The 56857-nt window shown below is 44.9% G+C and carries 59 protein-coding genes (1 of these 59 running past the window's edge); 2 read left to right on the top strand and 57 right to left on the bottom strand.

Features of this window, described 5'->3' with window-relative positions; translation table 11 throughout:
* The 19 genes from O3627_RS01990 to miaA all read right to left on the bottom strand — a co-directional run.
* Positions 1 to 982, bottom strand: the 5' portion of a protein-coding gene (locus tag O3627_RS01990) for an FAD-binding oxidoreductase (protein ID WP_125382416.1). It extends 113 nt beyond the left edge of the window; only the first 982 of its 1095 coding nucleotides appear in the window; it begins with the start codon at positions 980 to 982; its stop codon lies off the left edge, out of view.
* 11 nt (positions 983 to 993) lie between these two features.
* Positions 994 to 1791 carry a Nif3-like dinuclear metal center hexameric protein gene (locus O3627_RS01985; protein ID WP_125382417.1) on the bottom strand — a complete coding sequence of 266 codons (798 nt, stop codon included), beginning with the start codon at positions 1789 to 1791 and terminating at the stop codon, positions 994 to 996.
* The gene (locus tag O3627_RS01980; protein ID WP_343091799.1) at positions 1778 to 2467 is read right to left on the bottom strand and encodes a tRNA (adenine(22)-N(1))-methyltransferase TrmK; all 690 of its coding nucleotides are present in this window, start codon (positions 2465 to 2467) and stop codon (positions 1778 to 1780) included. The genes O3627_RS01985 and O3627_RS01980 overlap by 14 nt, the downstream gene beginning before the upstream one ends.
* A gap of 120 nt (positions 2468 to 2587) precedes the next feature.
* On the bottom strand, positions 2588 to 3376 hold the full coding sequence (gene yghU, locus O3627_RS01975) for a glutathione-dependent disulfide-bond oxidoreductase (protein ID WP_343091800.1): 789 nt from the start codon (positions 3374 to 3376) through the stop codon (positions 2588 to 2590).
* Positions 3377 to 3443: 67 nt separating this feature from the next.
* The gene (locus O3627_RS01970; RefSeq protein WP_343091801.1) at positions 3444 to 4124 is read right to left on the bottom strand and encodes a DnaD domain-containing protein; all 681 of its coding nucleotides are present in this window, start codon (positions 4122 to 4124) and stop codon (positions 3444 to 3446) included.
* 8 nt (positions 4125 to 4132) lie between these two features.
* The gene (metA, locus tag O3627_RS01965; RefSeq protein WP_343091802.1) at positions 4133 to 5074 is read right to left on the bottom strand and encodes a homoserine O-succinyltransferase; all 942 of its coding nucleotides are present in this window, start codon (positions 5072 to 5074) and stop codon (positions 4133 to 4135) included.
* A 147-nt stretch (positions 5075 to 5221) separates the two neighbouring features.
* Positions 5222 to 5734, bottom strand: coding sequence for an adenine phosphoribosyltransferase (locus tag O3627_RS01960; protein ID WP_002906315.1), 513 nt, complete (start codon positions 5732 to 5734; stop codon positions 5222 to 5224).
* A gap of 197 nt (positions 5735 to 5931) precedes the next feature.
* The gene (locus O3627_RS01955) at positions 5932 to 6459 is read right to left on the bottom strand and encodes a hypothetical protein (protein ID WP_343091803.1); all 528 of its coding nucleotides are present in this window, start codon (positions 6457 to 6459) and stop codon (positions 5932 to 5934) included.
* A gap of 46 nt (positions 6460 to 6505) precedes the next feature.
* Complete coding sequence (recJ, locus tag O3627_RS01950; protein WP_371621253.1) at positions 6506 to 8725, bottom strand: single-stranded-DNA-specific exonuclease RecJ; 2220 nt, start codon at positions 8723 to 8725, stop codon at positions 6506 to 6508.
* A 105-nt stretch (positions 8726 to 8830) separates the two neighbouring features.
* Positions 8831 to 9421, bottom strand: a complete 591-nt coding sequence (locus tag O3627_RS01945) for an HD domain-containing protein (RefSeq protein WP_343091805.1) — start codon at positions 9419 to 9421, stop codon at positions 8831 to 8833.
* A gap of 476 nt (positions 9422 to 9897) precedes the next feature.
* Positions 9898 to 10098, bottom strand: a complete 201-nt coding sequence (locus tag O3627_RS01940) for a hypothetical protein (protein ID WP_343091806.1) — start codon at positions 10096 to 10098, stop codon at positions 9898 to 9900.
* Between the two features lie 4 nt (positions 10099 to 10102).
* Positions 10103 to 10558, bottom strand: a complete 456-nt coding sequence (locus O3627_RS01935) for a hypothetical protein (RefSeq protein WP_343091807.1) — start codon at positions 10556 to 10558, stop codon at positions 10103 to 10105.
* A gap of 75 nt (positions 10559 to 10633) precedes the next feature.
* Positions 10634 to 11344: a methyltransferase domain-containing protein gene (locus O3627_RS01930; protein ID WP_343091808.1), complete on the bottom strand. Its 711-nt coding sequence runs from the start codon at positions 11342 to 11344 to the stop codon at positions 10634 to 10636.
* A gap of 6 nt (positions 11345 to 11350) precedes the next feature.
* Complete coding sequence (locus tag O3627_RS01925; protein ID WP_125382422.1) at positions 11351 to 12106, bottom strand: SDR family oxidoreductase; 756 nt, start codon at positions 12104 to 12106, stop codon at positions 11351 to 11353.
* Between the two features lie 28 nt (positions 12107 to 12134).
* Positions 12135 to 12626 carry a hypothetical protein gene (locus tag O3627_RS01920; protein WP_125382423.1) on the bottom strand — a complete coding sequence of 164 codons (492 nt, stop codon included), beginning with the start codon at positions 12624 to 12626 and terminating at the stop codon, positions 12135 to 12137.
* A 39-nt stretch (positions 12627 to 12665) separates the two neighbouring features.
* Positions 12666 to 13595, bottom strand: a complete 930-nt coding sequence (gene rnz, locus O3627_RS01915) for a ribonuclease Z (protein ID WP_125382424.1) — start codon at positions 13593 to 13595, stop codon at positions 12666 to 12668.
* 10 nt (positions 13596 to 13605) lie between these two features.
* Entirely contained in the window at positions 13606 to 14229 is a 624-nt protein-coding gene (locus tag O3627_RS01910) for a cystathionine beta-lyase (RefSeq protein WP_185756115.1), read from the bottom strand.
* The gene (hflX, locus tag O3627_RS01905) at positions 14222 to 15460 is read right to left on the bottom strand and encodes a GTPase HflX (RefSeq protein WP_125382427.1); all 1239 of its coding nucleotides are present in this window, start codon (positions 15458 to 15460) and stop codon (positions 14222 to 14224) included. The genes O3627_RS01910 and hflX overlap by 8 nt, the downstream gene beginning before the upstream one ends.
* Positions 15461 to 15491: 31 nt before the next feature.
* Positions 15492 to 16376 carry a tRNA (adenosine(37)-N6)-dimethylallyltransferase MiaA gene (gene miaA / locus O3627_RS01900; protein ID WP_125382428.1) on the bottom strand — a complete coding sequence of 295 codons (885 nt, stop codon included), beginning with the start codon at positions 16374 to 16376 and terminating at the stop codon, positions 15492 to 15494.
* A gap of 82 nt (positions 16377 to 16458) precedes the next feature.
* On the opposite strand from miaA, the gene O3627_RS01895 reads away from it, so the two are divergent.
* Positions 16459 to 16629 carry a DUF3042 family protein gene (locus O3627_RS01895; protein ID WP_002895160.1) on the top strand — a complete coding sequence of 57 codons (171 nt, stop codon included), beginning with the start codon at positions 16459 to 16461 and terminating at the stop codon, positions 16627 to 16629.
* Between the two features lie 92 nt (positions 16630 to 16721).
* Here O3627_RS01895 and O3627_RS01890 read toward each other — a convergent pair whose 3' ends face one another.
* The gene (locus O3627_RS01890; protein ID WP_125382429.1) at positions 16722 to 17120 is read right to left on the bottom strand and encodes a hypothetical protein; all 399 of its coding nucleotides are present in this window, start codon (positions 17118 to 17120) and stop codon (positions 16722 to 16724) included.
* A gap of 227 nt (positions 17121 to 17347) precedes the next feature.
* Here O3627_RS01890 and O3627_RS01885 point away from each other — a divergent pair, with 227 nt between their 5' ends.
* Complete coding sequence (locus O3627_RS01885; protein ID WP_125382431.1) at positions 17348 to 19231, top strand: DUF2207 domain-containing protein; 1884 nt, start codon at positions 17348 to 17350, stop codon at positions 19229 to 19231.
* A gap of 49 nt (positions 19232 to 19280) precedes the next feature.
* Here the strand turns inward: O3627_RS01885 and O3627_RS01880 are convergent, their stop codons facing one another.
* From O3627_RS01880 to O3627_RS01700, 37 genes are all read right to left on the bottom strand, one after another.
* A complete protein-coding gene (locus O3627_RS01880; RefSeq protein WP_125382433.1) occupies positions 19281 to 19646 on the bottom strand; it encodes a hypothetical protein in 366 nt (121 codons plus the stop codon).
* A gap of 83 nt (positions 19647 to 19729) precedes the next feature.
* On the bottom strand, positions 19730 to 20656 hold the full coding sequence (locus tag O3627_RS01875; RefSeq protein WP_125382435.1) for a YafY family protein: 927 nt from the start codon (positions 20654 to 20656) through the stop codon (positions 19730 to 19732).
* 16 nt (positions 20657 to 20672) lie between these two features.
* On the bottom strand, positions 20673 to 21143 hold the full coding sequence (locus O3627_RS01870) for a GNAT family N-acetyltransferase (protein ID WP_002909427.1): 471 nt from the start codon (positions 21141 to 21143) through the stop codon (positions 20673 to 20675).
* 11 nt (positions 21144 to 21154) lie between these two features.
* Positions 21155 to 21904, bottom strand: a complete 750-nt coding sequence (locus O3627_RS01865; RefSeq protein ID WP_371621252.1) for a PHP domain-containing protein — start codon at positions 21902 to 21904, stop codon at positions 21155 to 21157.
* Between the two features lie 33 nt (positions 21905 to 21937).
* A complete protein-coding gene (gene hisE, locus O3627_RS01860) occupies positions 21938 to 22252 on the bottom strand; it encodes a phosphoribosyl-ATP diphosphatase (protein WP_002924252.1) in 315 nt (104 codons plus the stop codon).
* Between the two features lie 126 nt (positions 22253 to 22378).
* Positions 22379 to 22723: a phosphoribosyl-AMP cyclohydrolase gene (gene hisI, locus O3627_RS01855; protein WP_002909424.1), complete on the bottom strand. Its 345-nt coding sequence runs from the start codon at positions 22721 to 22723 to the stop codon at positions 22379 to 22381.
* Positions 22723 to 23481, bottom strand: a complete 759-nt coding sequence (hisF, locus tag O3627_RS01850; protein ID WP_125382436.1) for an imidazole glycerol phosphate synthase subunit HisF — start codon at positions 23479 to 23481, stop codon at positions 22723 to 22725. Before hisF ends, hisI begins: the two co-directional genes overlap by 1 nt.
* A 2-nt stretch (positions 23482 to 23483) precedes the next feature.
* Positions 23484 to 24206: a 1-(5-phosphoribosyl)-5-[(5-phosphoribosylamino)methylideneamino]imidazole-4-carboxamide isomerase gene (gene hisA / locus O3627_RS01845; protein ID WP_185756116.1), complete on the bottom strand. Its 723-nt coding sequence runs from the start codon at positions 24204 to 24206 to the stop codon at positions 23484 to 23486.
* Positions 24184 to 24807: an imidazole glycerol phosphate synthase subunit HisH gene (hisH, locus tag O3627_RS01840; protein ID WP_032912429.1), complete on the bottom strand. Its 624-nt coding sequence runs from the start codon at positions 24805 to 24807 to the stop codon at positions 24184 to 24186. The genes hisA and hisH overlap by 23 nt, the downstream gene beginning before the upstream one ends.
* 34 nt (positions 24808 to 24841) lie before the next feature.
* Entirely contained in the window at positions 24842 to 25426 is a 585-nt protein-coding gene (hisB, locus tag O3627_RS01835; RefSeq protein WP_125382440.1) for an imidazoleglycerol-phosphate dehydratase HisB, read from the bottom strand.
* An 11-nt stretch (positions 25427 to 25437) separates the two neighbouring features.
* Positions 25438 to 26730: a histidinol dehydrogenase gene (hisD, locus tag O3627_RS01830; RefSeq protein WP_125382441.1), complete on the bottom strand. Its 1293-nt coding sequence runs from the start codon at positions 26728 to 26730 to the stop codon at positions 25438 to 25440.
* Positions 26727 to 27371 (bottom strand): ATP phosphoribosyltransferase, encoded by a 645-nt coding sequence (gene hisG / locus O3627_RS01825; protein WP_125382443.1) that lies wholly within the window; start codon positions 27369 to 27371, stop codon positions 26727 to 26729. The genes hisD and hisG overlap by 4 nt, the downstream gene beginning before the upstream one ends.
* A complete protein-coding gene (locus O3627_RS01820) occupies positions 27368 to 28357 on the bottom strand; it encodes an ATP phosphoribosyltransferase regulatory subunit (protein WP_125382445.1) in 990 nt (329 codons plus the stop codon). The genes hisG and O3627_RS01820 overlap by 4 nt, the downstream gene beginning before the upstream one ends.
* Positions 28358 to 28412: 55 nt before the next feature.
* Positions 28413 to 29471 carry a histidinol-phosphate transaminase gene (gene hisC, locus O3627_RS01815; RefSeq protein WP_125382446.1) on the bottom strand — a complete coding sequence of 353 codons (1059 nt, stop codon included), beginning with the start codon at positions 29469 to 29471 and terminating at the stop codon, positions 28413 to 28415.
* A 440-nt stretch (positions 29472 to 29911) separates the two neighbouring features.
* Positions 29912 to 30217, bottom strand: a complete 306-nt coding sequence (locus O3627_RS01810; protein ID WP_125382448.1) for a DUF4298 domain-containing protein — start codon at positions 30215 to 30217, stop codon at positions 29912 to 29914.
* Positions 30218 to 30250: 33 nt separating this feature from the next.
* Positions 30251 to 33925 (bottom strand): helicase-exonuclease AddAB subunit AddA, encoded by a 3675-nt coding sequence (gene addA / locus O3627_RS01805; RefSeq protein ID WP_343091811.1) that lies wholly within the window; start codon positions 33923 to 33925, stop codon positions 30251 to 30253.
* Positions 33922 to 37203, bottom strand: coding sequence for an ATP-dependent nuclease subunit B (rexB, locus tag O3627_RS01800; protein WP_343091812.1), 3282 nt, complete (start codon positions 37201 to 37203; stop codon positions 33922 to 33924). The genes addA and rexB overlap by 4 nt, the downstream gene beginning before the upstream one ends.
* Before the next feature lie 201 nt (positions 37204 to 37404).
* On the bottom strand, positions 37405 to 37716 hold the full coding sequence (locus O3627_RS01795) for a hypothetical protein (protein WP_125382451.1): 312 nt from the start codon (positions 37714 to 37716) through the stop codon (positions 37405 to 37407).
* Positions 37717 to 37762: 46 nt separating this feature from the next.
* Positions 37763 to 38608, bottom strand: coding sequence for a DUF4300 family protein (locus O3627_RS01790; RefSeq protein ID WP_125382452.1), 846 nt, complete (start codon positions 38606 to 38608; stop codon positions 37763 to 37765).
* Between the two features lie 33 nt (positions 38609 to 38641).
* Positions 38642 to 39184: a ClbS/DfsB family four-helix bundle protein gene (locus O3627_RS01785; RefSeq protein WP_125382454.1), complete on the bottom strand. Its 543-nt coding sequence runs from the start codon at positions 39182 to 39184 to the stop codon at positions 38642 to 38644.
* A gap of 29 nt (positions 39185 to 39213) precedes the next feature.
* Positions 39214 to 39624 carry a type II toxin-antitoxin system death-on-curing family toxin gene (locus O3627_RS01780; RefSeq protein WP_125382456.1) on the bottom strand — a complete coding sequence of 137 codons (411 nt, stop codon included), beginning with the start codon at positions 39622 to 39624 and terminating at the stop codon, positions 39214 to 39216.
* Positions 39621 to 39857 (bottom strand): AbrB family transcriptional regulator, encoded by a 237-nt coding sequence (locus O3627_RS01775; protein ID WP_002897305.1) that lies wholly within the window; start codon positions 39855 to 39857, stop codon positions 39621 to 39623. The genes O3627_RS01780 and O3627_RS01775 overlap by 4 nt, the downstream gene beginning before the upstream one ends.
* A 123-nt stretch (positions 39858 to 39980) precedes the next feature.
* A complete protein-coding gene (locus O3627_RS01770) occupies positions 39981 to 41738 on the bottom strand; it encodes a glycoside hydrolase family 13 protein (RefSeq protein WP_185756117.1) in 1758 nt (585 codons plus the stop codon).
* Positions 41739 to 41976: 238 nt separating this feature from the next.
* A complete protein-coding gene (locus O3627_RS01765) occupies positions 41977 to 42858 on the bottom strand; it encodes an aminoglycoside phosphotransferase family protein (RefSeq protein WP_002904760.1) in 882 nt (293 codons plus the stop codon).
* A 150-nt stretch (positions 42859 to 43008) separates the two neighbouring features.
* On the bottom strand, positions 43009 to 44553 hold the full coding sequence (locus O3627_RS01760) for an ABC transporter ATP-binding protein (protein ID WP_343091813.1): 1545 nt from the start codon (positions 44551 to 44553) through the stop codon (positions 43009 to 43011).
* Positions 44554 to 44730: 177 nt separating this feature from the next.
* Positions 44731 to 46089, bottom strand: coding sequence for a 23S rRNA (uracil(1939)-C(5))-methyltransferase RlmD (rlmD, locus tag O3627_RS01755; protein ID WP_125382460.1), 1359 nt, complete (start codon positions 46087 to 46089; stop codon positions 44731 to 44733).
* Between the two features lie 83 nt (positions 46090 to 46172).
* Positions 46173 to 47522, bottom strand: a complete 1350-nt coding sequence (locus O3627_RS01750) for an LCP family protein (RefSeq protein ID WP_343091899.1) — start codon at positions 47520 to 47522, stop codon at positions 46173 to 46175.
* Between the two features lie 18 nt (positions 47523 to 47540).
* Entirely contained in the window at positions 47541 to 48374 is an 834-nt protein-coding gene (gene pheA / locus O3627_RS01745) for a prephenate dehydratase (RefSeq protein ID WP_060975893.1), read from the bottom strand.
* Positions 48371 to 48847 carry a shikimate kinase gene (locus O3627_RS01740; RefSeq protein WP_125382462.1) on the bottom strand — a complete coding sequence of 159 codons (477 nt, stop codon included), beginning with the start codon at positions 48845 to 48847 and terminating at the stop codon, positions 48371 to 48373. Before O3627_RS01740 ends, pheA begins: the two co-directional genes overlap by 4 nt.
* Positions 48840 to 50123, bottom strand: a complete 1284-nt coding sequence (gene aroA / locus O3627_RS01735) for a 3-phosphoshikimate 1-carboxyvinyltransferase (protein ID WP_125382463.1) — start codon at positions 50121 to 50123, stop codon at positions 48840 to 48842. The genes O3627_RS01740 and aroA overlap by 8 nt, the downstream gene beginning before the upstream one ends.
* Positions 50124 to 50255: 132 nt before the next feature.
* The gene (locus O3627_RS01730) at positions 50256 to 50594 is read right to left on the bottom strand and encodes a YlbF/YmcA family competence regulator (protein ID WP_002895097.1); all 339 of its coding nucleotides are present in this window, start codon (positions 50592 to 50594) and stop codon (positions 50256 to 50258) included.
* Between the two features lie 18 nt (positions 50595 to 50612).
* A complete protein-coding gene (locus O3627_RS01725) occupies positions 50613 to 51719 on the bottom strand; it encodes a prephenate dehydrogenase (RefSeq protein WP_125382465.1) in 1107 nt (368 codons plus the stop codon).
* Positions 51720 to 51735: 16 nt separating this feature from the next.
* Positions 51736 to 52902 (bottom strand): chorismate synthase, encoded by a 1167-nt coding sequence (gene aroC / locus O3627_RS01720; protein ID WP_111675613.1) that lies wholly within the window; start codon positions 52900 to 52902, stop codon positions 51736 to 51738.
* Positions 52903 to 52993: 91 nt separating this feature from the next.
* Positions 52994 to 54061 (bottom strand): 3-dehydroquinate synthase, encoded by a 1068-nt coding sequence (aroB, locus tag O3627_RS01715; protein WP_125382466.1) that lies wholly within the window; start codon positions 54059 to 54061, stop codon positions 52994 to 52996.
* 10 nt (positions 54062 to 54071) lie between these two features.
* Entirely contained in the window at positions 54072 to 54926 is an 855-nt protein-coding gene (locus O3627_RS01710) for a shikimate dehydrogenase (RefSeq protein ID WP_343091900.1), read from the bottom strand.
* Positions 54916 to 55593: a type I 3-dehydroquinate dehydratase gene (aroD, locus tag O3627_RS01705; RefSeq protein ID WP_125382469.1), complete on the bottom strand. Its 678-nt coding sequence runs from the start codon at positions 55591 to 55593 to the stop codon at positions 54916 to 54918. The genes O3627_RS01710 and aroD overlap by 11 nt, the downstream gene beginning before the upstream one ends.
* Positions 55590 to 56753: a class I SAM-dependent rRNA methyltransferase gene (locus O3627_RS01700; protein ID WP_125382471.1), complete on the bottom strand. Its 1164-nt coding sequence runs from the start codon at positions 56751 to 56753 to the stop codon at positions 55590 to 55592. Before O3627_RS01700 ends, aroD begins: the two co-directional genes overlap by 4 nt.
* Positions 56754 to 56857: the final 104 nt, after the last annotated feature.

The following is a 56857-nucleotide window of genomic DNA, read 5'->3' as shown; positions in this document are numbered from 1 at the left end:
CAGAAGAGCCTAATCCGCTGGCAGCGTAGACATGCGGTAAGTCTGGAACAGCTCCAAAGAAAGGTGCAAAGTCGCTGGTATAAGCCCGTGTTCCCACGCGCTCACCTAGAATCTCTGCATTAGACAACCTTGGCAAGTAAGTTTCCGCTTCTCGCTGCAACTGATCCAGCACTTTCTTATCTACCTTCAAATCAAAACCCTGATCATTTTCATGACTGGCACCGACACTGACCTTACCTGCTAGAAAAGGAATGATATCCAACTCGCCCTCAGGCATCACAACAGGGTAGTCATCTGTCTTTTCAGCCAGCTTAAAATCACGTAGCTGTCCTTTTTGCGGGCGAACATCTGTCTTATAGTCCAGTGGCTGCAAGATTTCTCCCAGCCATGCCCCCACAGCTAAGATAACACAGTCAAAGTCGTGTCCGTCCACCAGAAGTTGCTCTCCTTCTACTGTCAAGCTTACCTTTTTTTCAACTAGCTCTGCTTTGCTGGCTTTCAGAAGTGTCTCCGTCAAGAGTGCCCCCTCCACACGGGCACCGCCGGAAGCATAGAGAAGCCGCTCAAAACCTTGCAAGTCTGGAAATTTTTCCTGGGCTTCCTGACGGCTGAGAAGACTCAAGTCCCCTATTAAGGGCGACTCTTCTCGATGATTAGCAGCCAAATCATAAAGCTCCTGCAGCTTGCTCTCATCCTTTTTCAGCAGATAAACACCTGTCTGTTGGTAAAAGTCTGTCTGAATACCAGCCGCTTTCAGATCCGCAATCAAGTTCTGATAAAAATCAGCGCCCAAACGCGCCATCCTGTACCAAGCCTTATTGCGACGTTTGGAAAACCAAGGACTTATAATGCCAGCGGCTGCCTTGGTCGCCTGCCCCTTGCCGTCATCAAAGACAGTCACTTCCACATCTGGGGATTTGGACAGATAATAAGCCGCTGTTGAGCCGACAATCCCAGCTCCAATCACTGCTACTTTTTTCATGTCGCTCCCTCTCAAATATGTCGGAAAGGATTGGTCCAAGCCTGACTAGCCAGAATCTCAATCTCCCATCCCTCTTCTGCCTTCCAAAGATCAAATTTTTCTTTCAATTTTTCCGTAAAAAGAACCTCAATATGGTGTCCAGGATCCATCGCTAAAAGTCCTTCTGTCAGCATTTCCTGAGCTGTGTGATAGTAAATATCACCTGTAATGTAGACCTGCGCTCCCTTGGCAATGGCCTCTTGATAAAAGGACTGACCGCTGCCACCGCAGATAGCTACACGCTCAATCACGCGTTCGAGATCCTCTTCTTCATAAGCGACCATACGCAAGCTATCTAGTCCAAAAGTTGCCTTGACCTTAGCCGCAAAGTCCCCAAAGGTCTGAGGAGCAATCTTTCCCACACGACCAATACCGTGTTCTGGCCCCGTCCGACTAAGATAACTTGTCTCCTCAATCTCAAGAAGCTGGCAGAACCAGTCATTAAGACCATCCTCCACAACATCGATATTGGTATGACTGACATAAACAGCAATATCATGCTTGATGAGGTCTAAAATCATTTGATTTTGTGCCTTATCCGCTACTAGGTCCTTTAGTGGGCGAAAAATAGGAGCATGCTTAACGATAATCAGTCCAGCATTTGCCTCAATAGCCTCCGCCACCGTCTGCTCACGAATATCCAGCGCCACTAGAACCTTGTCCACTTCCTTATCCAAAGTCCCGATTTGCAGACCTGAAATGTCGCCCTCCATGGACAGTTCTTGCGGGCAATAGGCTTCATATCGGGTGATGATTTCACTTGCTAACATGGAGCACCTCCTTGATACTTTCGATTTTTTGGGACATAGCAGAGCGTTCCAGCTCATTCTTTTCTGGGATATGAGCCAGTGCTTCTTCGAGTTTTTTCAGTTCTTTCTGCCATCTTAACTGAAAAGCAGGTAATTGTTGCTTCATCAGAAAAGGTCCGAAACGCTTTTCTTGCTCTGTCAAAGTTTGCTGGCCTGCTTCTGCCACTAGGATTTCATAAAACTTCCCAGCCTCTTCTAAGATATCCTCAGCCAGCAAGCGAAAGCCGTTAGATACCAGCCAGCTGCGAAGCTCATCCTCTCGGTTATTAGGCTGCAAAATCAAGCGGGAAATAGACCCAAGCTTAGCTCTGCCATTTTCCAAAATCTCTGAAATCAAGCGACCACCCATGCCAGCGATAACGATGGTGTCAATCTGATCCTCTGCTTCCAAAGCCGCCAGACCATTGGCCAAACGAACCTCAATCTGCTCCGTCAGCCCATGCTCTGCCACATTTTTCTGGGCAGACTGAAAAGGGCCTTCTACCACTTCACCGGCCAGAGCCTTCTCAATCCGTCCTTGCTGAATCAGGTAAATAGGCAGATAGGCATGATCACTCCCAACATCCAGCAACTTTGCCCCATCCGGCACAAAAGCAGCTACTCGCTCCAAGCGTTGGGAAATAGTCTTTTTTTGCATTGTTTACTCTTTTCTAAACATTCTTCTATTCAGTATATCATTTTTAAGGGTATAAAAAAAGCAGCGCAGGAAAAATCAGCCTGTTGATAAATTGATTTTGTCTCGCCACTTGTCACTTTTTTATTTGATTTCTTGATACTCGGCAGCTAAACCGCGCTGGACTGCCGGACGAGCTGCAATCTTCTCCGCCCAAGCAGATAGATGTTTGTAGGATGCAGCATCCAAGAACTCAGCTGCGCCTGGATAGAGCTTATCCTGCACTAACTGACCATACCAAGACCAGATAGCAATATCAGCAATACTGTAGTCATCTCCAGCGATATAAGCTTTCTTGGCCAATTCTTTGTCCAATAAATCCAGCTGTCGCTTGGCTTCCATCGTAAAGCGGTTGATGGGATATTCTAGCTTTTCTGGAGCATAGTTAAAGAAATGACCGAATCCGCCACCCAAGAAGGGCGCCGCGCCTGTCTGCCAGAAGAGCCAGTTGAGCACCTCAGTCCGACCAGCCAAATCTGACGGAATCAGCTTCCCAAACTTCTCTGCCAGATAGAGCAGAATATTGGCTGACTCGAAGACAGGAATCGGCTTATGACCTGACTGATCCAACAAGGCCGGAATCTTAGAGTTGGGATTGATTTTCACAAAATCTGAGCCAAACTGGTTGCCGTCCATAATGCTAATCTTATAAAGGTCATAGGTTGCCTCTGTCACACCCGCTGCCAGTAGTTCCTCCAGCATAATCGTCACCTTGACCCCATTAGGAGTCCCAAGTGAATATAGCTGAAAAGGCTCTTTACCGACAGGAAGCTTCTGCTCAAAGCGCGCGCCAGCAGTAGGCTGATTGATACCTGAAAATTTTCCTTGGTCGCTGTCCGCAGCAGACCAGACTTTCGGCAATTGATAGGTCATACTTTTCTCCTTTTTTATAAAACCAAGGGCCTGTCGTATCTAACAGGCCACCATAAATCTAATAAAATCAGTCCTTCCACAAATTCATGGCATTGAGGAAATCATCTGAAACTGTCACATTTTGAGGATTAGCTGCTTCACGTTCTTCCCGTTTGGCTTCTACCTGAGCAAGTGTAGTGATACCTTCCTTGCGCCAATTGCGCAAGATAGCCTGAATATACTTCCAGTTGGCTTTGCCATTAAACACAGCCTCACGAAGGGCAGCCTTGATCAAGTCAGGATTCGTTTTGTCGTCTTGAACAGTCTTGGTCAAGTCCTCAATTTCAAAGGGTGTCAGGAGACGGCCCAACTCCTGCTGAAAGGTCTCCACCAAGTCTTTCAAGACATTCTGAGGCGCCTTTGCTACAGTCTGATGACCGCTTTTTGCTGCCAGCAGTTCATCCAGCTTTTCCAAAGCCGGTGAAGCATCAAAGATAACCTCTGTCTCTCCATTCAGCTCAATAGTCTTATACTGTAAGAGACCTTTCTCCGTCAAATGGGACATAGAGCGATTGACTTCCGACAGGGTCTTGCCAATATGCTCCGCAATCTGACTAGGCGCCAGCTCTTCCAGAGAAGTAGTATTTTGCAGATAGAAAAACTGCCAGACCAAAAAATCATCGCTGGAATCAAAGATGTCCTTAAAATGTAAAAGAAAGGCACTCGGGATTACAAGATTGCCCGATTTAAAAGCTGATAAATAAGTCATGTCACCTCTTATAGATAAGCAAAAAACGATACATCATTTTCAGGGCTCTCCCAGTCGAAAGGTGTCTCCTGATAGACAGCATAATTAACCCAATTGCTGAAAAAGAGTGCAGCGGCCGAACTCCAGCACAAGGTCGGTGTCGTATGGACATCATCGTTTTTGAAATAATTCTCTGGAATGTGTGGATTCTTCCCTGCCTTCAAATCACGGAAATACTCCTTGGATAGAGTATCACGGTCGTATTCCATGTGACCGAAACTATATACCTCTCGCAAGTCCCGGCTAGCCAGCACAGAGAGACCAGTTTCTTCACCAAATGAGAGAATTTCCAGATTAGTCAGATTGACAATATCTTCCTTCAGAACTTCAGTATGACGGGAATGCGGCGCATAAAACTCATCGTCAAAACCTCGAAAAAGCAGATTGCTGCTATCAGCTGACTGGCTATAGACACCCGATAATTTGCGCGTCATCTGGTGCTTGTCCACGCCGTAGCGAGCGTAAAGTCCAGCCTGAGCCCCCCAGCAGATATGCAGAGTCGAAAAGACATGGGTCTTGGACCATTCAATCACCTGCTGGAACTCTTCCCAATAGTCCACCGCTTCAAAAGGCAGATGCTCTACCGGTGCACCAGTGATAATCAAGCCATCAAAATAGCGATTTTTAACCTCATCAAAAGTCTTATAGAAAGTCTCCATATGCTCTGCGCGTGTCGTTTTAGACTGATGAGAGCTCATGTAGAGGAAGTCAATAGTCAACTGCAGCGGGGTATTAGCCAAATGGCGCAGTATCTGAGTCTCCGTCACCATTTTCTGGGGCATGAGATTGAGTACCAGAATATTCAGAGGGCGGATATCCTGATGGTCCGCCCTGTCGTCATCCATGACAAAGATATTCTCAGAACTTAAAATGTCAACAGCTGGCAGTTTCTTATTAATCTTAATCGGCATGAAAATATCTCCTTCAATCGTTAGAAAGGCTTGGAAATACTTTTCCAGCCTATCCTTTGTTTATCCAATGTACTTTCATTATACTGAAAGGAGATATAGTTTTCAATTATACTTTTTCTCTAACTAGATATAGCTAGAAACTATGTATTAATAGTGCATCAGAACCTTATAGTCGTAATCGCCGATAACTTCGCGACCCTTGAGCTCATCCAGCTCAATAAGAAAAGCACATCCAGCTACTACACCGCCAAGGCGCTCAATCATCTCAATAGTTGCCTTCACTGTTCCACCAGTCGCAAGGAGATCATCTACGATTAGAACGCGCTGACCTGGCTTGATAGCATCCGCATGCATAGTCAGGGTATCCATACCATACTCTTTTTCATAGTCAGCTGAGATGACTTCACGAGGAAGCTTGCCAGGCTTGCGGACTGGAGCAAAGCCGATTCCTAACTCAAAGGCAACTGGACAGCCCACGATAAAGCCACGAGCTTCCGGTCCAACAATCATGTCAATCTTCTTGTCTGTCGCATACTGAACAATCTCACGAACAGCGTAGCTATATGCATTTCCGTCTGCCATCAATGGGCTGATATCACGGAATGTCACGCCTTCCTTTGGATAATTTTCGATTGTTGCAATGTAGTCTTTTAAATTCATGATATACTTTCTTTCAAAAAATTTTTTACTCTCTATTATATCACTTTTTCATCCAAATGGTAACAGAAAAACTTACTTTTTAAGGGGATAGATTATTTAATTTGAAAGAGTATGTTTCATTCATTTATAGGCCACCGTATTGAGGCTGGGATTGAGTTGGTTAATCTTTATAATCGTTTTTTCTAGGCAAGTCAAAATTAGATGTATTGCTCTAAATAAAGTGGTGTTGCTATTTCTTGTTCATATTTTTTTACAATATCCTTCGTAAATAAGCCTAATAAATCCAAATCATTAGATGGATTAATCTCAAATATTGAAAATACAGATTTTTCAAGAAAATCATTCAATTCTTTATAATTCGACATATAACTATAGCCTTGAGGAGCACTAAATCTCGGCGATAATTCTTTAGCTTGTTTTAATGATATAGGCGAGTCAAGAAGAGATAGGGAGTAAATTGGAGAAAAATACTTAGCACCTTCTTGCAAATGTTTTTCCAAATATGAACGACTACTATTTGCTAAATCTGAATTTTCTAAAAAGTGTTGGATATTATTACGCTGACCTAAAACCATTTTCCCAACAATCATCTTAGCGGGTGAGGAAAGATATAAATAAGCTACCGTTTCTTTTTCAGGAATCCTTGAACGATATTCAAAATGCTTTTTTACTGTTAGCAAAGCTTTAAAAAATTCTGGTTTAAAGCTCAGGATAATTTCATTCATCTAAAATGTGCTCCTTTGCAAGACTTTGGCTTAGTCTTGTAACATCTCATCTTTCCATCAAATAATCATAAATCTCCTGCACGGTGCCCAATGCCATGAGTTCTTGTTCTTTGACTAGGCGCTTGAGGTTTTGGTAAATGTGACTGCTGTCAATTTCTTTCTTTTCAGCTTCCTTATTGACCTTCATGACGCCTTCTGTGATGCTGACAAAACCAAGTTCTTCAAAAATCTGAATCATTTTGACCAAGAGAATAGGATCTATTTTCAGATAAGCTGCCAGATCCTTGAGCTTATAGCGAACGTCAAACTCGGGGAACTGATAGATTGTCTTGTAGAGTTTGGCAAACTGCTCACGGTTACCATAACCTGTCAGATAGTATGGCTTAGAAATCTCATTTTTAAAGTAAATCGCTTCGAAATCCTGAGACTGAAGAATCCTCTTCAAAACCTGCAAATCATCAGGCAGGTCATAAACCACAACTGCTCTGCTATTTGACAAATCCGGCAATTCCTCTGTGAAACGCAAGACAGGAACCTTATCAGGCAGCGTCGCATTTTTGCTGCGGATATTGAAAAGCTGAACACCGTCCACACGGGCATCTACCAGCATGAGCTGGAGACTGGTCTGTCCATTCCATTTATTGACAGAGAGGCTGACAGCCAGCTCCATATTCTTGGTCTGGGCAAACTCTGTCGCCAGGTTTCCTTGCCCAAAAGCTACTACTTCAAAAGATGCATCTTCCTGAGAAATTTTTAACTTGAGATGGCTATTGCCAGCCCCCATAGTCCGAGCATTGTCCACTTTAAAGTCCTTGAGGTAAAAAAGCGGCTTCTTATTGTCCATACCAAAAGGAGCCAGTTTTTCAAAGCTTTTGAGTGTATCCAAAGTCAGTTCTGGCAAGTGCAGCTCCTCATCTAAATACAGGGCTGTTTTGCCAGTCAAATCCAAATCATTGTCTAAGATATACTCTGTCAAGATATCAGCAAGCTCCGCCAGCTTGTCTGCTTCAAGAGTCATTCCAGCTGCTCCAGCGTGACCACCAAAGGCTACAAAGAGATCACGATGGCTGTCCAAAGCCTCAAAAATATTGACCGCTTCAATACTGCGGGCGCTACCCTTAGCGATACCATCCTCAATATTGAGCACTATAACTGGCTGGTGCAACTCTTCCAGCAAGCGCCCAGCGACAATCCCTAGCACACCGGGATTCCAGCCTTCCTTGGCCAGCACCTGCACTGGTCTCTTAGGGTCCAACATGGTTTGTGCTTCTTCATAAATCTGCTGGACGATTTCTTTGCGTTCGTCATTTTTTTGGTTAATCATGAGCGCAATGTCACGCACTTCTTCGTCATCAAAGCATGTCAAAAGCTCAATCGCTGGATTGGGATCATCCAGCCGTCCCAAGGCATTGAGTCTGGGGGCAAGCTGGAAACCAACCGTTTCTTCATCCAGTTCATCTGGCTGAATACCAGCGATTTTAAAGAGTTCCTGAAGCCCTACTCTCTGGGTATTTTTGAGGACGGAAAGGCCGTATTTGACTAAGATCCGATTTTCCCCCGTCAGACTGACCATATCGGCAATGGTGCCAATGGCAACTAAGTCCAAAAATTCGACTTGTACTTCTTCCAGCAAGGCTGTTGCCAGCTTAAAAGCCACCCCACAACCAGCTAGATGCTTGAAAGGATAATCTGCTCCGCTATGTTCCGGATGGACAATCGCATAGGCGTTTGGCAGCTCCTCAGGCATGGAGTGATGATCCGTCACGATGACATCCACGCCGAGAGACTGAGCCAGCTCGATAGCTTCAAGGCCAGCCACTCCATTATCCACTGTAATAATGAGCGAGATGCCTTGATTTTCAATAAAATATTTGTAAACACTGCTATTAGGACCATAGCCATCCGTAAAGCGATTGGGCAGATAAACCTGACACTCAGCCCCCAGCTGCTCCAATGCTTCCTTGACAATTGATGCCGAGGTCATCCCATCAGCATCATAATCGCCATAGATCAAAATCTGCTCGTAATTCTCAATCGCTGAGCGAATGCGCTCCACTGCCCTCTCCATATCATGCAGGTCATAAGGGTTGTGAAGCTGGTCTAAACTAGGCTCCAAAAATTCCTGTAAAGCCTCTTCAGTCTGCACACCTCTTTGGTAAAGAAGGCTGGCAGCGGTAGGTTCTAATCCAGCTTTCTTAGCCTTTTTTAAAAATTTTTCGTCTGTAAAATTAGTGGCAAACTGCCAGTCGTATTTTGAGCTAATCATGATGAGTGAAACACTTTCTCCGTTCAATCTTGTCTGAATATTATAACATGAAAAGACTGGTTCAACCAGTCTCAAACTTCTTATCTTCAAGCAAGGCTCTCAGACTCACTCATCTAGGTATAGCCCCTTAGCAACGCTTTGGTCAATAACTTCCTGAGCTAATTCCCAAAGAGTTTCAGAGATCTCTTGGATAAAGGATTTCTTAGAAATAACCTGCGACTTGGTCAGGCCATGAGGGTTGTCATGGGGCTGAGCGACTTCCAAGTGATTGAGCAGGGGAACCAGAGCATCCAGCACTCGGGCATATTTAGCCTCTATGCTAATGCCGGTCTCAAATTCCTGCCAGAGCTTTAAAAAGGTATCCTGCTGATCTGACGGCAGCTTATCCAAACTGATTTTCAAGGAGTCCAGCTCTCTAGTGTAAGAATCGCTCTTGCCCACGTCGTCAAAGATAAAGGTATCACCAGCATATATTTCGCCCAAATCATGAATCAGTAACATAGACATGACCTTTTCCAGATTAACTTCTTCGGGAATATATTCTTGAAAGACTAGCGCCATGAGCGCCCCCTGCCAACTATGCTCTGCAGAATTCTCAAAACGATAGGCATCCAAGGTACGATTGTTGCGATGAGTGGCTTTCAGCTTTTCCAGCTCATTGGTAAATGCCAGCTGCTGTTGTAGACGTTTAAGCATGTGGAACTCCTTTGAAATGTTTTATAGTTAATTCTATTCAAAATTGATAGTTGCTCTTAACGCTCTATATGATTTTCTTCAAAAACTAAACTTTCACTTCTTTTCTGTTTTTTCCCTCGCCATCCAATCACCAACTCTGACGTCAGGTGGGTCAGGATAATCGTCAGAAGGAAGGCCCAACGGCCATTTTCCCACTTGGTCAGCTGCTGGGATTTGAGCAGAAAAAAAGATAACTCAATAAAGATAGGATGGAGGAAGAAATAAAGGATACTTGGATCTTTTAAATGTCGCCAGTTTTTTTTGCGCTTCCACTGAGTTTTTAACAGCCAATTGAATAAGAAAAGTGTAAAGGGAATGAGAGCAAAGAAAAAGTTTTTATCCAGTCCCTGCCTGATGTAAATCAGAACTCCTTCACCTACTAGGAAAATACTTGCCAACAGAAGAAACAGACAGCGTTTTTTCTGAAATAAGGCTATCTACTCGTAATCAGCTAGAAAGTAGCCTAAATAGATAAAAATAGGCGTATAGAAGAGGCCGTTTCTGCTGGTGAAAAAGAGCTTGGCATAGGCATCATACCAGTCCGTCAGCAGACTAGGCGACAGATAGGCGTGATATGTCTCAATAGCACCTAAGGCAAAGAGAACCAGTAAAAGAACAAATGTTTTCTTGGGACCCAACTTCCTATACAAAAAATGGACCAGCAGCAAGCCTAAGAGAAAGGCGGGGATATACCAAGAGCTGGTAACTCATTCCGATGTAGAAGAGCGCTGCTAGAATAGCCAGCGGAGCTAGGTAGAGAGGCCAGTGCAGAGATTGGAAGTAAGTCAAAGCATAGGGAAGATAGACCAAGCTCCAAAAGCCATAGGCCTTTAAAATACCTTTGATATACAGAGTCAGTTTCACGTCTTGAGGCTCTTGCTTCCAGCGTACTCGGAAAAAATAGGCTGAAGAAATTAAAAAGAAAGGAACCGCCATGCGACCAAACATACTCTTTTGAACAAAATGCAGGGCTTCATGTTCAAAAAGCCTCTGACAGTGAACCAGAATTACCAAAACGGAAGCGATATATTGAAAAAGGCTGAGCAGGGCATAATTGACTGGCTGTCCTGACCCTACGACTTCTCTCCTTTGTATCAAGCATTCTCTCCTCTGCATCAAGCATTCTCCTTACGAGGTTTGTTTAAGATGTAAATGAACACTATTCCCTTTGAACTAGGACTTGGCTAGCCAAACATGCTGAAATGCAGCGATGTCTCGATAAGGTGATTGGTTGCAGACTGCTAGCTCCATCTTAAGCATCTTTTCAGCCCAGCCAGGAGCAGTTTTGTAGTCATTGGCCTGCAAGCCGTAAAAAATTCGTACTCCCTGATAATTCTCAGCTTCTAATGGAAGACCTGAAATCACATCTTGGATCTGATAAACCTTAGCAGCCCCCATGCTGTGGGTTTCATATTCGTGACCCGCCAAAAGCTGCTGGGCCTTTTCTGGATCATTTTCAAAAACTACCGTATGCATAATCCGCCCAACCTCGTGATGCTTGACCAGAGAAATTTTGCCGTCCTTTTTTAAGAGGCGGGAAAATTCTGCTAAATAAAGAGCAGGGTCTGATACATACTCTAAGACATTATGACAGATGATAACATCAAAAGACTGATCTGGCAATTGTTGCAGAAGCTCCAAGCTGCCTTGCAATTGCTCATAGGAAAAGTTCTGCTTACGCTCGGAAATCATTTCTGAACTAGGCTCGATGGCGGTCACTTGGTTGTTTTCTGCTAGAAAATCAGCCACAATTCCAAAACCGCTGCCGAAATCAAGAATTTTCTGGCCCCTCAGCGAATCAAGAAAGGCAAAAACAATATCATACTGAAGCTTGCCCCAAGGCGCCTGCAGGTGAGCTTTGTAAGTTTGTAGATTTGCTGTCATGAAACCTCACTTATAGTTAAACATATTGGCTGCCATCTTGTCGGCAATTTTTGGAAAAAGAGTATAAAGCTTATGAGCTAGATTGAGAATCCCAGGTAGATTCATTTCCCGCTTCTTTTTGCCAAAGGAACTAACGATTTTGCTGGCTACAAAGTCAGGCTCCAAGATATACTTGTTGACTGCTTTTACATAGGAACCGTCAGGATCTGCTTGATCGAAAAAGGAAGTTTTGATAGGACCTGGGTTCACCGTCGTGACATAAACACCAAAAGGCAGGAGCTCCAAACGCAGGGCGTTGGAAAAACCAATAGCTGCAAACTTGGTCGCTGAGTAGAGACTTGACTTGCTACTTGCAATGAGGCCGGCCATACTAACGATATTGACGATATGTCCTTGAGCTGCCTGCTTCATGCGAGCTCCAAAGATACGGGACAGGTTCATCAGGGCAAAGGTATTGACCTCAAACATGGCCTCAATATCGCTGGAGCTGATTTTGTCAAATTCTTCAAAAATCCCATAGCCAGCGTTATTGACTAGGACATCTACGTGGCCATACTGGCTGTCAATCCGCTCAGCAAAGTTTTCCAAAGCTGAGCTGTCTGTGATATCCAGCTCCACTAGGTCAAGATTTTCTTTTTCTCCATATAGTTTTTCCAGCTTAGCCTTGCACCGTCCGACCAAAATCAGTCGGTCATTGGGCAAGAGCTTAACCATTTCCTGGGCCAGTCCACCGCTAGCCCCTGTGATGATGATGGTGCGCATCTCTATCCCTTTCAAAGTGTTGATCGTTTTAATGAAATCTTTTTCCAGCTAAATAGTCAGCATAGGCTTGATCAATGACAGGAGCAAAAAGATGATAATCCTCCCAGCTACCTAAAAATTCCAAAGGTAGGTCGTACAAGTCATCGACTACAAATTTGGAGTAATCCTTCATATACTGATGTTCATAATAATCGTTCACAAAAGCCTGAAAATCCTTTTTGATATCCATTGTTCCTAATTTTCCGTCACACCAGTCTAGAACATAATCTACACCCAAAGTTTGCTCGTCTTTGACACTTTGAAATGATGTTTCTTCATCAGGAATCATCATTTCCTTTGCATCATGCTGGATGAGCCAAGTAACGAAGAAGCCAATATGATTCGCAGCCCAACGATGAACCTCCCGGTAATCATCTTGTGTTAATTCTTCATTTTCTAAGTTATAACTATAAATATAGTTGGTTAATGCATCCTCAAAATACCAATCAGCTTTATCAAATAAACGATTTTCAACTGTCATCTTATTTTCCTCTCAACGAAACTGTCCGAGACTGTAAAATCATATCTCCACCTCTTCCAAGTCTTTGACCACATGAACCTTTTCAAAGACAGCACTTGCATCGCGGCGCATTTGGCTGATGTCCTTGGCTAGAAAGCGGGCACTGATATGATTGAGCAGGAGGCGCTTAGCGCCGGCCTCCTTGGCCACTTCTGCGGCTTGCATATTGGTAGAATGACCGTGATTACGGGCAAGTTTTTCATCTCCCTTGCCATAGGTCGCTTCATGGACCAACACATCTGCTGCCACTGCCAGACGGACGCTGGCAGCAGTCTTCCGAGTATCACCCAGAATAGCAATGATCTTGCCTGGACGAGGAGCTGAGATATAGTCTGCTGCAATAATTTTGGTTCCATCTTCTAGGACGATATCCTGACCGTTCTTGACCTTGCCAAAGAGGGGACCAAAAGGTACGCCCGCTGCCCGTAGTTTGTCTGCATCCAGCGTTCCTTCCAAATCTTTCTGCATCACCCGATAACCCACACAGAAAATCGTGTGATCCAGCTTATCTGCATAAACAGTGAACTTGTCCGTTTCCAGAATCTTGCCCAGACTGTTTTCATCAAACTCATGAAAATCAATCCGATAAGGCAGGCGAGAACCAGACACGCGCAGGCTAGACAGGACAAAGTTCTTAATGCCTTTGGGACCATAAATCTCTAGGTCCGTCTGTTCTTCGTTAGCCTGAAAAGAACGACTGGACAGAAAGCCAGGCAGTCCAAAAATATGGTCGCCATGCAGATGCGTGATGAAAATCTTGCTGATTTTGCGAGGTTTAATCGTTGTCTCCAAGATCTGGTGCTGGGTCCCTTCACCACAATCAAACATCCAGACCTCATTGATTTCTTCCAAGAGCTTGAGAACGAGGCTGGATACATTTCGGGCCTTTGACGGCTGACCAGCTCCGGTTCCTAAAAATTGTAATTGCATATTTTTCTTTCTAAATGATATAAATCATGGCAGACCGATTCTGCGAGTGATAGTATTTTCTGCCTGCATAGGACTGAGCCAGATCACTGACTTCATCTTGATTGTATCCAAAAAGTCTTTGGCTACCATCTGCCAGTTGCTCCCAATCGGTCAAGGCAGTCAATTGCTTACATTCCACGACTTGAGATTCAGCTTTGAAAGGTGTCATTTTTATTCTCCCAGCTTCTTCGTAGACCAAGTACTGTGGAAAGACTTGGGCGATTTCAAAGAGCAAATCAGCTTTTACAGGCTCAGGATTTTCAGGAAAGACCATGCCGACTTCCTTCTTCTCGTAGCAAAATCCATAGGACTTGCCAGAAAGATTGAGCCGGACAAAAGGCTTGCTTTCTACAAAGCTAGGCTCCGCATTCCACAAGTCCAGCGCCTGGCTAATCTCTAAAAAATAGGCTGTCGCGGCTTCCGGACTTTTCTTTTGATAAAGCTCAGCAAAGTAAGCATTGATAACGCTGGGCGGCGGTGTGATGAAGCTACGCTTCTGCTCTTCTGTCAGGCCAGCCAATACTTGCTTTAAGTAAACCCTGTCTAGGCTAGTAAAACCGCCGTATTTCAAGGCCAAGTCAATATAATCAGTCATAAAATTCTTCCAGTTTCCATTTGTTTTTCTCAGCAATCCAGCCTGAAATGACTTCGACATCGTCTATGTATTCTCGATTCCCCATAATCGCGACTTTCTCTAAATCATGAATCTTGTAAGCTTTAGCCGGCGCTACCTTGATAGTAAAAGGCAAAAATAACTCTTTCATCCGCTCCAGCAGGACTTGCTGTAAAAGAGCTCTGCTATTGTCCGCCTTAGCCGAAATCAAAGAATAAGGAGTCAAGGTCGGAGTGAAATCCTCCGCCTTGTCTGCTTTGTTATAAAGAGTCAGCCGGGGAATATCCAGCATGTCCAGCTCATTCATGATGTCGAGGACAGTCTTTTCGTGCTCCTCATGATGAGGGTCGCTGGCGTCAATAACATGGACCAGCAAATCGACATTTTTACTCTCTTCCAGTGTGGATTTAAAGCTTGATACCAGCTCTGTCGGCAAATCCTGAATGAAGCCAACTGTGTCTGTCAGCGTGACATTGAGCTGACCACTTAGGTTGATGTTCTTGGTCGTGGCATCCAGCGTCGCAAATAGTTCGTCAGCCTCATACTGGCTTTTACTGGTCAAGCAGTTCATAATCGTAGACTTGCCAGCATTGGTATAGCCGATGAGGCCAATTTTGAAAATACTGGATTCCAGACGTTTTTCACGAACGGTTGCCCGATTTTTCTCCACTGCTTTGAGCTGGCGCTCAATATCATGAATCTGATTGCGGACACTGCGTCGATTGAGCTCCAGCTGGCTTTCACCAGGACCACGGGAGCCGATTCCACCTGCCTGACGGCTGAGCATAATTCCCTGGCCAACCAAGCGAGGAAGTAGATACTTAAGCTGGGCCAGATGCACCTGTAGCTTGCCCTCATGACTCCTAGCTCTCATGGCAAAAATATCCAAAATCAGTTGCATACGGTCAATGACCTTGACCCCCAAGCTTTCCTCTAGATTGACATTCTGGCGGGGGGTCAGACGGTTATTGACAATAACGGTCGAAATCTCTTCGGCATCAACCATCTGTCGGATTTCTTCTAACTTGCCAGAACCGACAAAGGTCTTGCTGTCATACTTCTCCCGCTTCTGGCTATAGGAGCCAACTACCTCAGCCCCTGCAGTCTTAGCTAGGCTTTGCAGCTCCTCCATGGATAGGTCAAAATTCTCCGTGTCTGCCAGTTCCACACCGACCAGAAAGACTCGCTCTGTTTTTTTCTCTGTTTCTATCATCTTATATCCTTACTAAGACTTGGTCAGCCAGCTACTTATCCAAAAACTTCCTGATGTCCTCCATAACCTGATTTTTATAGTCTGGATTTCCCACCTGATAGAAGGTCACGGACATCCGGTTGCGAAACCAAGTTAGCTGGCGCTTGGCAAAACGGCGAGTATTCTGCTTGAGCTTGTCCACTGCCTCTTCTAGGCTCATCTGACCTTCAAAGTAGGGGAAAAGTTCCTTGTAGCCAATACCCTTGCTGGCTTGACTGGTCGGAGCTTTCTCAAACAGCCAGCGAGCTTCTTCTAAAAGTCCGACTTCTAGCATCAGATCAACCCGCTGATTGATTCGCTCATAGAGTGCTTGTCTTTCATCATCTAGACAAATCAGCAGGGCTTCATAATCAGGTTGATTGTTTTCTAGTTGACCGCCCAGATGGGCAATCTCTAGTGCTCTCATAGCCCTGCGTCGATTCAGCTGGGGAATCTCGATACCCAGCTCAGCTATTTTCCTAAACAAATCCTCATCCGACCAACTGTCCAGCTGCGCCCGATAGGCCAGAATCTCCTCGTGAGGGACGGATCCACCAAGATGATAGCCCTCGAGCAAACTCTGGATATAGAGCCCCGTGCCACCGCAAATAATGGGAAGCTGACCTTGAGACTCAATCTCACGAATGGCCTGAGCTGCCTCAGTCACAAAATCATAGGCAGAGTAGCTCTCGCCAACCTCCCGCACATCCAGCAGATGATGGGGAATGCCCTCCTGCTCTTCAGGATGAATCTTGGCCGTGCCAATATCCAAGCCACGATAGACCTGCTGGCTGTCACCGCTGATGATTTGGCCATTGAAGCGCTTGGCTACCTCGATACTCAGAGCCGTTTTTCCGACCGCCGTAGGCCCTACTATCACAATTATCTTGGTTTTCATCTTTTTTCCTTGAAAAAATTTTGATTTTTCGTTACTATTAATTATAACATAAATAATAAAAGTTCAGAAAAGGAGAAATCACATGGCTAAAGGATTTGGAAAAGGCGTTCTTACAGGAGTTGCAGCTACTGTTGCTGCTGTGGCAGGCGCAGTATATGCAGTTAAGAAAAAAGTCATCGAACCTGAAGAACAAAAAGCGGCTTTCATCGAAGAAAACCGTAAAAAAGCAGCTCGCAAACGTGTAGCGCACTAAGCCTGCACATTTCACTAAAAAGCCTGGATTTTTTCCAGGTTTTTTATTTTTTGAAAAAACAGCAGTCAAATCGACTGCTGCAAACAAAGCTATTAGACTTTAAAAGCCTTCTCTTTCTTGGGCGGTTGAATGCCATGAGAGCTAAAGATATAATTGCTTAAGAGCAAGAATACTAACAACTCAAGCACAAAAAATAAATCGAAAGCAGGATTGGACGACAGAGAAATGAAAGAAATCGCAAGACACACAATTGTGACATAAAAGATTTTCAAGCGTTTGATATAAAGCCAGAAGAGGTCAAGGCTTTGCCTGCCATTGATCTGCGAATTAGACTTGCTTTCCGAGTACCAGATGATAAATACTTCCGCAAAAAGGAATAGACCTAGCAAAATGATCATTCTCCAAAAATGAACCTGCAGTAGAATTCCCGCTGCAAGTAATAACAAAACACCCAAGCTCAGCGCTACCACTGCTCGTCTAGTATTAGTCATAAAATCAACTCCTTTATATGACTACGAAGAACAGTCAAATTAATTGTTGCTAATCGATTAGATTGCTCTAGGAGAACATATTTTATTTCGGCTTTATTTTACCACTTGGTAAGAAAACTTACAAATAATACGATAAAGCATTTGTAGAAGTTATTGGTTACTGAAAAATAGATTAAGACAGAGCTTTAGAAACGTGTTATAATAAGGCATTAGCGAAAGGAAGATTTATGAAAAACACCTACAGTTTTAACAGACTACTGCTTAGCCTAGCACTTCTTACTTCATTATTTTGCATCTTTGTTCCTCGTCACATATTTGCTGACGATGTCGAGAGCAGGATTACATCCTATGTAGGACAACTAGAGCTGCATAGCGATAATACAGCCACTTTTACAGAGGAAGTAACTTTTGAATACGACAGTTCCTACAACGGCCAATATATCACGCTGGGCCGGGCTGGCAAGATGCCTAAAGGCTTTCAAATCGAAGACAATCCTAAGATAGATATTATCACCAATGGACAGAAAAAGTCCCCGCAAAAGATAAAAGAAGAGGCTGTAAAAGATGGAAAAAAGATTACAATCTATAATTCTGGTAAATCTGGTGATCAAGTCATTATCACTATAACTTGGAAATTACGAAATATGCTTTGGGTGTATCAAGATATAGCTGAGCTGAATTGGATACCTATTTCTGATTGGGATGCGGATATTCGACGATTATATTTTTCTGTTTCTACGGATCGTTTCGATACTAATGCTCAGCTTTTCGCCCATACAGGCTTCAATAAAAACCAACCAAAGGTGGAAAAATTAAATCAGATTCTGGCGGTTAGGTCAAATAATCTCACAAAAGGAACAAAACTTGAATTGCACGGCGCTTGGGACAAGAGTATATTTACAGATATTGATACTGCCAGTATTATCCCTTCAACCCACCGCAAGCAATTTGAAGAGAAGGAAAAAGAAATTGAACAAAAACAGAAGGAACATAGCTTTATAATTTATGTCCTAGGTCCAGGCATTGCAATCTCGTTTCTGATTATAAGTCTGGCTTGCTTTCTTTACTATTTACTAAGATTTTATTATCTAAACAAGCTTCCTAAAAATACGCGACTCTATGAACCGCCTCAGAATCTTACTCCTCTGCAACTTGCATACAATATCTATAATATATCAATTGAAAAATCTCTTGCTCATACTAGAAAAACAGGAACTCCTAGCTTTTCTAGTTTAGTACAGGCTACTTTAATGGATCTGATTGACAGAGGAAATATAAAATTTCGCATTGGAAGATCAGGAGAGAAACTGGAAATTGTTCACTTAGATAACCTAAGTCGCTACGAGATAAAACTGTTGGAAATGGTCTTTGGCGATAAGGATAAAGTTACTCCTGATACGATGTTCCCAGATTACCAACAAAGCTCCAAGTCTTCTACACGACAGAAATTTCAAGAGGCTCTACGTACTGTTGCGAACTATGTCCGTCAAGAAAGAGTCGATTTAAATCTCCCTATACGATACCGTAAAATAAGCAAAAAAGAAGAAAGACCTGTTTCATTAGCTTATATTTCCTATTATATTGGTATTATTATTCTCTCTTTAGGTTCTCTTTTTTATAATCCTTTTACTACCGGACAGTTTGATTACTCATATTCCTACATTTATCCTTTGCTTCTATTTGTCGCGTGGTTCCTTGGGAAAGCAGCTCAAATAAAATTGAATCGAATGGCAGATAGATACCTAAAAAAGGAATTTAGAGAAGAAGTAATTGAATGGCAGAGCTTCTCCAACATGCTGCGCGATATTGCTCATCTTAGTCAAACTGAGGTAGAGGGAATCATTCTCTGGAATCGAATTCTAGTATATGCGACTCTTTTTGGCTATGCGGAAAAAGTCAGTCAAACATTAAAAGGAAGAGACATTCAATTAAAAGAAACAAATCTTGAAAGTTTCTTCTTCAGTAATATATCTACAGGTTTTGCTACAGGCTTTAGCAATGTTGATATTTCATTGAATCCTCCCAGCTCAAGTAGCTACTTCAGCTTGTCATCTGGTATTTCAGGTGGCTTCTCAGGTGGTGGGGGCGGAGGAGGCGGAGGCTCCTTCTAACATAAACTATAATACAAAAGGCCGCTGTTTGAGCGGTCTTTTGTCATAGTTAATTCCCTTGCATAAACTCTTGGAAACGATGAGTATCAAAGTAAATAGTAGATACAATCAATTTATCTGATTCGTCAAATTTTAAAAATTCTGCGACATCCAATTCTAGTTCTTTTCCGCTCGGCGACTGCAGGCGATAGCGATTTAAAGCTGTTGCTTCTCGCCCCTCTACCAATAACTTCTTCACTTCAAGATGCTGACTTAAAGCATAGAATTGACCTGCACCTTGCAGATAAACATCACGACCTCGCCTGATTTCCTGACTGTCGCACATTCCATAATTAAAGTTTTCAGCTACGAAATCTTCCCAGCCACCTTTATTGACTGCGGTAAAATAGCTTTCTGCTAATGTTCTTGTATCCATTTGGAACCTCCAAAAATAATTTAGGCAAGCACTCAAACAATGAGATTTTCAAGCCATTTAAGATTATACAAAAAGCAATATGACTACAGTCTGTCATATTGCTGAAGATTTTTTTGAAGAGTATGAATTAATTTATCCTGCAGTTTTTTTGGTGATATGACTTTTACTTGATGAGCAAAACTTAAAATCAATTCGAAAAAGGCCGGTGTCAATGCTCTGAAAGCATGGACCTTTATTCTGGTTTGCTCAAGAGTGATTTCTTCTTCTGTGAAGTGGTCATAAATCTTTGGGAGCGCAGACTCTGTGAAAATCAGCTCTACTTCTTCTTTATTGCCCTCAACTTTATCTTTAGACGGATTTAGAAAAAGATCTAGCTTTTCTTGAGATAAAAGCGGGTAATCTCCAACATCGACAGCCTCTTCTACTGGCTGCAAATCACGAATCCTGCTGAGTTTAAAAAAACGAAAATCTAACTTTTCTAAACAGTAGCCGATAACATACCAAGCATTTAGTTTAAAAATCAGACGGTATGGAAAAATCGTTCTCCGGCTTTGTTCTTGTTTTTTAGAATAGTAGGAAAAGGAAATTTTCTTCCCAGTTTGTATAGCCTGTTCAATCTCAAGTAAATAATTTGTATTGAGAGACCACGAAGTAAGATCGAAGTAAAAAGGATTAACCTTATCGGTCGACTCTTGAGAAGCAAACTTATGCTCAAGGCTGCCAAAACTTGGACGACCAACAATTTTGCCAACATTTTGGCTCATATTGATGATAAACTGCTTTTCTTCTTCTGTGAAAAAGCTACTGTCCATCTTGTAGTCATCCGGTATATAAAAACCACCTTTATCCCCACGTTCAGAGTAGATAGGGATTCCGGCTAAGCTGAGCGTATCCATATCTCTATATACTGTGCGGGTAGATATTTCAAAGCGTTCAGCAATTTCTTTAGCTGTTATCTGCCTCTTATTCAAAAGGGCTAGCAAAATATAAATTAATCGTTCTAGTTTCATGAGTTTTCTTTTCTTATTACAATCGGCACAGCATCAAATAGTTATCTTCCCTCTCTTCAACCGTGACAAAGCCCAGTCTTTGATAAAAGCGAACGGCAGGATTGTCTTTGGAAACGGAAAGGGAAACACCTAGGTAGCCTTTGGCCTTGAGCAAGTCCAGCATGGCTGTCATCAACTGCTGGCCTAGTCCTTGGCTTCTGAACTCAGGCAGGAATGAAATGGACAGAGAGGGCGTCTGGTCGTCATAATAACTGTAATCTTTCATGATGCGAATCCAAACGGCTCCGACCAGCCGGCCATCCACTTCTGCTGCTAAAGCCCAATCATCTGGCTGCTGGCCAAAGTTCTTGATATACATCTCTAAATCTGGTTCTTTCAGGATGCTTCTAGAAAGCGGTGCTAGACCTTGGGGGATAAAAATAGCTTGGTAAAGAAATTCCTCTAAGAGCGGGATTTCCTCTGGTTTTAAGGGCCTAATCTCGGCCATGATTTCTCCTTCTAGATCAACTGCTCCTCACCTATACCGGCCTCCTCCAAGATTTTGGCAACTCGGTCAAACTGCAAGCGAAAATGCTCCAACTTGTGGCCGTCTGATCCCACTGAAAAGCGCTGGCCGCCCAGCTCCTTGACTAGCGAAAGAGCGTAGATATAGAGTTCCTCGTGACCGTAAAGATACATGGACTTGCAGTTGAGCTCAAAGGCCAGACCATGGTCAATCATCTTTTGAAAAAGATGTCGCAGCTCTGGTTCAAAAGTTTTTAACTCATCTACGGTAAGCGCAAATTTCCGAAAACCATAGTCAAAGTGAGCTAGTACATCCGCTGGCACAGCCTCGATAGCCTCTTCCAGCTCTCTCAGGTAGGAGGGAATTAACTCCATCTTATCCAGCTGCAGGACTGGCTCTTCCAGATAGTCAAAACTGCCATTGTGGTGGACAGATAGGAGTTTGAGGTCATAATCCTTGTCCGCTAGGAAAGATAGGATATCGTCCTTACGTGGAGCGTAATAGCCAATTTCAATGCCCTTTTTGATGCGGTTGCCATATTGCTGGTTCAGCTCTGCTATTTTTGCTGAATAGGCCGCATAGTCAGGCACATCATCATGGGGCGAGGCAGCTTCGTAGGGGTAGGGATTGGACAAATCATAGTGCTCGGTGGTGACAATCTCGCCCTCATAATGGTCCAGATAGTCACAGAAATCCGCCTCAGAATCATAGGAAAAATAGGTATGAAGATGGTTGTCGCGCATGCTGGACCGCCTTTCTGCAAATCTTGTGTCCCTTTAGTATTGGTCAATTTCAGGTCGATCATGAATCCGGCTCTGCTTGCCCTGACGGGCCTGGAGGACAGCCTCTACCTCTTCCAGACTGACGCCAGTCTCAACGAGAGCGACCGCCAGATGGTAGAGCAGATCAGCTGTCTCATTGGCCATCTCATTCTTATCAGCGTTTTTGGCCGCAATGACTACTTCAGTCGCTTCTTCACCGACTTTTTTGAGAATCTTGTCCAGCCCCTTGTCATAGAGATAGCTGGTATAGGAGCCTTCCTTGGGCTCTTTTTTGCGTTTGAGGGCTTCTTGATAGAGGGTTTCTAGCATAGTATCTCCTTGTTACTGTCCTTATTTTACTATAAAAAGCAATTCTTTCCAATGGCAGGCCGGTTTCTTGATACTGACTTCTTAGTTTTATATTTGCATTAACCAAGTACTAAAGTAAGGGAGCTTTTAGTCAGTTTTGCCGTCTTCTTCATTCCAGATTGTATGGAAAAAGCAGGATTTGGCACCGGTGTGGCAGGCTGCTCCCAGCTGGTCTACCTCGATCAGCAGGGTATCTAGATCGCAGTCAGCTGTGATTTTTTTGACGGTTTGGTAGTGGCCACTGGTGGCTCCCTTATGCCAAAGCTCCTGACGTGACCGGCTCCAGTACCACATCTGACCGCTAGTGCGGGTCAGCTGGTAGGCTTTTTCATTGAGATAGGCCAGCATGAGGACTTCTTTGCTGGTGTGGTCTAGGATAATGGCAGGTATGAGACCGCCTTGCTTTTGAAAATCTAACTTTACTTCTGTCATCAGATGCGCACCTCCAATCCAGCTTCCAGCATGGCTTTTTTGGTCTCTGCGATGGAGACCTGACCATAATGGAAAATCGAAGCGGCCAAGGCACCTGTCGCTGCAGTCTTTTCAAAAACTTCTAGGATATGCTGGCTACTGCCAGCACCACCAGAGGCGATGATAGGAACGGAAACCACTTGGGAGACAGATTCCAGCATTGGCAAGTCAAAACCAGACTTGGTCCCATCCTTGTCCATACTGGTCAAAAGAATTTCCCCCGCTCCAAGACCGACAGCTTCTTGGACCCAGTCTAATAGATTGCGACCGCTGTCCTTGCGGCCACCAGCCAGATAGACATGCCAGCTGCCATCCGCTTCTTTCTTAGCATCCACAGCCAGCACCACACATTGGCTGCCGAATTTCTCAGCGCAGTCAGCTAAAAGCTGAGGATTTGCCAGTGCTGAGGAATTAACTGCAACCTTATCCGCACCAGCCTGCAGCATCCGCTTCATGTCATCAACCGTACGAATGCCTCCCCCGACGGTAAAGGGAATGAAAACCTGCTCCGCCACGCGCCGGACCATCTCGACCGTCGTGTCCCGCTCCTCATGGGTGGCGGTGATATCCAGAAAGACCAACTCATCGCAGCCTGCTTCATAGTAAGCCTTGGCAGCATCGACTGGATCGCCCACATCAGTCAGATTGAGAAAGTTGATGCCCTTGACCACCCGGCCGTCCTTGACATCCAGACAGGGAATGATTCGTTTTTTCAGCATGGCTAGCCCCTTTCTGCTTCCTTGATCTGCTCTAGGCTAATTCGTCCACTGTAATAGGCCTTGCCCACAATGGCACCAGCCAAGCCCAGTTTTTTCAGCTCTTCTAAGTCATCCGCTGACTGGATGCCGCCAGAGGCAATGACTTGAGCATGCTTGAGAGCTGCTAGCAATTTTTGATAATGCTGGATATTGGGACCAGTCAGAGTCCCGTCTCGGTCCACATCTGTATAGACAAAGAGACGGACGCCGATTTTTTCCATGGCCAGCGACAGACTGATATAGTCCTGATTGCTGGTTTCCAGCCAACCCTCAGTCGCAACCAGCCCCTCTTTCGCATCAATGCCAATCACGATTTTGCTGCTTCCAAAGCACTCCAGTGCGGCCTCTACAAAATCAGGATTCTTAACAGCCATAGAGCCAATAATGACACGGTCAATGCCAACTGCCAGGTAATCTTCAATCTGCTCTAGACTGCGGATGCCACCCCCGACTTGGATAGCTAGGCCAGTCTCCGCTTTAATCTGGGCAATCAAATCTCGATTGGTCGCACGACCTTCTAAGGCCCCGTCCAAGTCAACCACATGAATCATAGTAACCCCGGCTTCTTTGAAAACTCGAGCTTGCTCCAAAACATCGGGATTTACCACTGTCTTCTGACTAAAATCCCCTTTAAAAAGGCGGACGGCCTGACCGTCTTTGATATCAATAGCGGGCAGTATTTTCATAGACATACTCCTTAAACTTCTCTAGGATACCGAGGCCTACAGCACCTGACTTTTCTGGGTGAAACTGACAGCCAAAGACCGATCCTCGGTGAATCATGGCTGGGATAGGCAGCCCATAATCAGCCGTCACGTCCAAGTACTCCTTCGGAACATCTGTGTAGTAGCTATGGACAAAATAGACTGACTGGCCCTCAAGACCGGCTGTCAAAGCAGACGACTGCTGGATCTTTAAGTCATTCCAGCCCATGTGAGGCACAGGCAGACCAGCCTGGTCCGGAATCCGACGGCAAACACCGGGAATCAAACCCAGTCCAGAGCTTTGACCATTCTCCAATCCAGACTCCAGCAGGAGCTGCATGCCTAAGCAAATCCCCAAGAGAGGCTTGCCATCAGCCACTGCTTGCTGAATAACTGAAACCAGCCCTCGCCTTTCCAACTCTTGCATGGCAGTAGGAAAAGCACCGACACCTGGTAAAATCAAACCGTCGGCTGCTAAAATTTCCTGCGGATTAGCTGATAGACGCGCTTCTACTCCGACCTGAGCCAGAGCACGGAGGACATTTGCTGTATTTCCCGCGTCATAATCAATAACAATCATCATTTCTACATCAACTCCTTTCACTCAGAAGGGCAAGCTAGAGCAAGCCCTTGGTGGAGTTAACTCCATGAATCTCTGGATTTATCGTAATAGCCTCCCGTAGAGCTCGGCCAGTCGCTTTAAAGAGGCTTTCCGCCTTGTGGTGACTGTTCTTACCATGAAGGATTTTCAGGTGCAGATTCATCTGCAGATTAAAGGCTAGGGCTTGGAAAAATTCCTCTACCAGCTCGGTGTCAAAATTCCCAAGTTTAGGATTGTCAAAATCCGCCTCAAAGACCAGATAGGATCGGCCGGATAAGTCCAGACTCGCCATGCCCAGCGTTTCATCCATAGGCACAAAGCTAGTACCGTAGCGGTTGATACCGGCCTTGTCTCCCAAAATCTGACGCAGAGCCTGCCCCAGCACGATGCCCACATCCTCGACCGTATGATGGCTGTCCACCCAAAGGTCGCCTTCAGCCTTGACCGTCAGAGAAATCCTACTGTGGCGGGCAAAAAGGGTCAGCATATGGTCAAAGAATCCGACACCAGTCTCGATAGCTACCGGCTCCTGTTGGTCGAGATTCACAGTCAGTTCAATATCGGTCTCCTGTGTTTTTCGCTTGATTTCAGCTTGTCTCATGGCAACTCCTTCTATTTTTCCTGTCTGCGGGCTTCGATGGCCTTGGCATGTCCCTGCAGGCCTTCTGCATAGGCCAGACTGGTAATATCCTTGTCAGCTGCCCCTACAGCAGCACGGCTGTACTGGGTGTACTGGATGCGCTTGATGAAGTCATAGACACCCAAAGCTGATGAAAAACGGCTGGTGCTGGTTGTCGGTAAAACGTGATTGGCTCCCGCATAGTAGTCACCAATTGGCTCACTGGTATAGTGTCCCAGAAAGACAGAGCCAGCATTTTCAACCTGATCCAGATAGCTGTAGGCATCATCCATGGCTATTTCCAAATGCTCAGGTGCCACCTGATTCATGAGCTCAAACATGGCTTTCTTAGAAGACGCAAGGATGATGCGGCCGTTGTTCTCAATCGAAGCACGTGCTATTTCCTTCCGCGGCAGCTCTTTGAGCTGTCTGTCCAGCTCTGCTTCGACTTGATCCGCCAACAATTCCGAGTCGGTCACCAGAATAGCCCGAGCTAGCTTGTCGTGCTCAGCTTGCGATAGAAGGTCGGCCGCCACATAGACTGGACTGGCTGAACGATCCGCAATGACTCCAATCTCCGAAGGCCCAGCAATCATGTCAATTCCCACGACACCATAAACCATCTTCTTGGCCGTAGCCACAAAGATATTGCCAGGTCCCGTTATCTTATCTACCTTGGGAATGGTCTCAGTTCCATAAGCCAGAGCTGCTACACCTTGGGCTCCGCCAATTTGGAAAATCCGATCCACACCAGCCAGCTTGGCTGCGACCAAAATCGCTGGGGTAAAATGCTCCTGGGGCGGTGTAATCATGATGATTTCTTTGACACCGGCAATCTTAGCTGGGATAACATTCATGAGGACGGAGGACGGATAGGCTGCGGTGCCGCCAGGTACATAGGTGCCGACCCGCTCAATCGGCCGAATCAACTGACCACGGACAACGCCCTCGCTGGGACTATCCTCAAAACCAGTCTCCAACTGCTGGCGGTGGTAGGATTCGATATTGGCTTGGGCATGTTTCAAGGCGGCCAAGACCTCTGGATCAATCTCCTCAAAAGCCTGATCAATCAGCTCCTGCCCAATCTCAAAATCTGTCACCTCAACCTTGTCAAAGAGCATGGTATAGTCTCTTAAAGCTTGGTCACCGTCCTGTTTGACCGTTTCTATAATCTCAGCCACCGCTTCTTCCACATCTAAGTTCTGCTGGCTGAGCTGCAGCTGCTCTTCGTATAAAATCCGTGAAATTTCTTCGTTACTTCCACTTAAACGCTTGATAATTATCATTTAAAAGCCACCTCTCTTCTTCCTACTAGGGATTCAAACTTTGCCACAAAAGGCATGATATCCGGGTTATTTTTCAGGGAAGCCTGATTGGCAATGAGCCGGGCAGACACCCGACAAATGTCTTCAAAAACCAGCAGGCCGTTAGCTGACAGGGTATGCCCCGTCTCCACAATATCAACAATGGCATCCGCCAAGCCCAGAACCGGTGAAATCTCCACGCTACCTTGGATGGAGATGATTTCCACATCTTCCCCCTTTTGATTAAAATAATCAGTCGCTACCGTTGGGTACTTGGTCGCAATTCGCTTGCGCTTGTGATCATGAGGATCATAGCTGGGCACTGAGGCTAGTGAAAATTTACAAAGGCCAAAGTTCAGATCCAGCAGCTCCAGATAGCCGGTCGGATGCTCAAAGAGAATATCCTTACCAACAATTCCCAAATCAGCGACTCCATGGCGCACATAGGTCGTCACATCAGGCCCTTTGACCAAGAGAAAGCGAAAGCGACCGTCTGGGCTTTCAAAAATCAAGCTGCGGCCCTTGTCTGCCATGAAGGACATATCAAAGCCAGCCTTGGTCAAGAGCTTGACCGTATCTTCCTCAATCCGCCCCTTGGTCAGGGCAATAGTAATCTGACTCATCTGCTATCACCTTCCTTTCCGCCCTCGTCCGGCAGGTCATCATGAATAGCCTGATAGACGCTATCAATATCTAAAGACCAGCCGATAGCTGTCAGCTCTGCTGCCCCGAAGCGCTTGAAAAGCTGATCATAGCGACCACCAGATAGAAAAGCATCTGGTACTCGGTCGCCAAAGACCTTGAAGGTCAGGCCGGTATAGTAAGGCATGGTCGCTACCTGCCCCAAGTCCATGGTCGTCTGATCCAGCAAGCCTGATAGACTCTGCAGAACCTGCTCCACATCATCTAGAGCCGTCAATATCTGCTCGTTGTCAACTATCTCTCTAGCTCTAGCTAAAACCTGTTGGCTAGGACCAAACAAATAGGGCAGCTCCTGCAAAAAATCATCAAATTCACTCGATCTGGTCTGGGTGAATTCAAAGAGTCCCGTCCTATTTTTCTTGCGAATATAATCTAGCAGCTGGGCCTCCTCCTGCGAATCCAAGGCCAGACTCTCTAGGATGGTCTGCAGGATTGCTGCATGGGAAAACTCGAATTGATAAGACTTAACCTGCGCTAAATCCAGCGACTGCTTGGCTGTCTTGATAGCCTCAAGCACCGCCTCGCGAGCTGGATAGCCGATAATCTCAATACCAGCTTGGCTGAGCTCGTTAGCAAGACCGCGCAGCTCTTCTTGATAGTGAAAGACCTTGCCTGAATAGGAAAACTTGGTCGGCGTATGCACCCTGGTCGAAGCAATGACCCGACCAATCTGGCTGGTCACATCAGGCCGTAGCACCAATAGCTCGCCTTTTTTATCGAAAAGATGATAATGATGGGGCTCCACATGGTCACTGAAGACCTCGAAGTGCTCCAAAGTCGGCGTGTCAATCCGATTGAAGCCCTGAGCCATCAGGAAATCACTGATGTCCCGCTCAATTTCATAAGTCACACGTGCCCTCTTGAAAAGCTTGTCATGCATGCCAATCGGAAGGGTGATTTTATTCATAGGCTGCTTTCCTTTCTTGCTCTATTCTTACACTGACTGGCTCTGAGTCAAACTCTCAGCTGCTGCAAATTTCCTTGATAGCTGCCAGAACTGTTTCCATCTCCTCTCGCCGTCCGATAGAGATACGCAAAAAGTCTTTGATTCGCTCTGCTTTTGGAAAATACCGCACATAAATCCGACGCTCCTCTAGCTTCTGGAAAAGCTCTTCTGCAGAGATTCTAGTAGGCTGGACTAGGACAAAGTTGGTCTGACTGGGCAGGACTTGGAAATCCAGCGCAGCCAATTCCCCAGCGAACCAATCTCGAGTCTCTTGAATGGCTCTGCCAGTTTCCCGATAATAATCCCAATCTTCCACTGCCGCAAGGGCTAATCGCTCTGCTAACATATCCACTGAGTAAGGATTGATGGAGTCCTTAACAGCTTTCATGACAGCTATTAAGTCTGGATGGCCGATGCCGTAGCCTACCCGCAGACCAGCCAAAGCCGCATCTTTGGAGAAGGTCCGTGTAATAAAGAGGTTGGGATAGGTGTCTAGAAGAGGCAGGGCAGATTGACCGCCAAAGTTAATGTAAGCCTCATCCACCACCACGACCACATCCTGATTGGACGCCAGAATTTCCTCCAACTGATCCAGCGGCAGATAAATCCCCGTCGGAGCATTGGGATTGGCTAGGATAATGCCGCCATTATCTCCAAAATAATCGGAGGGATGGACTTCAAAATCAGCTGTCAGAGGGATTTCTCGAAAAGGCACATGGTAGAGGTCTGCCCAGACCTTGTAAAAACCATAGGTCAAGTCCGGAAATAAGACCGACTCGCCTCTGTTAAAGAAGGCCAGGAAAGCCATGGACAAGATGTCGTCACTGCCGTTGCCAATAATGAGCTGATCGGGCGATACACCCAAGTTTGCCGCCAAAGCTTGACAGAGCTCCGCCTGATCCAAACTGGAATACTTGCGCAACTCCTGGGTATCAAAGTTCTGCAGGGCCTCTGCCACCTTAGGACTTGGTCCATAAGCATTTTCATTGGTATTGAGCTTAATCATGTCTGGCTCATTGGGCTGCTGCCCTGCTACATAAGGATTAATCTGCCTGAGACCTTTTAGCTTAACCATCTTGCCACCTCTTATCTTTTAGAACTTCTAATAAATGAAAGACGAAATTTACCGCTTTGCTAAAGGAAAATAGGGAATCTTCTGATTTAAATATAATAAAAAGCCCTCGCAAAAAAACTTTGCAAGGACGTTGACACGCGGTTCCACCTTTATTCGGACCCCAGTCGCCTGAGGACCCTCTGGGAGTACGAGACTCCAGATTGATAACGGCAATCAGCCGTCGGACACTAGTTTCAGACTGCTGACTGATTTCGCATCCGCGCTCAAGAATGTGTCGTCTAAGGATTGCATGCCGTCTCACCATTAGGCACTCTCTGTTTCTTGTCTTAGACTTTTTCTCTCATCGCTTTCAATTTATTGTTGAATATTCTACATGAATTTTTATTAAAAAGCAAGAGGAAAATTGAAAAAAATTAAATATTTTTTTCTTTCTAAATGAATTAACGTTCTTTCAGCATAGCACTAGACAAATCCAACAGATTAATCGCTGTTTCAAAATGCTCCCCCATCAGGTCATAGACAGCATCTTCGCTTAAGACGCCGCAAGCTATATTTTCAGGGAAATCCGGTCCATTCGAGAATTCTAAATCATCAAAAAATTCCTGACTGGTATAGTAGTCCCTCAGCTGGATATAATCTGACTGGCAGCGCTCCAGCTCAGCTAAAGCTTCCTGAGCACTTGCCAATACCTGAGAATATTTATTCAGGTGCTTTTCCATTTTTTGAATGCGTTCTAACTGTTCCACAGGCTTCCTTCCTTTCCAGACATGACAAGCTAATCAATCCACCTTAACTACCTGCAGCTGCTCACCGCCAAGCAGAATCAAATATTTTTCAATCTGCGAAATGCCATAAGAGCGGCTGAGAGCTTGAGCATATAAGTCTAGCTGGCTTCGGTAGCGAGCAATCAGCTCAGATGGCTCTTTGTATTTATTCGTCTTGTAGTCAAAGAGGATAATCCGGTCCTCAAAGAGCAGATAGCCATCCAAAATCCCCCGCAAAACAAACTCCTGACCGCTGTCCTCATCTTGCTTGAGCATGGCAAATGGTGCTTCTCGACAAACTCTATCACTGTTCTCAATCAAGAGTCGCCCCAAATCCGTCTCGAAGAAAGATGCAATCTTAGACAGCTGAATCTGCTTTTTGACTGCGTCATCAGCCTGAACCTGAGCCAAGGCAGAACGAAGTACAGCCATGCTAGGACTGCTATCCAAAGGAATACGCTGCATGAGTTCATGAACAGCACTGCCGACTTGAGCCCCAGTCACTTTGGCTTTCTTGCCAAAATCAGGCAACTCAAAGCTGGGCTGTGGCCGAAAAGATACTCGCTCATCCATGATGTCCAGTCCGTCCGTATCCATGATTGGTTCATAAAACTTCTTAATCTGGCTTGGAGTTCGTACACTAGGCAGCTCAATAGCAGAGCGATACTGACTATTCAGCTGATCCACTCTTTCTAAAATATCCAGAGCCCGACGGATATCATCCGACTGACGATTATCTGCCAAATCATCCGCTGGAAAGAGCACAGGTTCATTAATTCGCCCTATCTCTTCAGCAGTTAGCTCCTCATCAGTAACAAAACGAGTCTCGTAGGCAAGATTCTCATCAGAAAAAACAGCCTGAATGGCATAGAGCCAGTCTTGGAAATTGTTGAGTTGACTGCGCAGACCGGCAGACAAACGCCCTTGCTGGCTCTTGCCCCACTGACGCTTATCCAAGGCCTCTTGACTGCCCTTGCCGACCAGATAAAGCTTGGTTTCAGCCCGCGTCATGGCCACATAAAGCAAGCGCATCTGCTCAGACAGACTAGCCAACTGCAGCTCCCCTAGATTCTGCTGATAAGGCAGCGTATCCATGGAAATGCGCAGCTGATTCGGCGCATAGGGGTCTTCCACAGAAACGGACACATCCGCCACATACTTGATGCCGATTCCCTTGGTCCGGCTAAGGATAATAGCAGAGCTACTATCCTGACGGTTGAAGGCCTTGTCCATATTGAGCAGGAAGACGTATTTGAACTCCAGCCCCTTACTCTTATGAATGGTCATGAGACGAACGGCGTCCTTAGGCGCTGCCACTGGCACACTGGCTAGATCATGCTGATTTTCCAAGATACGGTCTATCATCCCAATAAAGCGAGACAAGCCTTTAAAGCTAGACTTTTCATACTCATTTGCCCGCAAAGAGAGGGCATAGAGATTGGCTTGTCTCTGGGCACCATTGACTAGAGTCCCCACCATGTCATAGTAGAAACGATCCTGATAAATCTTCCAAATCAAATCATACAGCGAATGCGTCTTGGAATAAGTCCGCCAGCTTTGTAGGGTCTCATGGAAATGCTGCAGCTTTTTCTGCAGTTCCTGGGTGACTAAAGCAGGGTTCAAACCTCTTCCTTCAAGGGCATTGAGCAATTTTTCATAAAGATTTTCTTGAGAACGTTCTTGACTGGCCTGCAAGGACAGCCGAGCTAGCTCGTCCTCACCAAAGTCAAACATGGGAGACTTGAGAAGGGCGGTCAGGGCATAGTCATTCAGCGGATTATTGATGGTCCGCAGGGTATCCAGCATAACCAATACCTCAACCGACTGCAGATAGTTTGCTGCGCCATCATCTGGTACCAGCGGAATCTGGTGCTGCTCAAAGGCAGCTAAAATCAAATCATTGCGGGTTCTGGAAGCTGTCAGCAGCGTAATATCTTTAAAAGCCACTCCTTCTTCATTGTGCAGGCGGATGATTTCCTTGATGACTAGGTCCACTTCCCCAGCTGATACTGCATGTGGCAAGCCTTCATCAGCCTCCTCTTCAGGACTCTCCTTGGTTCCTTCATAGATTAAGAAAGAAGCGCGGTTAGCTGGATTAGGCTCACGTTTAGCTGGATTGCCAGCCACCAGATAGTGGGTTTCATTGTAGTCAATTTCCCCGACTTCTTCATCCATCAGGCGTTTAAAAACATCATTGGTCGCTTCCAGCACCTCAAGATGACTACGGAAATTTTCCTTGAGGACGATTAGCTTGCCCTGACTGCTATCCTCTTGATAAGCCTTAAACTTATCACTAAAAATCTGCGGATCCGCTTGGCGAAAACGGTAGATAGACTGCTTGATATCACCCACCATAAAGCGATTTTGCCCTCTGGCAAGCAAGTCCAGCATGCGCTCCTGCGTGTGGTTGGTATCCTGATACTCATCCACCATGACCTCGTGGTAGCGTTCCTGATAAAAGCGACGCACCTCTGGGAATCTCTCTAAAATCTCAATAGCAAAATGGCTGATGTCACCAAATTCAAAGGCATTTTCTGCTTTCTTTCGCTCCAGGTAAGCCTGTGCAAAGTCCGCCACAAAATCCCGCAGAAGCTCAACTAGAGGCAGGCACTCAGCCTGGTGTTGCTCAATAAAGTCCAGTTGATAAAGCTGCTGGTCAAAGCTTCGCAGCCGCTCAATCATAGGCTTCCTGGCTTCATTGTAATCCTTGGCCATTTCTTTTTTGAGCTCGTCTGCATTCTTACCAATCCGAGCTGTAAAGGCCTGGCCATTGGACAGTTGAGAAAGTGCCACGATCTGCTTGAGAATCTGAGCGGTTTCGTCTATTGAGGACAGTTCATTCAGGCCTGCCAAGACGGTCAAAGCATCTTGGACATTTTCCTGATATTTAGCACCTGCAAATTCTCTTCCTTCATGCTCCAGATGGGCAGAAAAGAAAGCTTCCAGCTCCCAAAGGGCTGATTTGATTTGACCGAATACACACACTCTCTCTGCTGCAAAGTCGCTGTGCTCATAGCCATAGAGGAAGGTTTCTTCCAGCCAGCGCTGAGGACTGCTGGTTGACTGTAGAAAGCTGTAAATCCGATAAACTTGCTCCCGGAAACCTGATAAATCCTTGCGCTTACCAGTGAAATTCTTGACCAAACGGCTAAAAAAAGCCTGACGCTCGCTGTCATAGTAACGATCAAATACTTGGCTAAAGACTTCATTTTGCAGAATCAGCTGCTCACTGGCAGACTGGAGAATCCGAAAATTCGGTGCCAAACCAAGCAGGTAACCATAGCGACTAAGCACTTTCTGAGTAAAGGCGTCCATGGTACCGATGTCAGCATTGGGCAAGTCAGCTAATTGCTGGGCTAGATGTTGCTTGAGTTCAGGACTTTCAGCCTCTTTCAAGGCCTGACCCAGTTCCTTCTCCAGCCTCTCTTTGAGCTCTCCTGCCGCCTTGACGGTAAAGGTTGAAATAAAGAGCTGACTGACAGCAACACCTCTAAGAATCTGGTCTATGATTCGTTGGACCATGACAAAAGTCTTACCCGAGCCGGCCGATGCGGAGACTAGAATATTCTGGCCAGAGGAGTAGATAGCCTCAATCTGCTCTGCCGTCTTTTTCTGTGGCTTGTCCGAAGCAGCTTCTTGGGCTTGCTTAAGAGCAATCTCTTCCGCAGTTAAAAAAGGAATTTTCTTCATTTTTCCATCTCCTCCCTCATCTTTTCTAGCCAGGCCTGACGCAACTTCTCACCAGTCGGACGCCTATCAAACTTGCTTGCATCCAGCTTTTCTAATTGGCGTGCCTGTCCCAAGTGTAGATTGGCTTCAAAGCCTGTAATGGCCTTAAACTGCTCCACATAAGGTGCAATGCTTCGCCCATTCTCTGTATAAGGATTGACTGAAAAATGGCCTGATAGAATGCCTTCTGCAGCTTTTTTGTAGAGATAAGCATTATAGGCCAGCAGCAAGTCCAAGTCTTTCTGGCTCAGCAAGTTGGTCTTATTTTTCTCATAGAGCGGACCAAGCTCCTTGACAGCATCAGCCACAAAAAGCCCCTTGTACTGGAGTGGCTTCATAGACTGATTGACTGCATCCGACAAGGTCTTGGTATCTTTAAGCGCCACAATCGGATCGGTCATCTGCAAATACATGGCGCCAAAAGTTCCCTTATCCTCTTTATAGTCTGCTAACTCCTCAATCGCTGCCAGATAGGTCGGCAGCTGAGAATTCAGTCCATTAAAGAACTTTTCAAAGCTGAACTTAATATCGCCAGACTTATAGTCCACCACTCCCAAACTCTCTGTCTTGGTCAGACGGTCAATCCGGTCCACCTTACCGCTCACGGTCACTGCTCTGCCATTTTCCAAGATCAGGAAAGGCTTAGAAGCAGTTCCAAAGCCAGTCTCCTCGCCAATGGTCTCAATCCCGCTTGGATGAGCCAGCACCCGGCCGGTCGCCCGAGCCGTATCTAGCAAGAGTTGGCGCGCAAAACGGGTCTGACCTGACTCACTGTAGATACTCTCAAACTCGGCCTCCCGACTGGTTTCTTCCATAGCCTGCGCTAAACGCCGGTCAAAATCTGCAGACGAATCATCTTGCAGGACCTTTTCAATGATCCGATGGAGGAAAATCCCATGACTGCGAGCATCTGGATGAATGGTCCACTCTTCCTGCAGGCGCAGAACATACTTGAGAAAATAAGCATACTGATGCCGGAAATATTCGTTTAGAGCTGACGCTGAAAGTCGGAGAGGCTGTTCCCGAGGGTAGAGGGCTTGCAGAGTTTCCGGCTGCAGAGACTCCGTTTTCAGTTCCTTACTAATTTGCGGAATGCTGATGCCTTCTGCTGCTAATTTCTTGCGGAGAACCCGGACAGCCACCGCCCAAAAAGTCTGCTCCTCTGCTGTCCACTCTCGATCAATCTCCTCTTGGTGGAGCTCGATGATTTGAGACAAGAGAGCTCGGTAGCTGCCAATATCGTCACTAGAAGCCTGAGGCTTTTTGACAATGATGGGCAAGGAAAGTGGAGCGACAGTCAATTCCAGTAGATAGGTCGACATGCTGTCCTCTACTTCATTGACCAAGGCTGGTGCAGACAAGATCAGCTCTTTAGTAGCAGAATTCATCAGCGACAGAGCCGTATAGCGATTCTTCTTGAGATTTTCTGAGCTAGCAATCTGGAGTTCCGCCTGAGAATCCGTTGCGTCATTGAGCCGAGCCCTATCTTCATCACTGAGCAAACTCTTGTTTTGCACGATTTTCGGGAAACGCTCCTGAGTCAATCCAATCGCATAGACATAAGGAGCAGCTAAAGGCTCTATCAGATCATAAGACTGGACCTTGACCACATCTACCGTCGCTGGTACCGTCCGATAATTGGACAAAAGCATACCCGACAGAATCAAGGCAAGAAAATCATCCAGTTTGACCTTGCTATCTGCAAAAACCTGAGCAAACTGCTCTAAGACATGGCTGAAAGCCTTCCAGACTTCCTCATGGCGCTCCTGCTCCTGCTGACTTGCTCCCTGTAGCAGAGCCGTCAAATTATCAGACAAACGGGCTGCTTGGACGAAATCCGTAAACTTAGCTAAGAGCCCCGACGCCGTCTGGCTGCGGGATTTGAAAAAGTCTTGCAATGGAGACATAACCCGACGACGAATATGATTGAGACGGTCTAGGTCAAATTTCCCTTGGCTATTGGCCGTGAAATCCTTGGCTAGCTTGCCGGCTCCCTTAATGTCTGCAAAGCGCAGATATTGCTCAAAATGATCCAGCTCCTCTTGAGCCAAATCGCCATAGAGCCCCGTCTTTAAGAGATTGAGCAGGTCTTCCAGTTGGAAATTATAACGTTTGAGCCGCTCCAAGGACTCGACAAACTGAACTAGCGGATGCTGGGCCATTGACTCGCTCCGCCCCAGATAGTAGGGAATCTGATAGTGGTCAAAAATGGTCTTGAGCTGAAGCTGATAGGCTTCCACATCTCCCAAAAGCAGACGAATATCCTTATAGCGCACACCATCATGAACCCGCTGCCGGATGGACTTAGCCACATACTCCAGCTCTTCTTTCTGGTTCATAGTAGCCCAAATCTGAAGCTGTGAGCGGTCAGTCTCACTAACTTCAACAGCCGGCTCTGAAAAGTCATAGCGACTCTCCAAGACCTTAGAAATCCGTCCAAAGGCATCTTCTGCTTCCGCATGAGGTATATAGTCAGGCTTGACCTGATAATCCTCGGCCAGCTTTCTCAAAAAATCCACGCTGGCTTGATAGAGATTGCCCTCACGAAAGGCCGCTCGATAGGCTTTTTGGCTGGCATAGGTCCCGATAACAATCTCCACACCTTTTCGATGGAGGAGACCGACTAAGTATTCCTCTTCGGCAGAAAAACGAGTAAAGCCATCGATAACCAGGGCCAAATCTGCCAGCTCCTCATCTGTGTCGCCAGCTAGAATATGCTGAGCAAAAGCCGCAATCTGAGAAGACGAATCAAAATCACCCTCATTCAGAGCAGCAGTTACCGCTGTAAAAATCTTGACCAGATCCTCCCGCTTCTCAGGCTCCTCAAGAAATTCCAAATCTGCAAAGGACATCTGGGCCGTCTGCAATTCATGGTAAAGATCCATCAGTTGCTGGATAAACTGGGAATCCTTCTTAATCCTGCCATAGACCTTAAGCTCTCCATCATCTAGCTCTGTCAAGGTCCGATAAATCAGCATTCCCAGACCAATATCATCCAAACTCTGCCCTTGCCGAACATCATTGAGGACAAAGTACCGAGCCATCTGGGCAAAGCGCGTCACCGTAATGGCAAAGGAAGCCTTGTTCTCTAGGCACTCCAAAACCGCCCGCTCCTTCTCAAAAGAAAGCGAATTAGGCGCAATATAAAAGACTCGCTTACCAGCCGCCACCAAGCTCTCAGCCTCAGCCACCAAAACCTTGGTCAAAGAATGGCGAATATCTGTATAAAGTAATTTCATAGCCTGCCTTTTCCTCTAGAAAATATAGGAACATTATACCATTTTTGCCAATAATTCTCATGGAGAATAGTCCCAAGGCCCAATTAGAACTCAACGTCCAAATAGAGCTTTAATAACTAGCCTCATCATGTCCATAAAAAACGAAAAAGCCACTGCTTCCAGTGACTTCCTAAAGAATCTCACTTCTTTCAAAGTAAGAGTTCATTTGATTTTATGATTATTCATCTTTTCTTCAAAAATGCTTGTCATAATCACGCGCAATTCTTCTCTTTCCTCGTCAGGAAGTTCGCCTTGCTGCTTAGCGACAGCGTATAGTTCAGGATATTGCTTAGCAACTCGCTCAACGGTCTTGGTCGTCGCATGACCTCTCACGAAGAAAGGAATCCTCTTAATCCATTCCTCAGGCACGAGTGCCAGAATCTTTTTAGCAGCTTCCTTATCGGAAATTTCTGCAATGCTGAGCCCTTGATTGATTTGCTCCTGTTCCTTTTCAGTAAAATCTTTTAATTCCATACGCTAAATCTCCCAGTTCTATTTTCTTAATACTAACTGAAGCACACTACTTACCCTCTACCCACTTATCGTTGTCCATGATAAAAGGTTTGGCCAAACCTTCCCCTGTATAGTCTTTATACTTGGTCTGCAAATACTTATAGCAGTCTTCTTTGCTGGCAAATTTAATCGCCTGATAAGGCTCTTCAAAGGTCAGCTTTTCGATAAATAAATATCCGTCTTTATCTGGAACCAAGACGCCGACATGCCCGACAAAGAGAGAGTCGCCGTCAAGATTGTCGTGGACTATGACAGAAAGCATCCTCGCCTTTTCGCTAAACTTGAACTGTTTGAAGTATTCCTCCATTTTCTTAGCATGGACTTTTACATCTTGAGTCGCTTCAGTCTTGACTCTTGAGAATAGGATATTAAAATCTTCCTTATCCTTGGCATCAAAGAGCTTGCCCTTGTCAATCGAATCATTATCTATGAACAAGAGTTCGTCATCTTTTTCTATTTGAGGAATTTCAATGCTATTTTTCAGCAAAGTGTAAGTATTAATCCGGCAATTTGTCCCAATAAAATCGCCCTTTTTTGCCTGCCATAGAGGATTGATTTTTTCTACATCATATTCGGTTTTGGTAAATTTAGTGAAATCACCTGTCAATCCAGTAGAGCCAACAAGTCCATTGTAGTCATTGACTAGATTGACAAAGTTATCGACACTGTCTTTATCCAAGTTGGCAGCCAACAAACTCTTAACTTCTTCGACACTCTTTTTACTGTTTAGATTTGAATAAGTCGATGTAGTTTGACTTGTTTGATTATTTTTCTGCGAACTAGCACATGCTGCCATCCCCAAAGCTAAAGCTAGGCAGGCGCAGGACATGATTATTTTGCTGTATTTCTTCATTCTTATTTCTCTCTAATTCTTGTCTTCTGCAGACTATTTTGCTTTACAATTTTTCTGATGAGCCTTCAACTTTTTCATGGCCCAGTCATAATGGCTGGAAGTAGCACTTACAAAATAGGAACCTAGTACAGTCCCTCCGACCCATTTATAGACATTTTTTGAAAATAATTCTTCATTTGTAAATGTGTCTGCCAACTTCAAAACATCTTGATGTGACTGATGAAAGATCTCAGTTGCCTCTTTTAGAGAAGTCTTTTGATGCTTCTTCCAAAATTCCAGATTCAACTCTCCATAAGTCTTCCAGTTATAGGGCGCAGGAAGAAAGGGCTGCTCTTGCCCCTTTTGATTGGAATGCACCCAATTCAACAAGAGCTGATGCCATTCATAGAGGTGAATCAAAACATCTCTTACATTTTTATCTCGTCTCCAATGGGCCTCCTTCTTCTTTTCATCCCGAGAAAAATCAAAAGGGGTATTTAACTCTTGATCAGACAATTTGGAAATGAGAGTTTGCAACTTCTCAAAGTTTTCCTTAGCAGCTAGCATCAACTCTTCTTTAGTTTTCGGTCTAGGCATAAGATTGAACTCCTTTACGTAATTAAAGCTTAATCGTTATCATTACGAAACGAATGTTCAGAAACCCATTTTGAGTAGCTTTTTAAATTTTGCTCCGACAGTGATTCAACCGCTATTCTTACACACATTTCAACCGCTTCTTCAAGCGTAACAGAAAAATGATAACCGTTTAATCGTAAAAATTTTACTAAAACATAAAAAGCCGTTCGTTTATTAGCACTAGCAAAAACATGCTTTTTTATCAATTGAACAAATAAAATTGTCGCCTTATCAAAGATTGATGGATAAAGAGGTTTCCCAAAAACAAACTGTTCAGGTAAGTTCACAATCATATTTAGTGCTGATGGACTAATCGTCTTGATTTGTTCTTTCGGAGAATAGCGCTGAATAACTAAAGTATTAATCTTTGCAATTTGCTTTTCTGTTAAATAGACTGTCATTTTTCCACCAAAGCTTTAAAAATATCATCGTATTCATCAAAAATATTATCTAAATCCAATTCAAAAGATTCGTCAGAAATATAAGTAACCTGATTTTCAGTCTTTTCTGGAGTAAAGACAATTTCGCCACTCGGTAACAATTTAGCATCGTAATGCACGCCACTCGGAATATTAAATTCACTTGGAATCGTTATTGTTATAGAATTCCCTTGTTTTCTAGTTTTTACTGCCATCTTGCTTCCTCCTTAGGGATATTATAACAGATAATTACAGTAATTACAAAATAGAATAATCTTTCGACTTCTCTTATCTTATTTGGAATACATCATGGGATTAAGATATTCGCTAAACACATCTCAAATGTTAGACTCATCACAGTAAACTACAAATCCCTTTGGTAAGATGACAAGTTGTTGGTCATCAGTTTGGCAATGGCTCACCAAATCAGCTGAATCTCTGTCTAAGAGATAATTTACTTTGGACTGATTAAAAATGGCTCGGATTGCTTGATGATCATATCCCCACTCTAAAGCCAGCACATCAGGAGCGATTTCTTCTAGGGTAAATTTCCCATGCTGAATAATGTCCGCAACATCCTTGCGAAGCTGAATTAAATTCTTCATAAAATTGAGCATGTCATTGCTACTAGAAACCCGTTCCCAAGGCATAACCCGTCTACAATCCGGATCCATACCTCCACCCAATTCTAGCTCGGTCCCATAATAGATACAAGGCGTACCCCTTTGTAAAAAGAGAAAGGCGAGTGCGGATTTGACAAGCTGGATATCACCTTGAGCTGTCGCCAAAATGCGCTCTGTATCATGCGAATCCAAGAGATTAAACATAACCTCAGAAATCTGCTGCTTGTAATACATGGACTGGCAGTTAATCTCAGATATGAATTGACTGATCTTCTTGCTCCTGCTCAAAAAGTAGTCCTTGATACTATCCGATAGAGGATAGTTCATAACCGCGTGAAACTCATCTCCATTTAACCAAGGCTGAGAGGTATGCCAAACCTCTCCAAGAATATAAAGGTCAGGCTTTTTGGCCAAAACAGCCTTCCGAAAATCACGCCAAAATTGGTGATCAACCTCATTGGCCACATCCAGCCGCCAAGCATCAATATCAAAATGTTCAATCCAATAGGTCGCAACGCTTAAGAGATAGTCTTTCACCTCGGGATTTGCCGTATTTAACTTAGGCATATAGCTGGCAAAGGCAAAGGTATGATAAGGCAGTTCTTTGGGATTCACAAGCTTGTCATTCGTCACTGGGAACTCCTGAATGTGGAACCAGTCTTTGTAAGCTGACTTTTCACCATGCTTGAGAACATCCTGCCATTGAGCGGATTGATCGCCCATATGATTGAAAACCGCGTCCAGCATGACCTTCATCCCACGCAAATGAGCTTGCTCCACCAGTTGACGGAAAATCTCTTTGTCCCCAAAGTGTCGATCAACTTCAAAGTAATCCGTTGTATTGTACTTGTGATTACTTGGAGATTCAAAGATGGGACAGAGGTAAAGCCCTGTAATGCCCAAGTCTTGCAAATAATCCAGATGCTCAATAATCCCCTGTAAATCCCCACCAAAGAAATCACTACTTTTAGGTCTGATAGACGAATCCCAATCTAGAGCTCCTTCTGGTGAAATTCCAACATTTCCATTGGCAAAACGTTCTGGGAAAATCTGATACCAGACCGTTTTTGAAACCCAATCAGGAACCTGGCAGCCATCAATTTCGTGAATATAAGGGAGTTTAAAACCATTGCCCTCTAAAACAAGGTTTTCTGGACTATTGTCAGCGAAGCCTTTATCTCCATATAAGATGCTTTGACCTACTTTATCCTTAAGCTCAAACAGATACTGGAGCCTAGCAAAGCGCACAGAGACAGCTACTTGCCAATAATCAAATAAGGCATCAGAGGTCACCTTGACCATCTCTTTTACATCTTCATAAGAATCCTCAAGAAAAACAAAGGGATCCCCATAGTGCAAAACGATTTTCTCTATATCTTCTTTCTTAGTCCTAATTCTGATATGCACTTGACCTTCTTTATAAAGATAGGCATACTCCGACTCCGGTCTATGATAAATGGCTGTTAATTCCATACTTTTCATCTCCTAGATTTCACTTTTTAAACTCATCGTGATTCTATGCAAACGATTCCATAGCTTAGCCCTAGTATACTATTTTAAAAAAATGATTGCAAGCTATTGTTCAAGTTTGGGAATAAAAGGTATAGTGGGAAATATTAAAAAGCCTTGAGGACAAGGCTTAATATTAGTTTCTATCTTGAGATTTCATTTAATTGTTTTCTTTTTCCAAATTGATATTCCAATGTTTAAATTATTCAGTATTATTCTTGTTCTTATACCAACTTGGGACTAATTGGTTCATATAATCATACCATTCTAAAATTTCCTTAGCCTGATTTTGCATTACTGATACTTCTTCATCTCCATAAGGAATAGCCCATGGAAGAGCTCCAATTAAGTTACTTAGAATGTAAACGGCAAGAAGTTTCCAAAATAAATCTGGAACCTTGTCGTCAAAATATCCATCTATCATACCTGATGCAAAGGAGGGAGATACTTGAGCTGACCACACAATACGATTGAACTCCTCCCAAGGATCTCCAAAGTCAAAACGATCAAAGTCAATCACATAAATCTCACGATCTTCTCCAATCATGAAATTCCCAATATGATAATCTCCATGTTGGAAAACTTGGGGTCTATTCTCTAGCAGTTCACGGTTTTCGTTCAAAAAATCAATGAAGACCTGCCCACTTTCATATTGGACGGGACATTCTTTGTATTTGGAGATTTTATCATCAATTTTTCGATTAAAAAAGATTTCCCAGTCTTCACAAACTTCTGTAGCAGGAATTTTATGAATCTTTTTAAGTATCCTTCCTGTTTCTATCCCGTATGTGTATTGTTGGTTTTCTGAATAAGTTAAAATGGTATCTATTGCATCTTTTCCGTCTATCCACTCGTGTATAGAATGTACTTCGTCGCCACAGAGTTCAAATTTAATCGGTTTACTCATACGAACTCCAAGAGAAGCAACTTTCTCCATTATATCAAATTCAATTTTCTTAGAATCTAACTTCTCTTTATCAGAAACACGCAATAAATATTTTTGATTGTTCTGGTGGTTTGTAACACAATATTTTTTATCATCTGACCAACCTTTATTTATAGCTATCTTACTAATAAAATCCATCAATAACTCCTCGATTAACTTTACAACATTACTATATAGTTCAAACTCTAATTCAAGAAAATCACTTTATTTTTTAAAGCTTTTAAAATTATTCAGTCGTTCATTAAGTTCTTCAACATAATCTTCGTTTGGCATTTTTGTACTAATATTTTAAAATCTCTCCAGTTTTATCACCTTATCATAGCGCTTCAAGTCCTCATCGCTATAGTGATGAATCACTTCTACGACTGCTTGTGGGAGGGAGAAAAGGAGTTGACTGATTTTCACTTGGTTTTTAAGATCCAGATTGGCCTTGACCTCATCAGCCAGGATAAATTGGCGATTGTGATAGAGCGCTCGGGCAATTTCTAACCGCTGCTTCTCACCGCCTGACAGGGTTTGGTTGCTTGGTGTTTTGCCTTGGAGTGCTTTCAAACCGGTTTGCTGCAGAATCTCTTCTATCCTTACAGAATCCAATTCTTGTCCCAAAGCGATATTTTCCTCTAGTGTCAATCCATCAAAGACATGACTGGACTGGAGAATGTAGGCTCCTGCCTGATAGATTTCATCCGAGTTTAGCTCTTGTCCGTGATAGTGGATCCGACCTTGACTAGGCTTGATTTCTCCATAAATGAGGTTCAGTAAGGTTGTTTTTCCTGATCCGCTTTCTCCGATAATGGCAATTTTTTCCCCTTCCTCAATAGTAAGGTCACAAGGGGCTAGGATTTCTTGACCATCACGCTCTACGCTGACTTGCTCTAATTGAATAGGAAAGACGGAACCTTCAAGAACAAAAGGCATTTTCAACTCCTCTCCCAGCAATTTTTGATATTTATCACAGAGAGACTTGGCTGATTTTCTAGTATTGATAAAGTAAGATAACTCCTGAAATTGGTAGCCGATATTATGCGATACTAGATAAATCCCTACAAAGCTGGCTGCAGATAGGTAGTTATAATAGGTCATGAAACCACCAATGACAATAGGCGCGACCGAGCAAAAGGCATCAATCCCATTGATAAAGAGACTGTTTAAAGTCCGTTGCTTTTCATAGGCAATTTCTTGCTCTAAAGCCTTATGCAAATCTTTGGAAAACAGTTTGTAAAACAAGTTTTGTCCCCGATAATGCCGTATGAAACGAGCACCCGCAATCATGTTGGTCACTTGAGAGACGTAGCCTTGGTTAGCCATGGACTTCTGCTTAGTAATCGTATCCAAGCGTTTGGAACCAATCCCACTACAAAGAACCGGTATCGAATAAAAAATGATAAAGAGCAAGCCTAGATAAAAATTTGTCCAGAGTGCATAGCAGATGGAGACGGTTGTAAATCCCAAAGAAGAAATGATAATGACAGTCGGCTCAATATAGTTATCTTCTAGCTGTTTCACATCATTTTCCAGGTCGGACAAAACCTCTTCATCCGCTATCCGACGGCTATATAAGAAAGTATGAAAGATAGCCTGCTTGATCCCCGACTTAAAGTCCGTCAGCACTCGTGCATAGTAATAGCGTTTCCCCGCTAAACCCAGCAAGAGAATCAAATTCCCCACAATCCCCCAAGTCAAGACCTGCCACAGCAAATACAACTGGTGATTGGTAAAACTAGAGACAATATACTGAATTAAAGCTGGTGTAATGACAGCCTCCAGCCAAGTAATCATAATCGCCACAAAATAGAAGAATAAATACTTTTTAGTCACATAGGATCTAAGCATAGCGTATAAACCTCCTGAAGTTATTTACCAACTTAGATAGTCGTTTTTTTCTTTAGACGGGGATATAAGAACTTAAAATTTCTTTCGCCAAAAGATTCCTAGGCTTTCACAAGCAGCGATACCGCCTCAACATGATGCGTCTGCGGAACTCAAAAGGTTTGGGGAACCTTTTGAGGATTAGCTACGTTTCACTAACAAGCTTACACACTCGACATGGTGCGTTTGAGGAAACAAATCTACAGGCTGGACTTTCTTCAACTCATATCCTAATTCTTGATAGAGTTTGATATCACGCGCCATGGTGGCGACATTGCAGGAGATATAAGTGATTTTCTTGGGCTCCATGCTAACGCTGGCTTTGATGAAGCTCTCGGTCAGGCCTTTTCGTGGTGGATCAACTAGGATAACATCCGCTTGGATGCCCTCTTTAAGCCAGTTTTGGATGGCTTCTTCAGCAGGGGCGCAGACATAGCTGGCGTTGGTAATTCCATTGATTGCCGCATTCTTTCGGCTATTTTCGACAGCTTCAGGAATCACTTCCACACCATAGACTTGCTTGACCTGCTTGGCAACTGATAGACCGATAGTCCCGATGCCAGAGTAGGCGTCAAGCACCACATCGTCAGAGGTCAGTTCGGAAAAGTCAATGGCTGTCTGATAGAGTTTTTCTGCCATCTCGGTATTGACCTGGTAAAAGGCAGGCGCAGCAATCTGGAAGCTATTTCCCAGCATCTGGTCGGTGATGTAGTTTTGGCCATAAAGCGTTCGCCAGTCTTTTCCAAAAATCGCATTGCCGGGCTGGTCGTTGATATTCTGCATGATGGATTTGATAGCTGGGAATGCTTCTGTCAAGCGCTCCATCAACTGCTCCACTCGAAAAATTTTAGGTCGGGTTGTGACCAGAATTACCATAATTTCCCCTGAATAATGGCCACGGCGAACAACTAGATTGCGAATGAGTCCTGTCTTTTCTTGCTCATCGTAAGGTTTGAGGTCAAAACGACGTAGCAAGTTGCGTGTAAAGAGGATAACCTGGTCAATGACTGGATCCTGAATATAAAAATCTTCAATCGGCAGGAGGTCATGGGAATTTTTCCGGAAAAATCCTGTTTCCAGCTGGCCATTGACACGGCGGACAGGCACTTGAGCCTTATTGCGGTAACCTAGCGGCTGCTCCATACCAAGTGTCGGCGGCACCTCTACATCAGACAAACCAGCAATCTTATAAAGACTGTCCTTGACTTGTTTACGTTTGAAGTCCAGTTGGGCTGGATAGTTCAGATGCCCCAAGTCAGCAATCCCAGTACGCAGATAGGCCATATCAAGATTTTCATTACGCTGGTCTGAGGTACGGAGAAATTCCTCCACCTTGCCAAAGCCAATTTTTTTGTTGACCTTGAGAACACGCATGCGGATGAGCTCACCCGGCAGGGCATTTTCCACAAAGAAAACCAGGCCTTCTGCCTTGGCCACCCCTGCTCCCTCGTGACTCAGATCCACGATTTCAACTTCAATCATATCATTCTTTTTTAACATATTTTCTCTTTCTGCTTTATCGCTCTGCCATTTCCCAAAAGAAAAGGCAGAACATCGTCCTACCTTTCATTATATCATATATCTTATCTGAGACCCATTTGCTGCAGTCTTTCTTTATAGGCTTCAAAGTCAATCAAGAGCCCTTGGCCACCGTACATGTCATAGGTATCAACCCAGTCGCCATTTTCCGGAATTGTCAGGCGCTCAACCCCGTTGCGGGAATCTCCAGCCATAGAGAGACCATTGGTCAAAAGGAAGCTGTAAGGCACATTGGTCGAAGTCAAGGCAAAGACCTTACCAAGAGCCTCTGATCCAGTAAAAAGCTTAGTCGGATCCTTGACCTGTTGGAAGACAGCCGTCAAAACTTCCTGCTGGCGGCGGGTCCGGCCAAAGTCGCCCTCATCATCCTTACGGAAGCGAGCGTAGTTGAGCAAGGTCCGACCGTCCATCTGCTGCTGACCAACCTTGATTGTTTGATTAGGCACCACACCGTCCTTCATGTTCAGGTCATCTGGCACCTCAACTTCAGTCACTTTCTCCCCATCGATCGTTGAGAACTGGGCATTCATGCTGACGCCATTTGGGAAAAGGGTGTCAATAGCTGTCGCAAAGGTCTGGAAATCCACTAGTGCATAATATTTGATGTCCAAATCGAAGTTATCTTTGAGCATCTGGCGGACATAGTCTGCACCGCGGTTGTGGTTTTGCTCCCCAATCGTATAGGCAGAATTGAGCTTTTGGTCATAGTAATCTGCCTGCGACGGATCCGTGTACTCATTGCTGACGCCGTCAATGTGAATAAGAGTATCACGCATAAAGCTGACCAATTTCACCTTGTGGTCCTTATTCCCAACATTCAAGACCATAATAGAGTCGGTCCGCGTCTCAGTCGAGTCGTCACCAACCCGGCCATCTGTTCCGAGAATGAGGATATTCACTCCGTCCTTAGTATCCTTACCGTCAAAGAATTCCGTTTCTGCTGGCTTAGAATTACCAGTGTGAGCTGTCGTCAAGCCTTTGACAAACATGAAAATCATGCCCCCTAAGACCATCAGCAGGAAAATCCCTGCCCAAAGCAGAATCCGTTTCAAGCGGATTTTTTTGCGGGGTTTTTTAGGCTTGTCTTGTCCAAGACTAGCTTCTGCCAGAGCTTCTGACGCCTTTTTTTGCCTTCTGCTGCGAGAAGAACGCTCAGGATACTTGGGCAAGAGGCCAGAAGAATCCATTTCAACTGGCTCTTGCTCATAGGCGTCACTAACTGTATGCGGCTGCTCTTCATGGTCAGGCACACTGGCTGAATTGCCAATCCCCTTGGACTTCTGACGCAGATAGTCAAATTCTTTCTTTTCTTTATCGTTTAGATAATAATAATTTTTGTAGAGATAATCTAAGCGGAGCTGTTCATGATGGCTAAGATTTTCTGGTTTCTTCATCTCTTCTCCAATCTATTGCTACTTGTCCTGAATCAGAAACACACTGTAGCTACCAAAAATTTTATAAGTAATTCCAAGACTTGTCAACTCTTGATAGGCAAAATCCGCCAATTTTTTCTGCTCGTTGTCAATGTCAATAATGAAGAAATACTCTCCCAGAGCCGTTTTTAGAGGCCGACTCTCAATCTTGGTCAGATCAATCCCACGCCAAGCAAAGGTCGACAAAGCCTTATAAAGGGCACCAGGCAGATTGTCCGGCAAGGTTAAAGCCAGTGTCTGCTTGTCTCCCGTCTTAGCCAGTTCAAGCTCAGGCACCTCATGACCCAGAATCCAGAAGCGGGTATAATTTTCTTCCATTTCCTGAATGTCGCTGGCCGCTACTTTGAGCCCGTACTCTGCTGCAGCCGTGCGCGGGGCAATAGCCGCAAAATTCTTTTCAGGATGCTCCGCCACAAAACGAGCTGCATAGGCCGTACTAGCTGTCACCTCAATGGCAGCCTGCGGATAATGCTGGCGGATATATTTCTTTCCTTGAGCAATAGCCTGGGGATGAGAAAATATCTTCTCGATTGGCTTCTCCAAATCCGTCACCAAGAGCTGCTGCTTAATGGGCTGAACGATTTCTGCCACTGCCTGAATATCTGCTTGATGAAAGAGATAGTCCAGCGTCTCATGGACACTGCCCTCAATGGAATTTTCCACCGGAACAACCGAGTAATCTACTTCTCTAGCCTCATAAGCCTTCATAACCTCGGTGATATTCTGATAGGGCACCAAGTCCTCGCTGGGAAAGGCAGCTTGGGCTACATGGTGAGAAAAGGAGCCTCTAGGACCTAAAAATGCTATTTTCATTGAATTTCCTCAATAATTTCCTGTGGGCTTTTGAGCCTCGTATCAACAATCTGGGTCGCTACTTCCTCGTACCAGGCCTGACGCTGCTCAAAAATCTGCTGCAAGTCTGACTTGCTCTGGTTTAAGAACAAAGGCCGCTCCTGCTCAGCATCCTGCTGAATTCGCTGATAGAGCGTTTCAAAATCAGCTTTCAGATAGATATTGTCAGCATTCTGAGCCAGCAGTCTGCGATTTTCAGGGCTGACGATGACACCGCCGCCAGTTGAGACGACCAAGTTCGTATCGATCAACTCAGCCAAGAGCTGGGCTTCAGCAGACCGAAAGGCCGCTTCACCATGCTGGTCAAAATAGTCCTTGATAGACATACCCAGCCGCTGGCAGAGCAGTTCATCCATATCGACAAAGTATTGGGCTAAGCCTCTGGCCACTGTAGATTTTCCGGCTCCCATAAAGCCCAGCAATATCTTAGCCATGCATCAAGCCCTCCAAGTCGCTGAAGAAGCTTGGATAGCTGGTTTTAATGGCTTCAGACCGCTCAAGTTCTACCTGACCGCTTTGAGCCAACAAAGCAGCAATTGCCGTCATCATCCCGATGCGATGGTCACCAAAGGTATTGACCTGGACGCCGTGTAAAGGTGTTTTCCCTTCAATAATCATGCCGTCTTCTGTCGGGGTAATAGCTGCGCCCATGCTATTGAGAGCGTCTGCCACTACCTGGATCCGGTCGGTTTCCTTGACCTTGAGCTCCTCTGCATCACGAATGACAGTCCGTCCCTGAGCCTGAGTCGCCAGAAGCGCAATAATCGGCAACTCATCAATCAAGCGTGGGATAATCTCGCCGCCAATCTCCGTTCCCTTAAGCTCAGAAGTCTCAACGGTGATAGTTGCAGACTTGGCTACCGGATCGACATCTGACAGCGTCATCCGTCCGCCCATAGCCTCTATCACTTCTAGAATTCCTGTACGAGTTTCATTGATGCCGACATTCTCTAAAACAATCTTAGAGTCCGGTACAATCAATCCAGCCACCAGCCAGAAAGCCGCACTGGAAATATCACCAGGAACCGTCACTTCCTGAGCAGTGAATTCCTGACCGCCCTGAATACGAATTTCCTTGCCCTCAACCTCAATTCGCCCACCAAACTGGGCAATCATATCTTCTGTATGATTACGAGTGATTTCCTTTTCTATAATAATCGACTCTCCCTGAGCCTGCAGGGCAGCAAAAATCAAGGCCGACTTAACCTGAGCAGAAGCCACTGGCAGCTGATAATGAATAGACTTCAGTTCCCTACTGCCCTTCATCTTGAGCGGTGGTAAATCACGCTCAGTCCGACCAGCAATCTCGACTCCCATCTGCCGCAGAGGGATGGTCACCCGATCCATAGGACGCTTGGATAGACTGTCGTCACCAAACATCTCCGCTTCGAAATCCTGGCCAGCCAAAACACCAGAAATCAAACGGATAGACGTTCCAGAATTGCCCATATCCAGCTTATTTTTCGGTGCTTGCAGACCTTCAAATCCTACACCATGTATCTTGACTAGATTTCCATCGTCCTCAATCTGCACGCCTAAGTCACGAAAAACCTGCATGGTAGACAGCACATCTTCTCCTCGCAGAATGTCGCGAACAGTAGTGACCCCCTTGGCCAAACTGCCAAAAATAATGGAACGGTGGCTGACAGATTTATCTCCAGGTACGCGGATACGGCCCTTCAGGCCTTTTACATTGGTTGATAATTTCATAGGTGACCTCGTACTTTCCTTTGTTGCTTCTTATTTTATCATAAAAAGACCAGAAATTCTTAAAATTTCTGGAATCCGAGCCGAAGCAAAAAGAATCCAGGTATTCAGCCCAGATTCCTCTTTTTTATTAGCTTACTTAAGCAAATCCTGCACCGGATCAAAGATAATACGCTCAATGTCCGCTAGATAGATGGATAGTTGCTGCTGCTTATTAAAGAATTCAGAAAGAACAGCATTGCCCTGAATCTTCTCGCCAAAGGAAGTCATCTTGTCCTGCACCTCCTGAGTCGGTACCTGACCAGTCTGCGCCAGCTGTTGCAACTCCTGCTGGAAAGCCAGATAATCTGTAAAAATAGCCTTCGCTTCACTATCAGCATCCACTGCTTTCTTGCTTTCTGCGACGGCCTTGTACTCAGGTAAATCACGCAGATTTCTGCTTAGTTCATTGGCTAAATCATAAATATTTGACATAGAGTTCTCCAATCTATATTAGTCTTCGGACACTAGGTAATCCGTATTTTCTCTTACTATTTTAGCAGATTTTTCCAAATCTTGGTGATTTTTAAAGGTGATTTGCAGAATACCGTTGATATCTTCACGGTTTTCCTCGTTGATACGAATGTTGACGACTGAAATTCCGCGCAGAAGCTCCAAAATACCCAAAATCGCATCTTCTTCATCAGGCACTTCAATAAAGAGATCATAAAAGCTATCCACACCAGCTCGTTTATGAATTTCCATCTGCTTACGGCTCTGCCGTCCTCGATCGAAAAATTCCCAGATAGCTGTCTCGTCCTTGGCCTCAATCGCTGCAGCCACCTTGTCTAACTGATCTTTAAAATCTTCCAGCCGCTCCAAAATGGCTTGAGGATTTGTCAAGAGAATAGAGGTCCACATTCCTGGCTCGCTCTCCGCAATCCGCGTCATATCTCGAAAACCACCGGCTGCAAAAGACTGGGTCAGTTCATGCTCTTGGCTATAAGCTGCCGCTTGCTCCATAAGACTGGAGGCTAGGATATGCGGAAAATGACTGATTTGACTGGTCACTCGATCGTGCTCAGCTGCATCCACCTGGATAAAACGGGCATGAAGACCACTCAGCAAGTCTTTCATTTCCTCAAGCGTACCAGGCTTGGTCAGGCTAGAGGGGGTGAAGATATAATAGGCATTTTCAAAGAGAGTGACATGAGCAGCCTTGGCTCCGGTCTTGTGACTTCCGGCCATAGGGTGAGCACCGACAAAACGGACGGGCTTATTCTGAAGATACTTTTCTGCAGCTGCCACAATCTCAGCCTTGGTTGAGCCAGCATCTGAGATGATAACATTTTCCTTCAGTTCCAGATCTGCTAGCTCCTTGATAAATGCTATGGTCTGCTTGATGGGCACAGCCAGAATAATCACATCAGCCAATGGAGCAAAGGCGGCAAAATCATCCGTTACCCGGTCTACCATTCCTCGCTCCAGGGCAACCTGTCTTGATTCTTCACTTCTGTTATAGCCGAGAATTTCAATCTCAGGATGAGCTCGCCTGATGCCCAGAGCCAAAGAAGCTCCAATCAGTCCCAGACCTGCGATATAGACTGTTTTTCTCTCCATGCCCTTCTCCTTACTTCTAAAAGTTCTTGACAAATTCCCGATGGCGGGCTACCGCATCCTTTAGTTCTTCCAGATTGTCCGAAGAGAACTTCTCCAGAACTTCGGTGGCTAAAACTGTTGCCACCACGCTTTCCATGACAACACCCGCCGCTGGCAGAGCCGTAGGATCGCTCCGCTCTACTGTCGCCTTATAAGGCTCATGGGTCTCAATATCCACGCTCATCAGAGGCTTGTAAAGGGTTGGAATGGGCTTCATAACACCTCGCACCACGATTGGCTGACCATTGGTCATACCGCCCTCAAAGCCGCCTAGATTATTGGTCCTGCGAGTGAAGCCATCTTCCTCAGACCAGAGGATTTCATCCATGACTTGACTGCCCTTGAGACGGCCGGCTTCAAAGCCCACACCAAACTCGACTCCCTTGAAAGCATTGATGGACACGACTCCTTGAGCAATCTTGGCATCCAGCTTCTTGTCCCACTGGACATAGGAGCCCAGACCGACCGGCACACCACCAACGACAGTCTCAATGACACCACCGATGGTATCCCCGTCTTTCTTAATCTGGTCAATGTAGGCCTTGATTTCTTCTTCGCGATCGGGATTGACAATGGAAACCTCTGACTGGGCAGCTCTTTCCTTGATTTCTCCTACAGTCAGATTGTTCGGCACATCAATATCAATACCACCAAAGGTCACGATATGGCTGGCTACCTCTACACCGATTTCTTCAAGCAAGCGCTTGGCTACCGCTCCAACTGCTACACGCATGGTCGTTTCGCGGGCAGAAGAACGCTCAAGTGAATTTCGCAAATCGTCAAAGCGGTATTTCATACCACCAACCAAGTCCGCATGCCCAGGGCGTGGTTTGGTAATCTTGCGCAGTCCTTTTTTCTTTTCATCCACATCAGCCGCACTCATAATCTCCAGCCATTTCTGATGATCTAGATTCGTGACATTGAGGGTAATCGGTCCGCCCATGGTCAATCCATGCCGAACCCCAGATGTAATCTCGACTTGGTCGCTTTCAATCTTCATGCGGGCACCGCGGCCGTAACCACCCTGGCGGCGCTTGAGCTCAGCATTGATATAATCAGCGGTCAGAGGAAGACCAGCCGGCACCCCCTCAATAATAGCTGTCAGACGTGGTCCGTGCGATTCACCTGCTGTTAAGTATCTCATACATTTTCTCCTATTCTGAGATGGAAAAAACTGGACATTCTGTCTATTTTTTCATCCAAACTGTCCAATCGTCTTAAACTCCATCTGGCACTTATTTCTTCAGAAATTCTTTCATCTCTTCCAGCGGAATCTGGTGAATACTAGCCGAACCCAACTCAGGAACAAGTACTAGTTTAATAGAATTCCCTCGAGCCTTCTTATCATGGGTCAAGGCCTGATAAAGAACAGCTTCATTCCAAGGCTGGTAATCCACCGGCAAGCCAAACTTCTGACACATATGGATGATGTTTTCTGTGATTCCGGCTGGCATGAGGCCTTTCTTTTCAGCGACACGAGAAACCTGTACCATGCCAATCGCCACGGCTTCACCGTGCATGACTTTTCCATAGCCCGCTGTCGCTTCGATAGCATGCCCAATAGTATGGCCGAAATTCAGATAGAGGCGGACGCCATTATCCAGCTCATCCTCGACCACAATCTTACGCTTGACATCGCAGGAATGGTAGATGATGCTCTCCGCATGCTCCAAAATCGACTCTGGACTGCCATCCATTTCCGAAAGCTCATCCCAGAGTTCCTTATCCTCAATCAAGCCGTATTTTACTACCTCGCCCATACCTTCAATCAGTTCCCGCTGGCCCAAGGTATGCAAGACTTCAGGGTCAATCAGAACTCCGTCAGGCTGGGTAAAAGTTCCGACCATATTCTTGGCCCAGGGTGTATTGACACCAGTCTTACCACCAATAGAGGAGTCCACTTGGGCTGTCAGACTGGTCGGAATCTGCACGAAATGCACACCCCGCATGTAGGTCGAAGCGGCAAAGCCCGCCAAATCACCGACAACTCCGCCTCCCAAGGCTACAATGCCGTCACTGCGGGTCAGACCAACCTTGACCAAAAACTCATAGACTTTGTTGACCGTCTTTAAGTTCTTGCTGGCTTCGCCCTCCAAAAAATCAAAGACAAAGGCCTCAAACCCAGCCACTTCCAAGCTCAGTTTGACCTTTTCCGCATAGAGTCTAGCCACTCGATTGTCCGTGACGATGACTACCTTTTGAGGCTGCCAAAGCTGACTCAGCCAACTTCCAGCCTGAGATAAAGACCCCTTTTCGATGAGAATATCATAGGGATGATGCGGGAGATTCACATTTAGTTTCATAAGCGCCTCCTTATTTATACAATTCTTCTAAACATTGCCAAATTTCCTGACTGGGCATGGTCTTACCGGTCCAAAGTTCAAAGGCTTCTGCTCCTTGATAGAGTAGCATACCGAGTCCATTGACCGCTGTGACATTTTGATTTCTAGCCCATTTGAGAAAGGGCGTTTCAAAAGGTTGGTAGATAACATCCGCAACTAAAATCTGGCTAGGCAGCTCAATCTGTTCAGGCAGGGGCTTACTGGTGCCATCCATGCCTAGACTAGTCCCATTGACCAGAAGGTCTGATTGATTGATTGTATCCTGCAAACTATCCGCATCTTCCAAGGTTAGTACCTGGATACGACTCTTGGTTTGGTGGCTGATAGCTGCCATTTTGCTGACAATCTTCTCATAGGAAGCTTGCCGAGTAAAAACGAAAATTTCCTCTGCATTGTACAAAGCTGCTTGAGCAATAATAGCTGTTGCTGCTCCACCTGCCCCCAAAATCGTCATTTTTTTGCCCCGAATAGCAAAAGAAGGCAAGCTCTTAAAAAATCCCTTGCCATCTGTGTTATAACCAACTAAAATTCCATTTTTATTCACAACTGTATTGACCGCTCCGATAAGGCGGGCGCTGACATCCAGCTCGTCCAGATAAGGTATCACTTCCTGCTTATAGGGCATGGAAAGATTGACACCAAACATATCGTATCTGCGGATATTTTCTATACTGGCCTGCAGATCCTTTGCTTCTACTTCCCAAGCTAGATAGACACCATTGACACCGGTCTTTTCAAAAGCCATATTGTGAATAAGAGGAGAAATACTGTGCTTAATTGGCTTGGCAACCACAGCAGCCATGCGGGTGTGGCCATTAATTCTCATTCAAAATCTCCTGGATTTTCTTCATATTGCTCAGAGAAATCTGACCAGGTGCTGACGCCATCTCCTGACTGGCAAAAGACCAGCTTGAACCTGTCAAATCAGCCGCAATGCGTGAAATCCTGCCGACTTTTCCCATGGAAATAGTGACAAAATCCTGCTCAGGATTTAAAGTCTTGAAACCGCGAGTATAGTTCATCAAGTCCAGCACATCCTGCTCATTGTGAGCCATGACAGAAACCTTGACTACCTTAGGGGTCAGAGAAGTCAGCTCAGACAGGATTTCCATCATATTTTCAGGCGTTTCCTCGAAGTTATGGTAGCTCAGCACCAGATTAGGAAACTCCAGCATTTCTTCAAATTTCCCCTTGTGAGAGAAATATTCAAAGTCGATATAATCCGGCTGGTAAAAACCGGCCACTTCCTTGATAAGAGCTACGTATTCATCATCGGACAGTTCAATTTCTCCGCCTTCCTGGCGGGTTCGCAAGGTGAAAATCAATTCACGTCCGGCAAATTTTTCAAAAATAGCTGGCGCAACATTTAAAATATCATCCTTGGCCAGAAAATCTGCCCGCCATTCAATAATATCCGCTTCTTCATAGCGTGATACATCAATTTCTTGAGCTTCTTCTAAACTCTTGGGCATTACAGAAACGACTAATTTCATTGGTCCACCTTTATTGTAAATACCTTGAGGTAATTACTGCTCCCGTCTTTTTTATTATAGACAAAGTCTGCTGGCAGACCATACTCCGCAAGATAGCGGTGCTTTCTGCCGGCAAGACCTTTTTCAATTTCTTGTTTAAACTTACTTTTGGAAAGATTGGCTGCATTGGTACTTAAAATCATGATTCCCTGAGGATTCAGGATTTCCAAAGCTTGTGCAACCAAACGATGATAATCTTTAGCAACTGAGAATGTCCGCTTCTTATTTCTAGCAAAGCTAGGCGGATCTATCACAATGACATCAAAGCTTAGATCGTGACGCTTAGCGTACTTGAAATAATCAAAGACATCCATCACCTGAAAGCGATGCTGATCCAGTGTCAGACCATTGACCAGAAAATGAGCCTCTGACAGCTCACGGCTTCGCTTGGCCAAATCAACTGATACTGTCTGACTGGCACCGCCCATGGCTGCTGCTACTGAAAAAGCAGCTGTGTAGGAAAACATATTGAGCAAACTTTTACCAGCAGCCAGACCATCTACCAGACTAGCACGCACATCGTGCTGATCCAGAAATATACCAGTCATAAGACCATCATTCAGAAAAACCTGATAGCGAACACCATTCTCCAAGACTGTGAAGGTTTCTGGCGCTTCCGCTCCGTATAGATGGGCCGATTCGTAGTCCAAACCCTTGAAACGAATCTTTTCATAAGCTCCCTGAATCTCTGGGAAAACCATGGAGAAGGCTGTCAGAATCTGATCCTTGATAGCAAAGACAAAGTCATTGTACCAAGAAAAAAGCGCAAAGTCATTGTAGAAATCTACCGTGAAGCCACCGAAGCCATCCCCCTCTTGATTAAAGAGTCGAAAGGCTGTCGTGTCAGACGAATGGAAATAAGTAGAACGTCTGCTCTTAGCCTGCTCAAAGAGAGTTTGAAAAAAATCCGAGTTCAGCTCTACCTTCTTCTGGGAAATCAGCCAGCCAACTCCCTTATTCTGCGGAGAGAGATAGGCTGTGCCTAAAAACTTTCCCTGATGGTTTTGCAGCTCCACACATTGATTCTGAAGCGAGAGAGCGCCAAAATCCTTTTTATCTAATAAAAGAATGCCCTTTCTCAGTTTTTCTTCTGCCTGTTGAGTAACAGTAAGTTTATTCATAAATTATATTATACCAAAGATTGTGAAAATTCTCAAAACATATTTTACATTTGAGTTAATAAAAGATTTCACAAACGAGTACAAAACGACTATAAACCTCTCCA

The organism is Streptococcus sp. 27098_8_82 (assembly GCF_041431615.1).
Taxonomy (GTDB): Bacteria; Bacillota; Bacilli; order Lactobacillales; family Streptococcaceae; genus Streptococcus; species Streptococcus sanguinis_K.
The sequence above is the reverse complement of the archived record's forward strand: the minus strand, read 5'-3'. Positions and strand labels throughout refer to the sequence as shown.

What these genes read in the sequence shown, in the direction of transcription:
- O3627_RS01985 (WP_125382417.1), bottom strand. Translation starts at nt 1,791, where the DNA reads ATGTTAGCAAGTGAAATCATCACCCGATATGAAGCCTATTGCCCGCAA.
- O3627_RS01980 (WP_343091799.1), bottom strand. Translation starts at nt 2,467, where the DNA reads ATGCAAAAAAAGACTATTTCCCAACGCTTGGAGCGAGTAGCTGCTTTT.
- yghU (WP_343091800.1), bottom strand. Translation starts at nt 3,376, where the DNA reads ATGACCTATCAATTGCCGAAAGTCTGGTCTGCTGCGGACAGCGACCAA.
- O3627_RS01970 (WP_343091801.1), bottom strand. Translation starts at nt 4,124, where the DNA reads ATGACTTATTTATCAGCTTTTAAATCGGGCAATCTTGTAATCCCGAGT.
- metA (WP_343091802.1), bottom strand. Translation starts at nt 5,074, where the DNA reads ATGCCGATTAAGATTAATAAGAAACTGCCAGCTGTTGACATTTTAAGT.
- O3627_RS01960 (WP_002906315.1), bottom strand. Translation starts at nt 5,734, where the DNA reads ATGAATTTAAAAGACTACATTGCAACAATCGAAAATTATCCAAAGGAA.
- O3627_RS01955 (WP_343091803.1), bottom strand. Translation starts at nt 6,459, where the DNA reads ATGAATGAAATTATCCTGAGCTTTAAACCAGAATTTTTTAAAGCTTTG.
- recJ (WP_371621253.1), bottom strand. Translation starts at nt 8,725, where the DNA reads ATGATTAGCTCAAAATACGACTGGCAGTTTGCCACTAATTTTACAGAC.
- O3627_RS01945 (WP_343091805.1), bottom strand. Translation starts at nt 9,421, where the DNA reads ATGCTTAAACGTCTACAACAGCAGCTGGCATTTACCAATGAGCTGGAA.
- O3627_RS01930 (WP_343091808.1), bottom strand. Translation starts at nt 11,344, where the DNA reads ATGACAGCAAATCTACAAACTTACAAAGCTCACCTGCAGGCGCCTTGG.
- O3627_RS01925 (WP_125382422.1), bottom strand. Translation starts at nt 12,106, where the DNA reads ATGCGCACCATCATCATCACAGGGGCTAGCGGTGGACTGGCCCAGGAA.
- O3627_RS01920 (WP_125382423.1), bottom strand. Translation starts at nt 12,626, where the DNA reads ATGACAGTTGAAAATCGTTTATTTGATAAAGCTGATTGGTATTTTGAG.
- rnz (WP_125382424.1), bottom strand. Translation starts at nt 13,595, where the DNA reads ATGCAATTACAATTTTTAGGAACCGGAGCTGGTCAGCCGTCAAAGGCC.
- O3627_RS01910 (WP_185756115.1), bottom strand. Translation starts at nt 14,229, where the DNA reads ATGACTGATTATATTGACTTGGCCTTGAAATACGGCGGTTTTACTAGC.
- hflX (WP_125382427.1), bottom strand. Translation starts at nt 15,460, where the DNA reads ATGATAGAAACAGAGAAAAAAACAGAGCGAGTCTTTCTGGTCGGTGTG.
- miaA (WP_125382428.1), bottom strand. Translation starts at nt 16,376, where the DNA reads ATGAAAACCAAGATAATTGTGATAGTAGGGCCTACGGCGGTCGGAAAA.
- O3627_RS01895 (WP_002895160.1), top strand. Translation starts at nt 16,459, where the DNA reads ATGGCTAAAGGATTTGGAAAAGGCGTTCTTACAGGAGTTGCAGCTACT.
- O3627_RS01890 (WP_125382429.1), bottom strand. Translation starts at nt 17,120, where the DNA reads ATGACTAATACTAGACGAGCAGTGGTAGCGCTGAGCTTGGGTGTTTTG.
- O3627_RS01885 (WP_125382431.1), top strand. Translation starts at nt 17,348, where the DNA reads ATGAAAAACACCTACAGTTTTAACAGACTACTGCTTAGCCTAGCACTT.
- O3627_RS01880 (WP_125382433.1), bottom strand. Translation starts at nt 19,646, where the DNA reads ATGGATACAAGAACATTAGCAGAAAGCTATTTTACCGCAGTCAATAAA.
- O3627_RS01875 (WP_125382435.1), bottom strand. Translation starts at nt 20,656, where the DNA reads ATGAAACTAGAACGATTAATTTATATTTTGCTAGCCCTTTTGAATAAG.
- O3627_RS01870 (WP_002909427.1), bottom strand. Translation starts at nt 21,143, where the DNA reads ATGGCCGAGATTAGGCCCTTAAAACCAGAGGAAATCCCGCTCTTAGAG.
- O3627_RS01865 (WP_371621252.1), bottom strand. Translation starts at nt 21,904, where the DNA reads ATGCGCGACAACCATCTTCATACCTATTTTTCCTATGATTCTGAGGCG.
- hisE (WP_002924252.1), bottom strand. Translation starts at nt 22,252, where the DNA reads ATGCTAGAAACCCTCTATCAAGAAGCCCTCAAACGCAAAAAAGAGCCC.
- hisI (WP_002909424.1), bottom strand. Translation starts at nt 22,723, where the DNA reads ATGACAGAAGTAAAGTTAGATTTTCAAAAGCAAGGCGGTCTCATACCT.
- hisF (WP_125382436.1), bottom strand. Translation starts at nt 23,481, where the DNA reads ATGCTGAAAAAACGAATCATTCCCTGTCTGGATGTCAAGGACGGCCGG.
- hisA (WP_185756116.1), bottom strand. Translation starts at nt 24,206, where the DNA reads ATGAAAATACTGCCCGCTATTGATATCAAAGACGGTCAGGCCGTCCGC.
- hisH (WP_032912429.1), bottom strand. Translation starts at nt 24,807, where the DNA reads ATGATGATTGTTATTGATTATGACGCGGGAAATACAGCAAATGTCCTC.
- hisB (WP_125382440.1), bottom strand. Translation starts at nt 25,426, where the DNA reads ATGAGACAAGCTGAAATCAAGCGAAAAACACAGGAGACCGATATTGAA.
- hisD (WP_125382441.1), bottom strand. Translation starts at nt 26,730, where the DNA reads ATGATAATTATCAAGCGTTTAAGTGGAAGTAACGAAGAAATTTCACGG.
- hisG (WP_125382443.1), bottom strand. Translation starts at nt 27,371, where the DNA reads ATGAGTCAGATTACTATTGCCCTGACCAAGGGGCGGATTGAGGAAGAT.
- O3627_RS01820 (WP_125382445.1), bottom strand. Translation starts at nt 28,357, where the DNA reads ATGAATAAAATCACCCTTCCGATTGGCATGCATGACAAGCTTTTCAAG.
- hisC (WP_125382446.1), bottom strand. Translation starts at nt 29,471, where the DNA reads ATGGTTAAGCTAAAAGGTCTCAGGCAGATTAATCCTTATGTAGCAGGG.
- addA (WP_343091811.1), bottom strand. Translation starts at nt 33,925, where the DNA reads ATGAAGAAAATTCCTTTTTTAACTGCGGAAGAGATTGCTCTTAAGCAA.
- rexB (WP_343091812.1), bottom strand. Translation starts at nt 37,203, where the DNA reads ATGAAATTACTTTATACAGATATTCGCCATTCTTTGACCAAGGTTTTG.
- O3627_RS01795 (WP_125382451.1), bottom strand. Translation starts at nt 37,716, where the DNA reads ATGGAATTAAAAGATTTTACTGAAAAGGAACAGGAGCAAATCAATCAA.
- O3627_RS01790 (WP_125382452.1), bottom strand. Translation starts at nt 38,608, where the DNA reads ATGAAGAAATACAGCAAAATAATCATGTCCTGCGCCTGCCTAGCTTTA.
- O3627_RS01785 (WP_125382454.1), bottom strand. Translation starts at nt 39,184, where the DNA reads ATGCCTAGACCGAAAACTAAAGAAGAGTTGATGCTAGCTGCTAAGGAA.
- O3627_RS01780 (WP_125382456.1), bottom strand. Translation starts at nt 39,624, where the DNA reads ATGACAGTCTATTTAACAGAAAAGCAAATTGCAAAGATTAATACTTTA.
- O3627_RS01775 (WP_002897305.1), bottom strand. Translation starts at nt 39,857, where the DNA reads ATGGCAGTAAAAACTAGAAAACAAGGGAATTCTATAACAATAACGATT.
- O3627_RS01770 (WP_185756117.1), bottom strand. Translation starts at nt 41,738, where the DNA reads ATGGAATTAACAGCCATTTATCATAGACCGGAGTCGGAGTATGCCTAT.
- O3627_RS01765 (WP_002904760.1), bottom strand. Translation starts at nt 42,858, where the DNA reads ATGGATTTTATTAGTAAGATAGCTATAAATAAAGGTTGGTCAGATGAT.
- O3627_RS01760 (WP_343091813.1), bottom strand. Translation starts at nt 44,553, where the DNA reads ATGCTTAGATCCTATGTGACTAAAAAGTATTTATTCTTCTATTTTGTG.
- rlmD (WP_125382460.1), bottom strand. Translation starts at nt 46,089, where the DNA reads ATGTTAAAAAAGAATGATATGATTGAAGTTGAAATCGTGGATCTGAGT.
- O3627_RS01750 (WP_343091899.1), bottom strand. Translation starts at nt 47,522, where the DNA reads ATGAAGAAACCAGAAAATCTTAGCCATCATGAACAGCTCCGCTTAGAT.
- pheA (WP_060975893.1), bottom strand. Translation starts at nt 48,374, where the DNA reads ATGAAAATAGCATTTTTAGGTCCTAGAGGCTCCTTTTCTCACCATGTA.
- O3627_RS01740 (WP_125382462.1), bottom strand. Translation starts at nt 48,847, where the DNA reads ATGGCTAAGATATTGCTGGGCTTTATGGGAGCCGGAAAATCTACAGTG.
- aroA (WP_125382463.1), bottom strand. Translation starts at nt 50,123, where the DNA reads ATGAAATTATCAACCAATGTAAAAGGCCTGAAGGGCCGTATCCGCGTA.
- O3627_RS01730 (WP_002895097.1), bottom strand. Translation starts at nt 50,594, where the DNA reads ATGTCAAATATTTATGATTTAGCCAATGAACTAAGCAGAAATCTGCGT.
- O3627_RS01725 (WP_125382465.1), bottom strand. Translation starts at nt 51,719, where the DNA reads ATGGAGAGAAAAACAGTCTATATCGCAGGTCTGGGACTGATTGGAGCT.
- aroC (WP_111675613.1), bottom strand. Translation starts at nt 52,902, where the DNA reads ATGAGATACTTAACAGCAGGTGAATCGCACGGACCACGTCTGACAGCT.
- aroB (WP_125382466.1), bottom strand. Translation starts at nt 54,061, where the DNA reads ATGAAACTAAATGTGAATCTCCCGCATCATCCCTATGATATTCTCATC.
- O3627_RS01710 (WP_343091900.1), bottom strand. Translation starts at nt 54,926, where the DNA reads ATGAGAATTAATGGCCACACCCGCATGGCTGCTGTGGTTGCCAAGCCA.
- aroD (WP_125382469.1), bottom strand. Translation starts at nt 55,593, where the DNA reads ATGAAATTAGTCGTTTCTGTAATGCCCAAGAGTTTAGAAGAAGCTCAA.
- O3627_RS01700 (WP_125382471.1), bottom strand. Translation starts at nt 56,753, where the DNA reads ATGAATAAACTTACTGTTACTCAACAGGCAGAAGAAAAACTGAGAAAG.